The sequence below is a fragment of the Hydrogenophaga sp. genome, assembly GCF_030373245.1.
GTDB lineage: Bacteria > Pseudomonadota > Gammaproteobacteria > Burkholderiales > Burkholderiaceae_C > Hydrogenophaga.
In genome coordinates this window covers 227,426-283,045 of sequence record NZ_JAUCZF010000006.1, presented here as the reverse complement: position 1 = coordinate 283,045, position 55,620 = coordinate 227,426, and the positions used below count along the sequence as shown (strand labels likewise).

General features: G+C 65.5%; 51 protein-coding genes, 1 pseudogene and 1 riboswitch (2 of these 53 only partly in view). Of the genes and pseudogenes, 37 read left to right on the top strand and 15 right to left on the bottom strand.

What is annotated here, in order from left to right; all coding sequences use genetic code 11:
• From QUV25_RS15250 to QUV25_RS15195, 10 genes are all read left to right on the top strand, one after another.
• Positions 1-113, top strand: the final stretch of a protein-coding gene (locus QUV25_RS15250; protein ID WP_300865182.1) for an acyl-CoA dehydrogenase family protein. The gene continues 1,024 nt to the left of window position 1, outside the view; only the last 113 of its 1,137 coding nucleotides appear in the window; its start codon lies beyond the left edge, outside the window; it ends in the stop codon at positions 111-113.
• A gap of 14 nt (positions 114-127) precedes the next feature.
• On the top strand, positions 128-916 hold the full coding sequence (locus QUV25_RS15245) for an enoyl-CoA hydratase/isomerase family protein (protein ID WP_300865181.1): 789 nt from the start codon (positions 128-130) through the stop codon (positions 914-916).
• A gap of 28 nt (positions 917-944) precedes the next feature.
• Positions 945-1,688 carry a DUF4126 domain-containing protein gene (locus tag QUV25_RS15240; RefSeq protein WP_300865179.1) on the top strand — a complete coding sequence of 248 codons (744 nt, stop codon included), beginning with the start codon at positions 945-947 and terminating at the stop codon, positions 1,686-1,688.
• Between the two features lie 114 nt (positions 1,689-1,802).
• Entirely contained in the window at positions 1,803-3,827 is a 2,025-nt protein-coding gene (locus tag QUV25_RS18290; RefSeq protein ID WP_366945683.1) for an acetyl/propionyl/methylcrotonyl-CoA carboxylase subunit alpha, read from the top strand.
• A 78-nt stretch (positions 3,828-3,905) separates the two neighbouring features.
• On the top strand, positions 3,906-4,826 hold the full coding sequence (locus tag QUV25_RS15220) for a glyoxylate/hydroxypyruvate reductase A (protein WP_300865178.1): 921 nt from the start codon (positions 3,906-3,908) through the stop codon (positions 4,824-4,826).
• A gap of 19 nt (positions 4,827-4,845) precedes the next feature.
• On the top strand, positions 4,846-5,754 hold the full coding sequence (locus QUV25_RS15215) for a hydroxymethylglutaryl-CoA lyase (RefSeq protein WP_300865177.1): 909 nt from the start codon (positions 4,846-4,848) through the stop codon (positions 5,752-5,754).
• A gap of 1 nt (position 5,755) precedes the next feature.
• Positions 5,756-6,409 (top strand): LysE family transporter, encoded by a 654-nt coding sequence (locus tag QUV25_RS15210; protein ID WP_300865175.1) that lies wholly within the window; start codon positions 5,756-5,758, stop codon positions 6,407-6,409.
• 257 nt (positions 6,410-6,666) lie between these two features.
• Positions 6,667-7,194, top strand: a complete 528-nt coding sequence (locus QUV25_RS15205) for a YbaK/EbsC family protein (protein ID WP_300865174.1) — start codon at positions 6,667-6,669, stop codon at positions 7,192-7,194.
• Positions 7,191-7,418: a DUF1289 domain-containing protein gene (locus tag QUV25_RS15200; protein ID WP_300865173.1), complete on the top strand. Its 228-nt coding sequence runs from the start codon at positions 7,191-7,193 to the stop codon at positions 7,416-7,418. Before QUV25_RS15205 ends, QUV25_RS15200 begins: the two co-directional genes overlap by 4 nt.
• A 7-nt stretch (positions 7,419-7,425) precedes the next feature.
• A complete protein-coding gene (locus QUV25_RS15195; RefSeq protein ID WP_366945682.1) occupies positions 7,426-8,190 on the top strand; it encodes a 2-hydroxychromene-2-carboxylate isomerase in 765 nt (254 codons plus the stop codon).
• A 3-nt stretch (positions 8,191-8,193) separates the two neighbouring features.
• Here QUV25_RS15195 and QUV25_RS15190 read toward each other — a convergent pair whose 3' ends face one another.
• Positions 8,194-8,931, bottom strand: coding sequence for an aspartate/glutamate racemase family protein (locus QUV25_RS15190; RefSeq protein WP_300865172.1), 738 nt, complete (start codon positions 8,929-8,931; stop codon positions 8,194-8,196).
• A gap of 409 nt (positions 8,932-9,340) precedes the next feature.
• On the opposite strand from QUV25_RS15190, the gene QUV25_RS15185 reads away from it, so the two are divergent.
• From QUV25_RS15185 to QUV25_RS15160, 6 genes are all read left to right on the top strand, one after another.
• The gene (locus QUV25_RS15185) at positions 9,341-10,939 is read left to right on the top strand and encodes an ABC transporter substrate-binding protein (protein WP_300865249.1); all 1,599 of its coding nucleotides are present in this window, start codon (positions 9,341-9,343) and stop codon (positions 10,937-10,939) included.
• Between the two features lie 104 nt (positions 10,940-11,043).
• Positions 11,044-11,994 carry an ABC transporter permease gene (locus QUV25_RS15180; RefSeq protein WP_300865171.1) on the top strand — a complete coding sequence of 317 codons (951 nt, stop codon included), beginning with the start codon at positions 11,044-11,046 and terminating at the stop codon, positions 11,992-11,994.
• A gap of 20 nt (positions 11,995-12,014) precedes the next feature.
• Positions 12,015-12,908 (top strand): ABC transporter permease, encoded by an 894-nt coding sequence (locus QUV25_RS15175; RefSeq protein ID WP_300865170.1) that lies wholly within the window; start codon positions 12,015-12,017, stop codon positions 12,906-12,908.
• 7 nt (positions 12,909-12,915) lie between these two features.
• The gene (locus QUV25_RS15170) at positions 12,916-13,959 is read left to right on the top strand and encodes an ABC transporter ATP-binding protein (RefSeq protein ID WP_300865169.1); all 1,044 of its coding nucleotides are present in this window, start codon (positions 12,916-12,918) and stop codon (positions 13,957-13,959) included.
• Entirely contained in the window at positions 13,956-14,951 is a 996-nt protein-coding gene (locus tag QUV25_RS15165) for an ABC transporter ATP-binding protein (protein WP_300865168.1), read from the top strand. Before QUV25_RS15170 ends, QUV25_RS15165 begins: the two co-directional genes overlap by 4 nt.
• 30 nt (positions 14,952-14,981) lie before the next feature.
• A complete protein-coding gene (locus tag QUV25_RS15160; protein WP_300865167.1) occupies positions 14,982-16,193 on the top strand; it encodes an amidase in 1,212 nt (403 codons plus the stop codon).
• A 1-nt stretch (position 16,194) separates the two neighbouring features.
• On the opposite strand, the gene QUV25_RS15155 is transcribed toward QUV25_RS15160, so the two are convergent.
• A complete protein-coding gene (locus tag QUV25_RS15155) occupies positions 16,195-16,683 on the bottom strand; it encodes an ureidoglycolate lyase (RefSeq protein ID WP_300865166.1) in 489 nt (162 codons plus the stop codon).
• 64 nt (positions 16,684-16,747) lie between these two features.
• Here QUV25_RS15155 and QUV25_RS15150 point away from each other — a divergent pair, with 64 nt between their 5' ends.
• The 5 genes from QUV25_RS15150 to QUV25_RS15130 all read left to right on the top strand — a co-directional run bounded on the left by QUV25_RS15150 (position 16,748) and on the right by QUV25_RS15130 (position 22,755).
• Complete coding sequence (locus QUV25_RS15150) at positions 16,748-17,485, top strand: GntR family transcriptional regulator (RefSeq protein WP_300865164.1); 738 nt, start codon at positions 16,748-16,750, stop codon at positions 17,483-17,485.
• On the top strand, positions 17,482-18,729 hold the full coding sequence (locus QUV25_RS15145) for a Zn-dependent hydrolase (RefSeq protein ID WP_300865162.1): 1,248 nt from the start codon (positions 17,482-17,484) through the stop codon (positions 18,727-18,729). The genes QUV25_RS15150 and QUV25_RS15145 overlap by 4 nt, the downstream gene beginning before the upstream one ends.
• Positions 18,730-18,845: 116 nt before the next feature.
• Positions 18,846-19,283, top strand: coding sequence for a universal stress protein (locus QUV25_RS15140; protein ID WP_300865161.1), 438 nt, complete (start codon positions 18,846-18,848; stop codon positions 19,281-19,283).
• A gap of 157 nt (positions 19,284-19,440) precedes the next feature.
• Positions 19,441-21,303 (top strand): DUF1800 domain-containing protein, encoded by a 1,863-nt coding sequence (locus tag QUV25_RS15135; protein ID WP_300865159.1) that lies wholly within the window; start codon positions 19,441-19,443, stop codon positions 21,301-21,303.
• Between the two features lie 9 nt (positions 21,304-21,312).
• Positions 21,313-22,755: a DUF1501 domain-containing protein gene (locus tag QUV25_RS15130; protein ID WP_300865157.1), complete on the top strand. Its 1,443-nt coding sequence runs from the start codon at positions 21,313-21,315 to the stop codon at positions 22,753-22,755.
• A gap of 95 nt (positions 22,756-22,850) precedes the next feature.
• On the opposite strand, the gene QUV25_RS15125 is transcribed toward QUV25_RS15130, so the two are convergent.
• Entirely contained in the window at positions 22,851-23,936 is a 1,086-nt protein-coding gene (locus QUV25_RS15125) for an ABC transporter substrate-binding protein (RefSeq protein WP_300865247.1), read from the bottom strand.
• A 168-nt stretch (positions 23,937-24,104) separates the two neighbouring features.
• Here QUV25_RS15125 and QUV25_RS15120 point away from each other — a divergent pair, with 168 nt between their 5' ends.
• On the top strand, positions 24,105-30,239 hold the full coding sequence (locus QUV25_RS15120) for an excinuclease ABC subunit UvrA (RefSeq protein WP_300865156.1): 6,135 nt from the start codon (positions 24,105-24,107) through the stop codon (positions 30,237-30,239).
• A 262-nt stretch (positions 30,240-30,501) separates the two neighbouring features.
• On the top strand, positions 30,502-30,822 hold the full coding sequence (locus QUV25_RS15115; protein WP_300865154.1) for a hypothetical protein: 321 nt from the start codon (positions 30,502-30,504) through the stop codon (positions 30,820-30,822).
• A gap of 39 nt (positions 30,823-30,861) precedes the next feature.
• Here QUV25_RS15115 and QUV25_RS15110 read toward each other — a convergent pair whose 3' ends face one another.
• Positions 30,862-31,251, bottom strand: coding sequence for a hypothetical protein (locus QUV25_RS15110; RefSeq protein WP_300865152.1), 390 nt, complete (start codon positions 31,249-31,251; stop codon positions 30,862-30,864).
• A 154-nt stretch (positions 31,252-31,405) separates the two neighbouring features.
• On the opposite strand from QUV25_RS15110, the gene QUV25_RS15105 reads away from it, so the two are divergent.
• Positions 31,406-32,512 carry a YeeE/YedE family protein gene (locus tag QUV25_RS15105; RefSeq protein ID WP_300865151.1) on the top strand — a complete coding sequence of 369 codons (1,107 nt, stop codon included), beginning with the start codon at positions 31,406-31,408 and terminating at the stop codon, positions 32,510-32,512.
• A gap of 12 nt (positions 32,513-32,524) precedes the next feature.
• Here QUV25_RS15105 and QUV25_RS15100 read toward each other — a convergent pair whose 3' ends face one another.
• Together QUV25_RS15100 and QUV25_RS15095 are read right to left on the bottom strand one after the other, a co-directional pair.
• Positions 32,525-33,760, bottom strand: coding sequence for an MFS transporter (locus tag QUV25_RS15100; protein ID WP_300865150.1), 1,236 nt, complete (start codon positions 33,758-33,760; stop codon positions 32,525-32,527).
• Positions 33,757-34,554 (bottom strand): HAD-IIB family hydrolase, encoded by a 798-nt coding sequence (locus tag QUV25_RS15095; protein ID WP_300865149.1) that lies wholly within the window; start codon positions 34,552-34,554, stop codon positions 33,757-33,759. The genes QUV25_RS15100 and QUV25_RS15095 overlap by 4 nt, the downstream gene beginning before the upstream one ends.
• A 73-nt stretch (positions 34,555-34,627) precedes the next feature.
• A riboswitch (S-adenosyl-L-homocysteine riboswitch) is annotated at positions 34,628-34,714 on the top strand.
• 77 nt (positions 34,715-34,791) lie between these two features.
• Between QUV25_RS15095 and ahcY the strand changes: the two genes are divergently transcribed.
• The 6 genes and pseudogenes from ahcY (at position 34,792) to QUV25_RS15065 (ending at position 40,529) form a co-directional block, all read left to right on the top strand.
• Positions 34,792-36,225, top strand: coding sequence for an adenosylhomocysteinase (ahcY, locus tag QUV25_RS15090; RefSeq protein WP_300865148.1), 1,434 nt, complete (start codon positions 34,792-34,794; stop codon positions 36,223-36,225).
• 137 nt (positions 36,226-36,362) lie between these two features.
• The gene (locus QUV25_RS15085) at positions 36,363-37,124 is read left to right on the top strand and encodes a TlyA family RNA methyltransferase (RefSeq protein WP_300865146.1); all 762 of its coding nucleotides are present in this window, start codon (positions 36,363-36,365) and stop codon (positions 37,122-37,124) included.
• A 31-nt stretch (positions 37,125-37,155) separates the two neighbouring features.
• Positions 37,156-37,989 (top strand): methylenetetrahydrofolate reductase [NAD(P)H], encoded by an 834-nt coding sequence (gene metF, locus QUV25_RS15080; protein WP_300865144.1) that lies wholly within the window; start codon positions 37,156-37,158, stop codon positions 37,987-37,989.
• Positions 37,990-38,123: 134 nt separating this feature from the next.
• Positions 38,124-38,399 (top strand): annotated as a pseudogene (locus QUV25_RS15075) (septal ring lytic transglycosylase RlpA family protein); the annotation flags it as partial.
• A gap of 56 nt (positions 38,400-38,455) precedes the next feature.
• Positions 38,456-39,733: an aminotransferase class I/II-fold pyridoxal phosphate-dependent enzyme gene (locus tag QUV25_RS15070; RefSeq protein WP_300865142.1), complete on the top strand. Its 1,278-nt coding sequence runs from the start codon at positions 38,456-38,458 to the stop codon at positions 39,731-39,733.
• 49 nt (positions 39,734-39,782) lie between these two features.
• Positions 39,783-40,529 (top strand): alpha/beta fold hydrolase, encoded by a 747-nt coding sequence (locus QUV25_RS15065; RefSeq protein WP_300865141.1) that lies wholly within the window; start codon positions 39,783-39,785, stop codon positions 40,527-40,529.
• A gap of 3 nt (positions 40,530-40,532) precedes the next feature.
• Here QUV25_RS15065 and QUV25_RS15060 read toward each other — a convergent pair whose 3' ends face one another.
• From QUV25_RS15060 to paaA, 5 genes are all read right to left on the bottom strand, one after another.
• Positions 40,533-41,636 carry a 2Fe-2S iron-sulfur cluster-binding protein gene (locus tag QUV25_RS15060; protein ID WP_300865140.1) on the bottom strand — a complete coding sequence of 368 codons (1,104 nt, stop codon included), beginning with the start codon at positions 41,634-41,636 and terminating at the stop codon, positions 40,533-40,535.
• Between the two features lie 122 nt (positions 41,637-41,758).
• The gene (paaD, locus tag QUV25_RS15055; protein WP_300865139.1) at positions 41,759-42,289 is read right to left on the bottom strand and encodes a 1,2-phenylacetyl-CoA epoxidase subunit PaaD; all 531 of its coding nucleotides are present in this window, start codon (positions 42,287-42,289) and stop codon (positions 41,759-41,761) included.
• 19 nt (positions 42,290-42,308) lie between these two features.
• A complete protein-coding gene (paaC, locus tag QUV25_RS15050; RefSeq protein ID WP_300865137.1) occupies positions 42,309-43,244 on the bottom strand; it encodes a 1,2-phenylacetyl-CoA epoxidase subunit PaaC in 936 nt (311 codons plus the stop codon).
• The gene (gene paaB, locus QUV25_RS15045; protein ID WP_300865135.1) at positions 43,244-43,543 is read right to left on the bottom strand and encodes a 1,2-phenylacetyl-CoA epoxidase subunit PaaB; all 300 of its coding nucleotides are present in this window, start codon (positions 43,541-43,543) and stop codon (positions 43,244-43,246) included. The genes paaC and paaB overlap by 1 nt, the downstream gene beginning before the upstream one ends.
• Positions 43,540-44,562: a 1,2-phenylacetyl-CoA epoxidase subunit PaaA gene (gene paaA / locus QUV25_RS15040; RefSeq protein ID WP_300865133.1), complete on the bottom strand. Its 1,023-nt coding sequence runs from the start codon at positions 44,560-44,562 to the stop codon at positions 43,540-43,542. Before paaA ends, paaB begins: the two co-directional genes overlap by 4 nt.
• A 164-nt stretch (positions 44,563-44,726) precedes the next feature.
• Between paaA and QUV25_RS15035 the strand changes: the two genes are divergently transcribed.
• Positions 44,727-45,410: a CAP domain-containing protein gene (locus QUV25_RS15035; protein ID WP_300865132.1), complete on the top strand. Its 684-nt coding sequence runs from the start codon at positions 44,727-44,729 to the stop codon at positions 45,408-45,410.
• Between the two features lie 18 nt (positions 45,411-45,428).
• On the opposite strand, the gene rlmJ is transcribed toward QUV25_RS15035, so the two are convergent.
• Positions 45,429-46,343: a 23S rRNA (adenine(2030)-N(6))-methyltransferase RlmJ gene (rlmJ, locus tag QUV25_RS15030; RefSeq protein WP_300865130.1), complete on the bottom strand. Its 915-nt coding sequence runs from the start codon at positions 46,341-46,343 to the stop codon at positions 45,429-45,431.
• Positions 46,344-46,555: 212 nt separating this feature from the next.
• Between rlmJ and rplM the strand changes: the two genes are divergently transcribed.
• The 5 genes from rplM (at position 46,556) to erpA (ending at position 49,097) form a co-directional block, all read left to right on the top strand.
• The gene (gene rplM, locus QUV25_RS15025) at positions 46,556-46,987 is read left to right on the top strand and encodes a 50S ribosomal protein L13 (RefSeq protein ID WP_300865128.1); all 432 of its coding nucleotides are present in this window, start codon (positions 46,556-46,558) and stop codon (positions 46,985-46,987) included.
• An 11-nt stretch (positions 46,988-46,998) separates the two neighbouring features.
• Positions 46,999-47,391 (top strand): 30S ribosomal protein S9, encoded by a 393-nt coding sequence (gene rpsI / locus QUV25_RS15020; protein WP_066095514.1) that lies wholly within the window; start codon positions 46,999-47,001, stop codon positions 47,389-47,391.
• A 151-nt stretch (positions 47,392-47,542) separates the two neighbouring features.
• Positions 47,543-48,202: a DUF6776 family protein gene (locus tag QUV25_RS15015; protein WP_366945681.1), complete on the top strand. Its 660-nt coding sequence runs from the start codon at positions 47,543-47,545 to the stop codon at positions 48,200-48,202.
• Positions 48,203-48,229: 27 nt separating this feature from the next.
• On the top strand, positions 48,230-48,628 hold the full coding sequence (locus tag QUV25_RS15010; RefSeq protein ID WP_300865122.1) for a polymer-forming cytoskeletal protein: 399 nt from the start codon (positions 48,230-48,232) through the stop codon (positions 48,626-48,628).
• Positions 48,629-48,731: 103 nt separating this feature from the next.
• Positions 48,732-49,097 carry an iron-sulfur cluster insertion protein ErpA gene (erpA, locus tag QUV25_RS15005; RefSeq protein WP_300865121.1) on the top strand — a complete coding sequence of 122 codons (366 nt, stop codon included), beginning with the start codon at positions 48,732-48,734 and terminating at the stop codon, positions 49,095-49,097.
• A gap of 83 nt (positions 49,098-49,180) precedes the next feature.
• Here the strand turns inward: erpA and QUV25_RS15000 are convergent, their stop codons facing one another.
• Complete coding sequence (locus QUV25_RS15000; RefSeq protein ID WP_300865120.1) at positions 49,181-50,530, bottom strand: M23 family metallopeptidase; 1,350 nt, start codon at positions 50,528-50,530, stop codon at positions 49,181-49,183.
• Positions 50,531-50,826: 296 nt separating this feature from the next.
• Between QUV25_RS15000 and tyrS the strand changes: the two genes are divergently transcribed.
• Positions 50,827-52,005 carry a tyrosine--tRNA ligase gene (gene tyrS, locus QUV25_RS14995; protein ID WP_300865246.1) on the top strand — a complete coding sequence of 393 codons (1,179 nt, stop codon included), beginning with the start codon at positions 50,827-50,829 and terminating at the stop codon, positions 52,003-52,005.
• A 22-nt stretch (positions 52,006-52,027) separates the two neighbouring features.
• Here the strand turns inward: tyrS and QUV25_RS14990 are convergent, their stop codons facing one another.
• Positions 52,028-54,484 carry a glycogen/starch/alpha-glucan phosphorylase gene (locus QUV25_RS14990; RefSeq protein WP_300865118.1) on the bottom strand — a complete coding sequence of 819 codons (2,457 nt, stop codon included), beginning with the start codon at positions 54,482-54,484 and terminating at the stop codon, positions 52,028-52,030.
• Between the two features lie 33 nt (positions 54,485-54,517).
• Positions 54,518-55,620: the 3' portion of a glycogen synthase GlgA gene (glgA, locus tag QUV25_RS14985; protein WP_300865116.1), read on the bottom strand. It continues 382 nt past the right edge of the window; the window shows 1,103 of its 1,485 coding nt (coding positions 383-1,485); its start codon lies off the right edge, out of view — the gene reads right to left on this strand; it ends in the stop codon at positions 54,518-54,520.

The following is a 55,620-nucleotide window of genomic DNA, read 5'->3' as shown; positions in this document are numbered from 1 at the left end:
TGGGCTTCATCCGCGAGACAGCGATCGAGCGGCTGTGGCGCGATGCACGCGTGCTGGCCATCGGCGGTGGCGCCACCGAAGTGATGCTGGAAGAAGTGGCTAAACGCTATTGAGTTGGGTATCGACCATGAGTGACGTATTGGATGTTTCCCGACCCACGCCGCAGGTCGCGCACGTGTGGCTCAACCGCCCCGAGGTGCGCAACGCCTTCAACGACGAGGTGATTGCTGCGCTCACCTCCACCTTCGCCGAGCTGGCGCAGGACGAGGAGCTGCGTGTGATCGTGCTCGGTGCGCACGGCAAGGCCTTTTGTGCCGGCGCCGACCTCAACTGGATGAAGGCCATGGCGGGTTACAGTTGGGAAGAGAACCGGGCCGACGCCCAGAAGCTGGCCGACATGCTCTGGACGCTGGACCAGTGCCCGGTGCCCATCGTGGGCCGCATCCAGGGCGACTGTTACGCCGGTGGCATGGGGCTGGCGGCGGTGTGCGATGTGCTGGTGGCGGTGGAGGGCGCGACCTTCTGCTTGTCCGAGGCGCGGCTCGGCCTGTTGCCCGCCACCATCAGCCCTTACGTGGTGCGTGCCCTGGGCCAGCCGGCCTCGCGCCGCTACATGGTCACTGCCGAGCGTTTCAGCGCAGCGCGCGCCCACGCGCTGGGCATGGTGCACGAACTCGCCACGGCCGATACGCTGGACGAAAAAGTCGATGACTTCGTGCGCACTCTGGTCGCCAACGGCCCGCAGGCCACCCGCGCCTGCAAGCGCCTGGTGCAAGACGTGAGCGGCGCGCCCATCACCGAGGCCCTGCGCGCCGAGACCGCGCGCCGCATCGCCGACATCCGCGCCAGCGACGAGGGCCGAGAAGGCGTGGCCTCGTTCCTGAACAAGCGCCCGGCGTCCTGGCTGGTCGGCTGACGGCCCCTGCGCACACCGCGTCAACCGCATGGAAACCACCGACACCAACCTGTGGCAACAGCTCGTGGCCTGGCTGCATGGCATGGGCCTGCACCTGGGCGGCGGGCCGGTGGCCGATCTGGGCGCGCAAGTGGGCGCTGGCGTGGCCAATGCGGCGAGCAGCATGGACATGCCCAGCCTGTTGGCGTTGGCCGCCGCGCTGGGCTGGGCCAGCGGTTTCCGCCTCTATGCCGTGGTGTTTCTGGTCGGTGCAGCGGGTGCGGCGGGCTGGATTTCTCTGCCACCGGGGCTGATGGTGTTGCAGCACCCGGCGCTGCTGCTGGCCAGCGGCTTCATGCTGTTCATGGAGTTTTTTGCGGACAAGATTCCCGGCGTTGATTCGGTCTGGGACATACTCAACAGCGTGATCCGCATCCCCGCCGGCGCCGCCCTGGCCGCTGGTGCTCTGGGCGCTGACGGCGCCACCATGGCGCTGGTGGGTGCGCTGCTCGGCGGCGGCCTGGCCGCCACCTCGCAAGCCGCCAAGACCACCACCCGAGCCGCCATCAACACCTCGCCCGAGCCGTTTTCCAATCTTGCCATGAGCCTGCTCGAAGACGGTCTGGTGGTGGGCGCGGTCTGGCTCGCGACCAACCACCCCGTGGCCTTCGGCGTCCTGCTGGTGATCGTGGTGGTGCTGATGTGGATCGTCACCTGGATGTTGTTCAAGTTCCTGCGCGCGGTCATCCGCCGCATGAGCGCCTTGTTGTCTGCTGCCCCGAAGGAAGTCTGATGTTCAAAAAAATTCTCATCGCGAATCGGGGGGGAAACGGCTGCGAAGCAGGCGTTTCGCCACATTGCCTGGCATGCCCAGCGTGCGCAGGCGATTTCACCGAGGGAAATCAACGTGTTTAAGAAAATTCTCATTGCCAACCGCGGCGAAATCGCCTGCCGCGTCGCAACCACCGCGCGCCGTCTCGGCGTTCGCACCGTGGCCGTCTATTCCGACGCCGATGCCAGCGCCAAGCACGTGATGGCCTGCGACGAGGCGGTGCACATCGGCGGCAGCGCGCCCAGGGACAGCTACCTGCAGTGGGAGCGCATCATCGCGGCCGCCAAGGCCACGGGCGCGCAGGCCATCCACCCGGGTTATGGCTTCCTGAGCGAAAACGAAGCGTTTGCCGATGCCTGTGCGAAAGAAGGCCTGGTCTTCATCGGCCCGCCCTCGTCGGCCATCCTCGCCATGGGGCTGAAGGCGGAGTCCAAGCGATTGATGGAAAAGGCGGGTGTGCCACTGGTGCCGGGTTACCACGGCGCTGACCAGGACCCGGCCATGCTCAAGCACGAGGCCGATCGCATCGGCTACCCGGTGCTGATCAAGGCCAGCGCGGGCGGCGGTGGCAAAGGCATGCGTGCGGTGGACAAGGCGGAAGACTTCGCCGCTGCGCTGGCCAGCTGCCAGCGCGAGGCGCGCAACAGCTTCGGCAGCGACGCGGTGCTGGTGGAAAAGTACGTGCAGCGCCCGCGCCACATCGAAATCCAGGTGTTTGGCGACACGCACGGCAACTGCGTCTACCTGTTCGAGCGCGACTGCTCGGTGCAGCGCCGCCACCAGAAGGTGCTGGAAGAGGCGCCCGCGCCCGGCATGACGCCCGAGCTGCGCCAGCAAATGGGCCTGGCTGCGGTGGCAGCGGCCAAGGCGGTGAACTACGTCGGTGCGGGCACGGTGGAGTTCATCGTGGAGCAACCCGGTGGCTACGACAAGCCGCAGGACATGCGCTTTTTCTTCATGGAGATGAACACGCGGCTGCAGGTGGAGCATCCGGTGACCGAAGCCATCACCGGGCTCGATCTGGTGGAGTGGCAGCTGCGCGTGGCCTCGGGCGAGCCGCTGCCGCTGAAGCAGGACGAGCTGCGCATGCACGGCCACGCGATCGAGGCGCGCATCTGCGCCGAGACACCGGACAACCAGTTCCTGCCTGCCACCGGCCGGCTCGATGTCTACCGCAAACCGGCGGCGGTGAGTTTCGAGCGCGGTGCAGTGCGCTTCGACGATGGCGTGCGCGAGGGCGATGCCATCAGCCCGTTTTACGACTCCATGGTGGCCAAGCTCATCGTGCACGGCGCCACCCGCGCCGAGGCTCTGGCCAAGCTGGACGCCGCGCTGGCGCAGACGCGCATCGTCGGTCTGTCGACCAACGTGCAGTTTCTTCGCCATGTGGCGTCCAGCGCCTCTTTTGCCAGCGCCCAGCTCGACACGGCGCTGATTCCGCGCGAGGCCGATGTGCTGTTCCAGCAAGACCGCGTGGGCAGAGCGCTCACTGTTGCCGCCGCCGTGGCGCAGACGCTGATCGCCGAGCGCGCCACCGAAGGGGCAGACCCGTTTTCGCGCCGCGACGGCTGGCGCCCGTTCGGCCTCACCATGCGCCGCTTCGACTTTGAATACCGAGGCGAGTCGCTGCAGGCTCAGCTGAGCTACCTGCACGATGGCGCCTTGTTGCTCAACGTGGGGGAAGTGTCCGGACCCTTGGTTTTCAACGCGCTGGAGAGCGACAGCGGCACGCGGATGGACCTGAGCTTCCACGGTCAGCGCCAGACCGTACAGACCTGGCAGCGCGACGAACTGGTGCATGTGTTCTGCGACCTGGGCGCTACCGTCATCACGGAGATCGACGCCCTGGCCCACGCGGGCGAAGCTGCCGCCGAGGGGGGCCGGCTCACCGCGCCCATGCCGGGCAAGGTGGTGTCGTTCTCGGTCAAGGCCGGCGACACGGTCAAGAAGGGCCAGCCGCTGGCGGTGATGGAGGCCATGAAGATGGAGCACACGATCGCCGCACCCGCCGACGGCACGGTGGCCGAGCTGCTGTACGCGCCTGGTGACCAGGTGGCCGAGGGTGCGGAGCTGTTGAAGATCGAAGTGGCTTGCGCATGACCGCTCGCGGGTGGGGCGACGCCGAACGGGTCCCCGCGCAGAGAGGGATTTGTTCAGCGGTGCCTTAAAGTCCTGGGCATGAACATCACTTTTTGCTGCACCGACACCAAGGCCGAGCCCTGGGTGGCCGGCTTGCGGGCTGCCTTGCCAGATGCGAGTGTCGAGGTCTGGCAACCGGGCGCACCGCCCGCCGACTACGCCGTGGTCTGGGCGCCACCGCAACCGTTTCTCGACGAGCAGCCGCGCCTGAAAGCCCTGTTCAACATCGGCGCCGGCGTGGACGCGCTGCTGCAACTCAGGCTGCCGCCCGCCACCCGCATCGTGCGGCTGGACGACGCAGGCATGTCGGTGCAGATGGCGGAGTATGTGTGCCATGCGGTGATCCGCCATTTCCGTGAACTCGATGGCTACGAGGCCGATGTGTCTCAAGGCAAGTGGTCGTTTCGCAAGCCGCACAGCCGCATCGACTACCCGGTGGGCGTGCTGGGTCTGGGTGTGCTGGGCGAGCGGGTGGCGCAGGCCCTGCGCGTGTTCGAGTTTCCGGTGCATGGCTGGAGCCGCAGCCCCAAGACGCTCGAAGGCGTGGTCTGCCACAGCGGGCCAGACCGACTGGACAGTTTTCTGAGCCAGTGCCGCGTGCTGGTCAACCTGCTGCCGCTCACACCCGAGACGAGCGACATCCTGAACCGGCGCACGCTGTCCCTGCTCAAGCCGGGCGGCTACCTGATCAACGTGGCGCGCGGCGCCCACCTGGTCGAGGCCGACCTGATCGAGCTGCTGGACCGGGGCCACCTCGCGGGCGCCACGCTCGATGTGTTCCGCGTGGAGCCGCTGCCCGCCAGCCACCCGTTCTGGCAACACCCAAAAATCCAGATCACCCCCCACACCTCGGCGCGCACCCTGCGCACTGAGAGCATCGCCCAGATCGCCGGCAAGATCGCGGCGCTGGAGCGCGGCGAGATGGTGGCCGGTGTGGTGGACCCGGCGCGTGGTTATTGAATACCTTGAGAACAACACGATGACGCTGCCTTCCCGAGTTCAACTGATCGACGTCGGCCCGCGCGACGGCCTGCAGAACGAAAAGCAGCCGGTGCCCGCGGCGATCAAGATCGAACTGGTGCACCGCCTGCAGGCCGCCGGCCTGAAAGAGATCGAGGTCACGAGCTACGTGAGCCCCAAGTGGGTGCCGCAGATGGCGGACAACCACGCGGTCATGAGTGGCATGACGCGCCAGGGCGGGGTGCGCTACTCGGTGCTCACGCCCAACCTCAAGGGCTTCGAGTCGGCGGTGCTCGACAAGCCCGACGAAATCGTGGTGTTCGGCGCGGCCAGCGAGGCCTTCAGCCAGAAGAACATCAACTGCTCGATTGCCGAGAGCATCGAGCGGTTTGCGCCGGTGGTGGACGCGGCGCTGGCAGCAGGCATCGCGGTGCGCGGCGCCATGAGCTGCACCGTGGGCTGCCCCTACGAGGGCGACATTGCGCCCGAGCGCGTGGCGTATCTCGCGGGCCTGATGAAGGGCATCGGCGTGCAGCGCGTGGACGTGGCAGACACCATCGGTGTCGGCACGCCAGGCAAGGTACAGGCGGCGCTTGAGGCGACGTTGAAGCACTTTGCCATCGACCACGTCAGTGGCCATTTCCACGACACCTACGGGCAGGCGCTGGCCAACACGCTGGCGGCGTTGCAGGTGGGCGTGTGGAATTTCCAGTCATCGGTGGCCGGGCTGGGCGGTTGCCCTTACGCGAAAGGCGCCACCGGCAACGTGGCGACCGAAGACGTGGTCTACCTGCTGCACGGCATGGGCGTGGAGACCGGCATCGACCTGGACGCGCTGGTGGACGCCGGCGCCTGGATCAGCGAACAGCTCGGTCGACCGACGGGCTCGCGCGTGGCGCGGGCGCTGCTGGCGAAACGGGTGAGCTGAGATGGACGCGCATGTCTGGTGGGCGTTTTTCGCCGCATCCTGGCTGATCTCGATCTCGCCCGGATCGGCGGCGGTGCTGTCGCTCGGGCACGGACTGGCGCACGGCGTGCGCCACACCAGCGTGACGATTGCCGGCATGGGCCTGGGGCTGGCGCTGGTGTTGCTGGTGGCCGGCGCGGGTGTGGGCGCTTTGCTGCTGGCGTCCAGTGTCGCCTTCACCGTCGTGAAGGTGCTGGGTGCGACTTATCTGATCTGGCTGGGATGGCAGCAGTGGCGCACGCCCGTATCGATCGACGCGCTGCAGTCTGATGCGAGTGTGGCGGCGGTGGCACGCGCTAGGTTGCCCAGCGCCCGCGAACGCTTTGCCACCGGCTTTCTGACCAACGCCACCAATCCCAAGGGCATCGTCTTCATGGTCGCGGTGTTGCCGCAGTTCATCAATCCCCACCGCCCGCTTTGGCTTCAGTTGCTGCTGTTGCTGGTGACCGCCGTCAGTGTGGAGGTGTTGGTGATGCACGGCTACGCCGCGCTCGCCTCGCGCGCCCAGCGCTGGCTGTCCACCGCCCGCGCCCGCGTCGCGCAGAACCGGGTGTTTGGCGGTGTGTTGATGGCCATGGGTGCCAGCCTGTTGATGGTGAAGCGCGCTGCGGGGTGAGTGTTTTGCCCCCACGCTCCGCCGCTGCGCGGGTCGCCCCTTGCAGGGCGCGTCACGGCCACAGGCCGTGCCACTTCGGGCTGTCCAAGCCTGCGCAGGCAGGCTCGGAGCCGCGGCCCTCAGCCCCCCGAGGGGGCTGATTTCCCTAGGGGCGGCCCGTCGGGAAATCGTTACCCTCTGCGCTCTGCCGCTGCGTGCAGCGTTGTTGGTGTCCCCCAAGCTGCGCGTGCGCTGCTGCCCCGCTACCATGTCGACCTATGTCAGACGCTGTGTTGAACTTCTCCACCGAACGCCCCGCTGGCCTGCAGCGCGTGGCCGAGGCGCTGGCCGCCGCAGGACACCCGCACGCGCCGGTGATGCTCAGCGACGCGGCGCGCACCGCGCAGCAGGCGGCCGATGCGCTGGGTGTGGCGCTGGGACAGATCGCCAAGAGCATCATCTTTCGCCGCAAGATGGATGACGTGGCGGTGCTCGTCATCACCTCGGGTGACCTCCGGGTGGACGAGAAAAAGGTGCAGGCCCTCGTCTGCGCCGACGGTGGCAAGCTGGGCCGCGCAGATGCCGAGTTCGTCAAGGCCAAGACCGGGTTTTCCATCGGCGGCGTTTCGCCATTGGCCCACGCCACGGCTCCGGTGACGCTGATCGATGCCCAGCTCTTCCGCTTTGCCGACATCTGGGCCGCGGCCGGTCACCCCCATGGCGTGTTCCGCCTCAGCCCTGCCGAGCTGAAAAGCCTGACCGGCGCGCCGGTGCACGACGTGACCGAACCGCACACCAGCTCATGAGCCAGGAACCTCTCATCAACCTGCGCGACGCCCAGGCCCGCCATCGCGGGGCGGGCGTGCCCTCGCCCTGCGTCTCGATTTGCGAGCTCGACGAGCGACAAGGCCAGTGCAAGGGCTGCTACCGCTCGCTGCAGGAAATCGCGGTCTGGGCCCAGCTGGACGATGACGACAAGATCGCCGTCTGGCGCCGCATCGAAGCGCGCCAGCTTGCCTCAGCCGACTGAGCACCGCATGAGCACAGCGCCAGACTGTTCCCAAGCAAGCTCGCACCGCAGCCTGCAAGGTGAAGGTACTCCAGTGAGCACACAAGCCGAGCTCGTGCTGCACGAGATCCGGTTTTTCTACGACCCGATCTCGCCCTACGGTCACCTCGCGTTCGAGCGCTTGCCCGAAGCACTCATGGGCCACAGCGTGCGTGTGCGCTACCAGCCGGTGTTGTTTGCGGCCCTGCTCAAAGCCCACGGCCAGCTTGGCCCAGCCGAAGTCCCGGGCAAGCGCGACTGGACCTACCGCCAGGTGAGCTGGCTGGCGCACCACCACGGCGTGCTGCTCGACCTGCCGGCCGAGCACCCGTTCAACCCGCTGCCTCTGCTGCGCCTGGGCCTGAGCTGCGCCAGCGACGAGGCCCCCGGCGACACCAGCCGCTGGGTGACCGAACAGCTGTTCCACCACGCCTGGCGCGGAGGCCACAGCGCGACCGACACACAACGCCTGGCCGATCTGCAAGCCCGCCTGCAGGACCATATGACGCAGTGCGGCCGCCCCTGGCTCGCCCCCGACAGCGACACGGTGAAGCAGCGCCTGCGCGCCAATACCGAAGAGGCGCTGGCGCTGGGGTTGTTCGGTGTACCCTCGCTCGTGCTGGGTGATCGCGTGTTCTGGGGCCAGGATGCGCTGCCCATGCTGCGCGCCTGCCTCGATGGTGACCCCTGGTTCCAGGGGGCAGCCTGGGATACAGCAGGCGAGCTGCCGGCCGGGGTCCGGCGGCCACGCTGAGTTTCAGGGCTGCCAGCCCAGATCGCTGGCCCATCCGCTGTAGGGCTTGGCTGGCGGCGAGGCGTAGTCGCCCAGCCGGCTGGTGCTCAGCCCCAGCGAGACCAGCGACTCGGCCAGTTTGACCGCCACGCTCACGCCGTCGATCACCGGCACCTGCAACCTGGCGCTCAACTCGGCACACAGCGTCGCCATGCCCGCACAGCCCAGCACGATGGCGCCGCTGCGGTCTTTGGCCAACGCGGCGCGGGCGGCTTGTTCGATGCGTTGCACCAGGGGTTCGCTGGGTTCTTCCAGATCCAGCACGGGAATGTCCGTGCCGTGTACCCCCCGGCACAGCCGCTCGAAGCCATAGCGGTGCAGCAAACGTTCGGCGGTGATGCAGGTTCGGGTGAGCGTGGTGACCACCGAAAAACTGGTAGCCACCAGCGAGGCCGCGTGGAATGCCGCCTCGGCCACGCCGATCACGGGCAAGCCGCTGGCTTCTCGTGCGGCGTCCAGACCCGGGTCTCCAAAGCAGGCCAGCACGATGGCGTCGGGTCGCCAGGCTTCTGCCCGACGCACCTGTTCGGCCACGCCAGCGGCCGCAAACGCCTCGTCGTACTGGCACTCAATGGAAGCCGGACCAAAACTGGGGTGTACCGCCAGCACCTCGGTGCCGGGCAGTGCCACGCTGCGCGCGACGCGGGCGATGCTCTCGGTCATGGCCCCCGAGGTGTTGGGGTTGATCAACAACAGCTTCATTTGGTGCTTTCGATGAAGCCCCAAAACGGGGCGTTTTGTATACAAAAAGAAAACCGAATGCGCCAATTTTGGGCATGGTTTGGGTGACTTCGGTGCGCGGAAAAGCTTTCGATGTTGGGCAGAAAGCGTGTTTTTTCAGCGAATTTCATAGGAGAGATGTTTCAGAAGGAGTGCTTCGGCATCACGCAAGAGGAATCGCTTGGCACGGTGGTTGCATACAAAAACCTTGCCAGCCTCTGGTGCCGCACGCGGAAACCCCGGGGGGTTTTCGGTCCTCACCGACCTCGCGTGGTGGGCCCAGCCACCCTCAACCTGTTGTTCAACTGTTGGAGTCCCGATGAAATCTCTGTCCACTTCCTCCCGCTTCAGTCCCAGGGCCCTCGGGCTCGCCACGTCTGCCGGTTTGCTGATGGCCCTGGCCTCGCCATCGGTGCTGGCACAAGAGAAGGTGCTGCGCATCGCCATGACCGCAGCCGACATTCCCCGCACGCTCGGCCAGCCCGACCAGGGCTTTGAAGGCAACCGGTTCACCGGCATTCCCTTGTACGACTCGCTCACGCAATGGGACCTGTCTCGTGCCGATGCCGCGAGCGTGCTGATCCCGGGCCTGGCGCTGTCGTGGTCGGTGGGTGCGCAAGACAAGACCAAATGGACCTTCAAGTTGCGCCCTGGGGTGAAGTTCCACGATGGCTCGGCGCTCAATGCTGATTCGGTGGTGTGGAACGTGCAAAAAGTGCTCGACAAGGATGCAGTGCATTTCGACGCCAGCCAGGTCGGTGTGACCGCTTCGCGCATGCCCACGCTGCGCTCGGCCCGCAAGATCGACGACCTCACCGTGGAGCTCACCACCAGCGAGCCCGACGCATTCCTCCCGCTCAACCTCACCAACCTGTTCATGGCCTCGCCGGCCCACTGGCAGAAGAAGTTCGAGGCCGCGGCCGGCGCTACGCCCGCCGACAAGGCCAAGGCCGCCTGGACAGCCTTTGCTGCCGACGCTTCGGGCAGCGGCCCATTCAAGATGGCGCGCTTCCTGCCGCGCGAGCGCCTCGAACTGGTGGCCAACAAGGACTACTGGGACCCCAAGCGCACCACCAAGCTGGACCGCGTGGTTCTGATCCCCATGCCTGAGGCCAACGCGCGCACCGCCGCTTTGCTGTCCGGCCAGGTGGACTGGATCGAGGCACCAGCGCCCGATGCCATGCCCCAGATCACCCAGCGCGGGTTCAAGATCCACAGCAACGCGCAGCCCCATGTGTGGCCGTGGCAGCTGTCTTTTGTGGAAGGGTCGCCCTGGCTGGATAAGCGCGTGCGCCACGCCGCCAACCTGTGTGTGGACCGCGAAGGGCTCAAGACCTTTCTGGGCGGCATGATGGCCGTGCCCAAAGGCACCGTGCCACCCGGTCACCCCTGGTGGGGCAACCCCAAGTTCGACATCAAGTACGACGTGAAAGCGGCGCAGGCGCTGATGACGCAGGCCGGCTTCTCGGCCGCCAAGCCCATGAAGGCCAAGGTGCAGATCTCGGCCTCGGGTTCCGGGCAGATGCAGCCCCTGCCCATGAACGAGTTTGTGCAGCAGTCGCTCAAGCAGTGCTTCATCGACATCGAGTTCGACGTGATCGAGTGGAACACCCTGTTCACCAACTGGCGCAAAGGTGCGAAGGACCCCTCGGCCAATGGCGCCCACGCGACGAACGTGAGCTTCGCCGCGATGGACCCGTTTTTCGCGATGGTTCGATTCACCAGCACCAAGACCTTCCCGCCGGTCTCCAACAACTGGGGCTACTTCGGCAACGACGAGTTTGACAAGCTGATCGCCGATGCGCGCACCAGCTTCGACGACAAGGCGCGCGACGCGGCACTGGCCAAGCTTCACGCCCGCATCGTGGAAGAAGCGCCGTTTGTGTGGATCGCCCACGACGTGGGTCCGCGCGCCATGAGTGCCAAGGTCAAGGGCGTGGTGCAACCACGCAGCTGGTTCATCGATATCGCCCCGATGTCGATGGAGTGAAGCTGCTCGGAGGTCTGTTTGCTTCAGCACGGCTGGGCAAACAGACCTCGCGAATGCGCGCACCTTGGAGGTGCCGCGGTCAGACGATCAACCAGGCCTGTTCCATGCTGAATTTCCTGTTCCGTCGCGTCCTCTACACGTTGCCCATCATGCTGGGGGTGGCGCTGGTCTGCTTTGCGCTGGTGCACATATCGCCTGGCGATCCGCTGGTGTCCATCCTGCCGCCCGATGCCTCGGCAGAGCTGCAGGCCCAGCTGCTTGAGCTGTACGGCTTCAACCGCTCCTACCCCGAGCAGTTCGCCACCTGGGTCTGGCGCGCGCTGCAGGGCGACCTCGGTACCTCGATTGCCTCCGGCCGCGCAGTGACCGACGAGGTGATGCGTGCGGTGATCAACACCTTGCGGCTGGCCGTGCTTGCCATGGTGATCGGCTTTGTGCTGGGCTGCCTGTTTGGCTTTGTGGCGGGGTACTTCCAGAACTCCTGGCTCGACAAGGTGGCCTCTCTGACCTCCGTGCTCGGGGTCAGCGTGCCGCACTACTGGCTGGGCATGGTGTTGGTGATCATCTTTTCGTCGCAACTCATGTGGTTGCCGCCCGGCGGCGCCGGACCCGGCGGGTCCAGCGAGTGGGCATGGGATTGGGTGCACATCCAGCACATGATCCTGCCCGCGCTCACCATGAGCGTGATCCCCATGGGCATCATCGCGCGCACCGTGCGCGCGCTGGTGGCCGACATCCTGGCGCAGGAGTTCATCGTTGGTCTTCGCGCCAAGGGGTTGACCGATTTCGGCGTGTTCGCCCATGTGGTGAAAAACGCAGCCCCTACCGCTCTTGCCGTCATGGGCTTGCAGCTCGGCTACCTGCTGGGTGGATCGATCCTGATCGAAACCGTGTTCTCCTGGCCGGGCACAGGCTTCCTGCTCAATTCGGCCATCTTCCAGCGCGATTTGCCGCTGCTGCAGGGAACCATCCTGGTGCTGGCCATGTTCTTCGTCGTGCTCAACCTGGTGGTCGACGTGATCCAGACGCTGCTAGATCCGCGCATTGCCCGCTGATCCTTTGCCTAAAGCTTGCCATGATGAACATTGCTGTAGACGCATCCAAAGTGCCGGCGCCAACGCTGGTGCGATCTCCTGGGTACTGGCAAACGGTGGGCCGCCGCTTCTTGCGCGACCGGGTGGCGGTCGGTGCTGCGCTGGTTGTGCTGTTCCTGCTGCTGCTGGCCATTTTCGGCCCTTGGCTGGCGCCAGCGGATCCCTATGCCTCTTCGATGCTCAAGCGGCTCAAGCCGATTGGCTTTGAGGGTCACCCGCTGGGTACCGATGAGCTCGGGCGCGACATGCTGTCTCGCCTGATGGTGGGCGCGCGTCTGTCGCTGTTCATGGGCATCACGCCCGTGGTGCTTGCGTTTGTGATCGGTTCGCTGATCGGTATCACCGCGGGTTACGCGGGCGGGCCGCTCAACACCGTGATGATGCGCACCATCGACGTGTTTTATGCCTTCCCCTCGGTGCTGCTGGCCATCGCCCTGTCGGGTGCTCTGGGCGCAGGCATCACCAACTCCCTGATCTCGCTCACCATCGTGTTCATTCCGCCGATTGCGCGCGTGGCCGAAAGCGTGACCACGCAGATTCGCAGCCGCGACTTCGTGGATGCCGCCCGTGCCTCTGGCGCCAATGCCTTCACCATCGTGCGGGTGCATGTGCTGGGCAACGTGCTGGGACCGATTTTCGTCTACGCCACCAGCCTGATCGCGGTCGCCATGATCCTGGCCTCGGGCCTGAGTTTTCTCGGCCTGGGTGTCAAGCCGCCTGAGCCGGAGTGGGGCCTGATGCTCAACACCTTGCGCACGGCCATCTATGTGCAGCCCTGGATTGCCGCCTTGCCCGGCGTGATGATTTTCATCACCTCGATCGCCTTCAACCTTCTGGCCGACGGATTGCGCTCGGCCATGGAAATCAAGCAGTGAGGTCGCCATGTCGCTGAGCAGTCCTGACGTGGGTGGACCGGCCCAACCCCTGATGAGCGTGCGCGGGCTGGTCAAGCACTTTCCACTGAAAAAAGACGTGTTGGGCCGCGGCGGTGGTGTGGTGCGCGCGGTCGATGGCATCGATTTCGATGTGTTCAAGGGTGAGACGCTGGGTGTGGTGGGCGAGTCGGGCTGTGGCAAGTCGACCACCGCCCGGCTGCTGATGCAGCTGATCCAGCCCGACCGGGGCGAGATCGTGTTTGACGGCCAGACCGTGGGCGGCAGCAGCCTGCCGCTGAAGGCGTTTCGTCGCCAGACGCAGATGGTGTTTCAAGACAGCTACGCTTCGCTCAACCCGCGCCTGACCATGCAGGATTCGATTGCGTTTGCACCCACGGTGCACGGTCTGCCCCAGGCGCAGGCCATCGAGCGCGCGCGTGACCTGCTCGCGCGCGTCGGACTGGAGCCGGCCCGGTTTGCCGAACGCTATCCGCACGAGCTGTCTGGCGGCCAGCGCCAGCGGGTCAACATCGCCAGGGCCCTCGCGTTGCAGTCTCGCCTGATCATCCTGGACGAAGCGGTGTCTGCGCTGGACAAGTCGGTCGAAGCGCAGGTGCTCAACCTGCTGCTGGATCTGAAGGACGAGTTCAAGCTGACCTTCATCTTCATCAGCCACGATCTGAATGTGGTGCGCTACATGAGCGACCGCGTGATGGTGATGTACCTGGGCCAGGTGGCCGAGATCGGCGCCAGCGAGACGCTGTTTGAACACCCCGCGCACCCCTACACCCGCGCCCTGCTTTCGTCCATCCCCTCGCTCGATCCGGACCACCGCACCGAGCAGCCGCCGCTGGCGGGTGATCCGCCCAACCCCATCAACCCGCCCTCGGGTTGCCGCTTTCATCCGCGCTGTGTGCATGCCGAGGCCTTGTGTGGTGAGCGCTCGCCTGAGCTGGCGGTGATGAACCAGGGGCAAACAGCCGCCTGCTGGATGCACGTGGCCGGCAGCGGTCACAGCCAGGCCTTGGCCCATCAGGAGGTGGCAGCGTGAGCGATCCGACCCAAGACGCGCCGTATGTGGACGTGCGCAACCTCCAGGTCACCTTCACCGGCGGTGCCAAGCCGGTGCGCGCCGTCAACGGGGTGGACCTTCAGGTCAAGCGCGGCGAGGTCGTGGCGCTGATCGGTGAATCGGGTTCTGGTAAGAGCGTCACGCTGCGCAGCCTGCTGCGCCTGCATCCGCCAGGCCGCAGCCGAATTGAAGGCCAGGTGCGGGTGGGCGAACACGATGTGCTGTCGCTCGGCGCCCGCGACCTGGCCAGTTTCCGTGGGCGGGTGGCCTCCATGATCTTTCAGGAGCCCTTGCTGGCGCTGGACCCAGTTTACTCGGTGGGCGCACAAATCACCGAGGCCATTCGCCGGCACGAAAACGTCAGCGCTCAGGCCGCGCAGCAGCGCGCGCTCGCTCTGTTTGAGCGGGTTCGCATTCCGAGCCCGGAACGTCGGTTGGCGGCCTACCCCCACGAAATGTCGGGTGGCATGCGCCAGCGCGCCATGATCGCGCTGGCCCTGGCCTGTCGACCGCAGCTGCTGCTGGCCGATGAGCCCACCACCGCGCTGGACGCGACGGTCCAGATTCAGATCCTGTTGCTGCTGCGCGAGCTGCAAACCGAGCTTGGGCTGTCGGTGGTGTTCGTCACGCACGACATTGGCGCCGCGGTGGAAGTGGCCGACCGCATCGCGGTGATGTATGCCGGGCGCATCGTGGAAGAAGGCCCGGCCGCGACCCTGATCCGGCAGCCGCGCCATCCCTACACGCTGGCGCTGCTCAAGAGCCGGGCCAGCGGCGCCTTGCCCAAGGGCACGCGGCTGGAGACCATTGCCGGCTCGCCGCCCGATCTCACCGCCTTGCCCAAAGGCTGCGCGTTTGCCGATCGCTGCCGCTGGGTGCAGGATGCCTGCCTGAGCCAGGCGCCCGAGGTCACCTGGCTCGCTCCCAACCACAGCGTGCGCTGCCTGCGTTCTGCTGACACTGCCCATTGAGTCAACGAAAACTGTCGCTCCAAGATTCCTATGCCGAACACACCAGACGTGCTCCACGATCCCGCCCACGCCTTCATGCCGTATCCCGGTATGTCGGTGCCCCATGCCGCTTCAGGTCCGCTCAGCGGCCTGGGTTTTGGCGTGAAAGACCTGTTCCATGTCAGCGGCTACCCCACCAGCGGCGGCCAACCCTTTCTGCTGGCGATGCTGGGCGTTCAGCATCACACGGCGCCCACCGTGCAAACGCTGCTGGACGCCGGGGCGCGCTTTGTGGGCAAGACCGTAACCGACGAGCTGGCGTTCTCCATGAATGGCCAGAACGCGCATTTCGGATCGCCCATCAATGGCGCTGCTCCCGGGCGCATCGCGGGGGGTTCCTCGTCCGGCTCAGCGGCGGCGGTGTCCCACGGTCTGTGTGACTTTGCGCTTGGTACCGACACCGGCGGCTCGGTGCGTGCGCCCGCCAGCCACTGCGGACTGGTCGGCCTTCGCCCGACGCACGGACGCGTGAGCCTGCAAGGCGCGCTGGACCTCTCACCCAGCCTGGACACCTGTGGGTGGTTCACCCGCGATGTGCCCACCTTCGCACGGGTCGCCGATGTGCTGCTCGGCGAAGATTGCGAGCCACTGCCCGATCGTGTGCGCTTGCTGGCGCCCGCAGACCTCTGGGCGCTCGCCACGCCCGGCGCCCGAAAGGCCTTGGCGCCTGCGCGGCAGCGGATCGAAACAGCGCTGGGAAAGGCGGGGGCGGCCAAGGTGGTGCTGGAGAGTCTGGACGCGATGTACTGGCACTTTCGCCATATCCAGGGGCACGAGGCCTGGCAAGTGGACGGTGGCTTCATTCGCCGGTTTTCGCCGCCACTTGGCCCCGGCGTGGCCGAGCGTTTTGCCTGGAGCGCGGGTGTGACCGATGAGAAGGTCGCTGCGTCGCGGGCCTTTCGCGATCGCTTTCGCCATCACCTTGCAAAGCTGCTGGGCACCGACGGGGTGCTGTTGATGCCCACCATGCCCGACATCGCTCCGCGCATCGACGAGCCCGAAAGCGCGCTCGAAGACTACCGCAACCGCGCCATTCGCCTGCTCTGTGTGGCGGGTCTCTCAGGCTTTCCCCAGCTGAGCCTGCCTCTGAGCCGGCGCGACAGCGCACCGCTGGGGATCTCGCTGCTCGGGCCGGTCGGCAGCGACCGCAGCCTGGTGCGGCTGGCCGAGCGCATCGCAGCCAGCCCAATGAGCGAGGCATGAGTCACGCCAACAGGATTGGTCTGGCCAGCTCGACCACCTCACAATCCACATGAGCCTGACCGCGCTCGATCACGAAAAAATCGCCTGCGTCAAGGGCCAGGAGCGCGTGATGCCAGGTACCTGGGGAAAGGGTGATGCCTTGATGGCCCTCGACCTGAAATGCAGCGAGCGAGTTCGGGTCAGGAGTCGCCTCGCCCAGCGCCACCAGGGCGATGAACCTGGCGCCATTCATTGGCACAAAGGTTTGCGATCCCAGCCGATGGCGCTCCAGGGTGCGCCAGGGTCCTCGGGGTGCCTGTGCATGAGCCCGAAACACGGCCAGCTTGGCGCCGTCCGGCGAGAGCCCCAGGGTGAGTGCCGACGGCAGTTCGATGCGCACACTGGTGCCCGAGTTGATCACCTGGCCAGGGGCTTGTCCCCAGTCCAGCACCTGGCCGTAGGGTGCGAAATCTTTGCCGGACAGTGCCCGTGTCTTCAAGGTCATGGTCATGGTGCGTCCCAATGTGCAAGCGCCGGCGTTGACGCGCGCGAGTGAGCATTTTCTATACTGCCGCATGACCTCGCACGCTCCAGCTGTGAAACCTGCACCGGACGCCGATGCCACCGCCACCGACCGGGTCTACGCTGCCATTTACCGCGCTGTGCTGGAGCATCGGCTGGCCCCGGGAGAATGGCTGAGAGAAACCGAACTGGCCACTGAGTTCGACGTTTCGCGCACGGTGGTGCGCCAGGCCCTGCAGCGCCTGGCCCAGGACCAGGTGATCGAGCTGCGGCACAACCGCGGTGCCCGCGTCCCGTTGCCGAGCCTGGAAGACGCGGCCCATGTGTTTGAGGCCAGGCGCATCGTGGAGTGTGAGGTGGCCCGGCGACTGGGCGGTGGTTTGTCGCCCAGCCAGCTGGAGGCCTTGAGCACCATCGCCCAGGCAGAGATCGCCGCAGATCAGCGGGGTGACCGGGCAGAGGCCATTCGTCTGTCGGGGGAGTTTCACCAGGCCCTCACCCGCATGCACGGCAACCCGGTGTTTGATCGGCTGCTCAACGGTCTGCTGCCGACCACCTCGCTGTTGATGGCCCGTTTCAAGGTCGATGGTGGCCAGGTGTGCGTGGCCCACCGGCATGTGGACCTGATCTCTGCGCTGACACAGGGGTCGACCCAGGCCGCAGCCGAAATGCGCAAGCACCTTGCCGAGCTGGAGCGTTCGCTGGTGAACGCCCCGGTGCGCAGCCGTCGGCTGCGCGATGCGTTTTCAGCCTACCGTGAGCCGTCCAGCTCTGAGAGTCCTGCCACATGAATGAAGACACTGCGACCCTGAGGATCAACGGGCAGCGCCTCTGGGATTCCTTGATGGCACTGGCGGCCGTAGGCGCCACGCCCAAGGGCGGGGTGTGCAGGCTTGCGCTGAGCGACCTCGATCGCCAGGGTCGAGACCTGGTGGTGGCCTGGGGCCGCGAGGCAGGCCTGTCGGTGGTGGTGGACCAGATCGGCAATATCTTCATGCGCCGGGAAGGTCGGCGGCCCGAGCTGGCCCCTGTGGTCACGGGCAGCCACATCGACACCCAGCCCACGGGCGGGAAGTTTGACGGCAACTACGGCGTGCTGGCCGGGCTGGAGGTGGTGCGCACGCTCAATGACCATGGCATCACCACCGAGGCGCCCCTGGAAATTGCGATCTGGACCAACGAAGAAGGCTCGCGCTTCGTGCCGGTGATGATGGGTTCCGGGGTCTTTGCGGGTGCGTTTTCGCTGGCGCACGCCTACGCCGCCACCGACGCCGATGGGCACACGGTGCGCCAGGAGCTGGAACGCATCGGCTATCTGGGCGATGAGGTGCCCGGCGAGCACCCCATCGGCGCCTATTTCGAAGCTCACATCGAGCAGGGGCCGGTGCTGGAAGATGCTGGCGTGACGATTGGTGTGGTCACTGGCGTGCTCGGCATCCGCTGGTTCGATTGCACGGTCACCGGCATGGAGGCCCACGCCGGGCCCACGCCCATGGCCTTGCGACGCGACGCCTTGCAGGGCGCCACCCAGCTGATGCAGGCGGTGGTGGCGTCTGCGCTTCGGCATGGACCTGATGGTCGTGGCACGGTGGGCATGGTGCGCGTGCATCCCAACAGCCGCAATGTGATTCCAGGGCGAGTGACTTTCTCGATCGATCTGCGCAACAGCAGCGATGCCCTGGTCGATCAGCAGGTGGCTGAGGTGGAGGCCGTCGCACGGCGCGTGAGCACCGAGCTGGGGCTTGAGGTCCAGATCGTCGAGGTGTCGCGTTATGCGGCGCAGCTGTTTGACGCCGATTGTGTGCAGGCGGTGTCTCAGGCCGCCACAAGACTGGGGCACAGCCAGATGCCGGTGGTGTCGGGCGCGGGGCACGATGCCATCTACGCGGGACAGGTGGCGCCGGCCGGCATGATCTTTGTGCCTTGCAAGGACGGCATCAGCCACAACGAGATTGAAGACGCCCGACCCGAACACCTCGCGGCGGGGTGCGACGTGCTGATGCAAGCCATGCTGGAGCGGGCTCAGCAGCAGTGAATCGCCGGGCTGGTGCTTGATCTGCCTCAAGCGGCGGGGCCAGGGTGGGGGCTAACATGCAAATGGGTTGGTTTTCCGGGTGCTGTGTGCTTGACCAACCTGTTCAGGAGACCGCCATGTTCAAGAAAATCCTTGTCCCCACCGATGGTTCTGCCCAGGCTGCCCTGGCCGCCAAGACGGCCGCCGAACTGGCTAGGAGCACCGGTGCCGAGATCGTGGGTGTCTATGTGATCGACCCGTTTCCCTACATTGGCATCGGTGATGCGTCGGCCGTGGGTCTGCAAGCGTACCTGGCCGAAGCCAAGAGCGCTGCGGGTCAGGCGCTGGACATGCTTGCCAAGGCCTGCAAGGTGCATGAGGTGCCGTTTGCGGGCGACACCATCGAGCGCAACGTGGTGCACGAAGGCATTCTGGAGACGGCCAGCGCCGAAAACTGCGACCTGATCGTCATGGGTTCGCACGGTCACCGCGGCATCAAATCGCTGATCCTGGGCAGTGTGGCGCAGAAGGTGCTGGCCCACGCGACGCAGCCGGTGCTCATCGTCAAGGTCTGACCCCGCTCCTTCGAAAGGCGCGGAGCAGAAACGGTGGCAGCCGTTGGTCGGTCTTGCCCCGGTGTTTGTCGGACTTTTGTATTCATCCGTATCGGCGCGGTGCGGCGGTTACTTCTGCTCACGCCTGGGGAAGCTTCGTCCCCTAGAGTCCGGATTCATGAAGACCTCCCACGCCTTGTTCACTGCGCCCCGTGCAACACCTGCCTGGCGGCATGCCCTTCAAGCCACTGCGCTGATCGCTGCAGTGGCCCTGGCGGCCTGTGGTGGAGGAGGAGACCCAGGGTCCACAGGGACGGTGGTGGGTGCAGCACCTGCCCCGAGCGCACCGCCGACGGGCGCCACGCCCACCCCGGCTCCGACCAGCCCTACACCCGGGACGACCACCACGCCCGGAACCACGACCACGCCCGGTACGGTAACGACGCCGACACCGCCCCCCGTGGCCGCGATGTCGCAAAAGGCCGCGGTGCGTCTGGCCAACCAGGCCACCTTTGGCGCCACCGAGGCTCTCGTCGAGGGCCTGCGCAGCCAGGGCGCACAGGCTTGGATTACGCAACAGATGTTGGCCACCGGTTCCCGCTACACAAGCGGCGGCACCGGTGCCGCGCACCAGCACACCGGCGTGGGTGAATTCTGCGATGGACGGGGCGACAACTGCTGGCGCGACTGGTACTCCAGCACCCCGCTGGTGTGGGACTTCTACCGCAACGCGGTGAATCAGCCCGATCAGCTGCGTCAGCGCGTTGCGCTCGCCTTGCAGCAAATCGTGGTGGTGTCCAGCCTGGAGGTGTTCGGCACCTACGGCCTGCGCAACTACCAGAACATGCTGCTCGACCGCGCATTCGGCAACTACCGCGACATCCTGCGCTCGGTCACGCTGTCGCCCGTCATGGGCGACTACCTGGACAACGTGAACAACGACAAGGCCGCGCCCAACGAAAACTTCGCGCGCGAGCTGTTGCAGCTCTTTGCGCTGGGAACCTGCGAACTCAACAGCAACGGCACGCTCAGAGGCGGCAGCTGCCAGCCCACTTACGACAACGAGACGGTGCGCAATTACGCGTATGCGCTCACCGGCTGGACCTACCCGCGCGGGGGCGCCACGCCCTACGGCTGCTGGCCCAGCGGTGCCAACTGCCAGTACTACCAGGGCGACATGGTGCCGCTGCCGGCATTCCATGACACCGAGGCCCGCACATTGCTGGCCGGCGTGTCCTTGCCCGCTGGTCACAACGCCAACGCCGCGCTCGAAGCGGTGCTCGACAGCCTGATGGCCCACCCCAACACCGCGCCCTTCATCGGCAAACAGCTGATCCAGCACCTGGTGACCAGCAACCCCAGCCCCGAGTACGTGGGTCGCGTGGCGGCCGCCTTCCGATCAGGCAGTTACCAGGGCCTGGGCGAAGGCCGGCCGGGCGACATGAGGGCCACGGTGGCCGCCATCCTGCTCGACGTCGAGGCCCGCAACGACAACCCCGGCCCGCGTGCCGGTCGCCTGCGCGAGCCGGTACAGCTGTTCACCGGCATGCTGCGCGCCCTGGGTGGCCGCACCGATGGCGAGGCGCTGGGCTGGTGGTGGGGCGAAGAGCTGCGCCAGCACATGTTCCGCTCGCCATCGGTTTTCAATTACTACCCGCCTGACTATCCGCTGGCCGGAACTCCGCTGGTGGGGCCGGCGTTTGGCATCCACAACGCCAACAGCGCCTTGCAGCGCGTAAACTTCGCCAACTACCTGATTTACTGGAACGGCTCAGGTCCGGAGGCCAGCGTGCCGGGTGCGGTGGGCACACGCGTCAATCTGCAGGCTTTTGTGACCGACGCGGGTGATCCCGCCAGGTTGGTTGACCGCCTCTCGCTGCTGGCGTTGGGCGAGCCGCTGCCCACGGCGTCGCGCACTGCGGTGATCCAGGCGGTCAGCGCCTACACGCAGCAAAACAATGGCAACGACTACCTGATCAACCGCGTCCGGCAGGCGGCCTTCCTGGTCTTCGCGTCGCCCCAATTCCAGATCACCCGCTGAGGCCGCGCCATGAACCAGCACACCCATTCTCTCGACAAGCTCCTGCTCAACCGCCGGCGCTGGCTGCAATTGAGCGGCAGCACGCTGGCCGGCGCCTTCGGCGTCGCCGGCCTCTCGGCACTCACCCAGACGCCGGCCAACGCCCAGTCTGGCTACAAGGCGTTGGTCTGCGTTTTCCTCTACGGCGGCAACGATGGCTGCAACACCGTCATCCCCACCGATACCACGCGCTACAACCAGTACGCCGGCGTGCGCGGTGCGCTCGCCTTGCCCCGCAGCAGTCTGGTCAACCTCAGCGGGACCGACCATGGCCTGCATCCGGCGCTGTCTGCCCTGGCCCCGGTCTGGGCCGACCAGGGACTCGCGCCGGTGTTCAACGTTGGTCCGCTGTTCGCGCCGCTGACCAAGGCTGAGTTCCGAGGTCTGCCCGCCACCGATGCCCGCATCCCGCAAAACCTGTTCTCTCATTCCGACCAGCAGGTGCTGTGGGAGTCGGCCAGCACCCAGGTGGTGGAGCGCACCGGCTGGGGCGGCCGCGCCGCAGCCACGCTGGGCACCACCAACCCGGTGATCTCGGTTGGAGGCAACGGGCGTTTTGGCCTTTCGGCCCTGCAGACGCCGCTGGTCCTTCCGGAGCCCGGCGGCACCTTTGGCCTCAACGGTCTGGAGAACCCGACCTGGGCACCCGAGGTGGAGCGCAGGCGCGCGCTCGACACCCTGTACGCGGGCAGCGACACCAATGCGGTACTCAATGCCTACATGGGCCAGCAACGCGATGCGTTGGCCATGTCGGCGCGCCTCGGTGCGCTGGTGGCGGTCAGGCCCGGCGACCAGGCCGGTTCGGCGCTGGACGCTGCGTTTGCGCCCATCACCACGAATGGGCGTGTCAACACCCCCATTGGTCGCCAGCTCTATCAAGTGGCCAAGTTGGTGCAAGGCCGTGTCACGGTGCAGGGCAGCCGGCAGATCTTTTTTGCCCAGCAAGGCGGCTTTGACAACCACAGCGGCCAGATCGCGGCCAACAGTCTGGAAGGCGACCACGCCCGATTGCTCAAGGCGCTGGGCGACGCCATGGCCTGTTTCTACAACGCCATGAAAGCCATCGGCATGGGCGACAGCGTCACCCTGTTCACCCAGAGCGACTTTGGCCGCACCTTCAAGCCCAACAACAGCAGCGGCACCGACCACGCCTGGGGCAACCACCAGCTGGTGATGGGCGGTGCGGTCAATGGCGGCGCCACCTACGGCACCTTCCCGGAGCTGGTGGTCGGTGGCCCCGACGATGTGGGGCAAGATCCCTGGGAGCTGCACGGGCGCTGGCTGCCCAAGCTCAGTGTCGACCAATACGCCGCCACCCTGCTGGGCTGGATGGGTGCCAGCGAGGGCCAGCTCGACAGCATCCTGCCCAATCTGCGCAACTTCGGCAGTGCGCGGCGCATCGGTTTCCTGTAGCCGTTGCTCGCGGCATTGGCCGCTTCGTTCTCCACCGTTCTCGGTGGTGCCACGGCGGTCATGCCATGCGAATGGCAGACTGTGTGCGAGAGGCTCTAGCGGCGAAAGCGGCCCGAGCCGTCAATGATGGACAGGTCGGCGAAATCCAGGCCGGTGTGGTTGGTCGGGCTGTAGCTCACCGTGAGGCCGCCGATGTCGAAATCGCGGATGCCTTCCAGCGCGTCGCGCAAGGCGCGCGGCGTTGGACTGGGCCCTGCCCGTCGCAGTCCCTCCACCAGCACCTTGGCCGCGGCGTAGCCCTCCATCATGGCGGGCGACACACCGTCCAGTCCTTTGGCCGTGGCCAGCTCGCGAGCCTCCTTGATGAGCGGTGAGGCGATGCGCCGCTCGTTGGGAAACACCTGCGTCACGATCACGCCACGCGCATGCTCGCCCAGCAGCTTGATGAACCCGTCTGACGCGTTGTTCGACAGGGTCACCACCTGAGCCCGTGAGCCCGCCGCCCGCAAGGCCTTGACCGCGTTGGCGGTGTTGCCGGCCGAGCCGATCACCATCACGGCCTGCGCCTGCGCAGTGGCTACCTCTTTGGCCAGTGGTGCGAAGTCGGGTTTGTCGCGCGGAAACTTTAGCAGCAACAGCGGCTTCTGTCCTACTTGGTCAAAGCCCTTTTGGGCACCGGCGGCCGAGTCGGCACCGAATGAGTCGTCGGTCTGCAGCACCGCCATGCGGGTCATGCCGATGCTGGCAAGGTGCTCTATCGCCTTGGCCGCTTCGCGCTGGTAGGTCGCGCGCACGTTGAACACCCAGGGATTGACCGGCTCGTGCAAAGCCATGGCGCCGGTGCTGGGGCCCACCAGCGGCACTCCGTATTCCGCCAGCAAAGGCAGCAGCGCCTGCGCGTGGGGCGTGCCGCGGTTGAGAAACAGGGCAACCACCTTCTGCTGCGTGATCAACTCGCGCGCCACCTCCACCGTCACCTTCGGGTCGAACCGATCGTCCACCGAGATCAGCTCAATCTTCTGGCCGTTGACGCCGCCGCGCGCGTTGATCGCGTCGAAGTAGAGCTTGGCGCCTTCGGTGTTTTCCTTCACGCCCGCGGCCACCGAGCCGGTGAACCCCGAGGGCTGCCCGATGCGCAACTGAGCCGATGCCGGTGCGCAAGAGAGAAAAGCGGCCGTCATGCACAGGGCAGTCAGGATTCGGGATCGGGTGTTCGTCATCTGGGCTCCTTGGTGCAAGCGCACTGTATGCCCACAGAAAAACCGCGGCATTGTGGAAATGACGTAGGGGCGCTGCGCTGCCAGACCACCCCTCCTAGAATGTCGGGCTCTTCACCCAGAAGCCCGCTCATGTCCGATGAAATCCCCGTGCCCAGCCCCTTGTCGCCCGACGCCGACGGCGAGCGAGCGAGTCAGGCGGCGGATCGACCGGTGGGGCTGATCCGCATTCGCGGCGCGCGCCAGCACAACCTCAAAAACCTCGATCTGGACATCCGCACCGGCGAGCTCACGGTGGTCACCGGGCCGAGCGGTTCGGGCAAGTCCAGCCTGGTGTTCGACACCTTGTTCGCTGAAGGTCAGCGGCGCTACGTCGAGACCTTCAGCGCCTACGCGCGACAGTTCCTCGACCGAATGGACAAGCCGGCGGTGGATCGGGTGGATGGCGTACCGCCGGCAATCGCCATTGACCAGACCAATCCGGTGCGATCGTCGCGCTCCACCGTGGGCACGATGACGGAGCTGAACGACCACCTGAAGCTGCTGTTCGCGCGTGGCGCCGATCTGTTTGACCGGGAAACCGCGCTGCCTGTGCGCCACGATTCGCCGGAGTCGATTTATCAGGAGTTGCAGAAGCGCTGCCGTGAACAGAATGACCCGCGCCTTGTCGTGACCTTTCCCGTGGAGTTGCCGGCCAGCACCACGCCGGAGGAAATCGAACAGTGGCTGTCGGCCAGCGGCTACACGCGGGTGCAGGCCGAGCGTGTGGTGCAACGTGCTGCCAGGGCCGAATCCGAAAGCAAAACCAAGACTGGCAAGACCAAAAAATCGGCGCCGGTGGTTGAAGCCGTCAAGGTGCTCGACGTGGTGGCCGACCGCTTCCGCATGGGCACCGCGGAGCAGGCGCGGGTGATGGAGGCCATTGAGGCTGGGCTCAAGCGCGGCAGTGGCAAGTTGATGGTCTATGTGCTCGGGGAAGAGGGTGCAGGACGCCCCGACGCCGGGCAGCCCCAAGGCGGGGCAGCCCCCTCGGGGGGCAGCGAACCACGCGCAGCGGGGAGCGTGGGGGTCAGCAGCCCCGACGCCGGGCAGCCCCAAGGCGGGGCAGCCCCCTTGGGGAGCGTGGGGGCTGCTGTTGTCTGGCGCTTTTCCACCGGCCTGCACTGCCCGGAAAGCGACATCCGCTACAGCGACCCCGCCCCGTCCATGTTCTCCTTCAACTCGGCGGTGGGCGCCTGCGAAGCCTGCCGGGGTTTTGGTCGCGTGATCGGGGTTGACTACGGCCTCGTGATCCCCAACGAAAAACTCACGCTGCGTGGTGGCGCCATCAAGGTGTTCCAGACACCGGCCTGGAAAGAGGCGCAGGACGATCTGATGCGCCACGCGGAGACGGCGGGTATTCCGCGCGACACGCCCTGGAACAAGCTCACGCCCGAGCAGCAGCACTGGGTGAAGGCCGGTTCGCCTAACTGGAACGGCAAGTGGAACCAGCAGTGGTTCGGCGTGGCGAGATTTTTCGAGTACCTGGAGAGCAAGGCCTACAAGATGCACATCCGCGTGCTCTTGTCCAAGTACCGAAGCTACACCGAATGCCCGAGCTGCCGCGGTGCGCGCCTGAAGACCGAAAGCCTGTTGTGGCGGATCGGGACAAAAGCCCAGGCCGATGCGGTGATGCCGCCAGCGCGGCGGCACCTGCCGGTTGGCGTGAGGTGGTCTCGTGCCCAACTCGAGGCGCTGCCCGGTCTGTGCCTGCATGACCTGATGCTGTTGCCGCTGGACCAGTTGCGCAATTTCTTTGGGTCGCTGGCCGACACCCTGGTGCCTGCTGGTGGAGACGCCACTGGCCAGGCGCAGGCGCTCAAGCTGCTGTTCGAAGAAATCAACACGCGGTTGCGCTACCTGTGTGATGTGGGCATCGGCTACCTCACGCTGGACCGCCAGAGTCGCACCCTCAGCGGTGGCGAGGTGCAGCGCATCAACCTCACCACCGCCCTGGGCACTTCGCTGGTGAACACGCTGTTTGTGCTGGACGAGCCCAGCATCGGACTGCACCCGCGCGACATGGCGCGCATCAACAGCGCCATGCTGCGCCTTCGAGACGCGGGCAACACGCTGGTGGTGGTCGAGCACGACCCGGCGGTGATGCTGGCCGCCGACCGCCTGATCGACATGGGTCCTGGCCCGGGCGAGCGCGGCGGGCAGATTGTGTTCGACGGCACGCCCGAAGCCGTGCGCCAGGCCGACACGCTGACCGGCGCCTACCTCGGCGCGCGCAAGCAGGTCGGCATGGGCTTCAAGCGCATGGTGACCGACAGCACGCCGCGGCTCATTCTGGAGGGCGCGCGCGAGCACAACCTGAAAAACGTCACCGTCGACTTCCCGCTGCAGCGGCTGGTGGTGGTCACGGGTGTGTCGGGTTCGGGCAAGTCCAGCCTGATCCAGGACGTGCTCGCGCCCGCGCTGCTGCGCCACTTTGGTAAGTCCACCGACGCGCCGGGTGCACATGACCGGCTGCTGGGAGCCGATCACCTGAGCGAGGTGGTGTTCGTTGACCAGTCGCCCATCGGCAAGACGGCACGCTCCAACCCGGTGAGCTATGTGGGCGCCTGGGACGCGATCCGTGCACTGTTTGCCGACGCGCCGCTGGCGCGCCAGCGCAGCTACACCGCCAGCAAGTTCAGCTTCAACGGTGGCGACGGCCGCTGCCCGACCTGCGGCGGCTCGGGCTTTGAACACGTGGAAATGCAGTTCCTGAGCGACGTGTACCTGCGCTGCCCCGATTGCGACGGCAAGCGCTACCGGCCCGAGGTACTGGAAGTGCGCATCCAGCGCGATGCGAAAATTGAAACGGGGTCAGATCCCGATTCAGGAAGTGTCGTATCCGGAGTGGGAGGCGCCACAACGAAATCGGGCTCTGACCCCGTTTCAGCTCCCGGCCAAAGGCAAACCCGCTTCCTGAACGTCGCCGACGTGCTCGACCTCACGGTCAGCGAAGCCGCGCATCTTTTTAGAAACGACCGCGAAGTCATCCGCGCCCTGCAGCCCATTGTGGACGTTGGTCTGGAGTACGTGAAGCTCGGCCAGCCCGTGCCCACGCTCTCGGGCGGCGAGGCGCAGCGCCTCAAGCTCGCCGGTTTCCTGGCCGAAGCGGCCAAGAGCGCGAGCGCCAGCCGCCAGAGCCTGGCGAAAAAAGGCACGCTCTTCCTGTTCGACGAACCCACCACGGGTCTGCATTTCGACGACATCGCCAAGCTCATGCGCAGCCTGCGCCGACTGCTCGAAGCGGGCCATTCCCTGGTGATCATCGAGCACAACCTGGACGTGATCCGCTCGGCCGACTGGGTGATCGACCTCGGCCCCGAGGGCGGTGACGCCGGGGGCCTGGTGGTGGCCGAAGGCCCGCCGGAAGAGGTGCGAAAGCATCCGAGCAGCCACACCGGCCAATCGTTGCGTGAGTACGCGCTCTCCATGGGTGAGGTGTTTGAGGCCGGCGAAGGCCGCGCCGCCGACTACCTGGCGCCGACGGTGAAGGCCATCGCACGACCGAGGTCGACCGCGCCCGATGCGATCCGCATCGTCAACGCCAAAGAACACAACCTGAAAAACCTGAGCGTGGACATCCCGCGCGGGCAGTTCAATGTGATTTCGGGTGTGAGTGGTTCGGGCAAGTCCACGCTGGCGTTCGACATCCTGTTCAACGAGGGCCAGCGCCGCTACCTCGAGTCGCTCAACGCCTACGCACGCAGCATCGTGCAGCCCGCGGGCCGACCCGAGGTGGACGCGGTCTACGGCATCCCGCCCACGGTGGCGATCGAGCAGCGGCTCAGCCGCGGTGGCCGCAAGAGCACAGTGGGCACGACCACCGAGGTCTGGCATTTTCTGCGCCTGCTCTATGTCAAGCTCGGCACGCAGCATTGCGTGCACGACGGCGCGGCTGTCATGCCGCAAAGCCCCGAGAGCATCGCGGCAGCCATTCTGCAGCGCTACAAGGGCCGGCACATCGGCCTGCTTGCGCCGCTGGTGGTCAATCGAAAGGGCGTCTACACCGAACTGGCCGACTGGGCACGCCCGCGTGGCCACACGCACCTGCGCGTGGACGGCGAGTTCCTGCCCACCACCGGCTTTCCGCGCATCGACCGATTCAAGGAACACACCATTGAGCTGCCGGTGGCCGACGGCGTGGTGGACCCGGCCAACGAGGCCTGGCTGCGCTCGCAATTGACCAAGGCGCTGGAGATCGGCAAGGGTCAGGTCCATGTGCTGAGCGAACTCGGCGACCTGGCGAAGGCCATGGAAACGGGCGAGTCCACGCGCGGTATCGGCAAGCTGGAAGTGTTTTCCACCACCCGGGCCTGCCCTGTCTGCGCCACCAGCTACCCCGAGCTGGACCCGCGCCTGTTCTCCTACAACAGCAAACACGGCTGGTGCCCCGACTGCGTGGGCACGGGTCTGGCGCTTTCGCGCGAGCAGCGCAAGGCGCTGGACGACTCGGTGCGCGATGACAACGACAAGGGCCGCGAGCAGAGCTTTGCCGAACCCGACGTGGACGTGGCGGAAGACGCGGTGTGCCCCAGTTGCGAAGGTACGCGATTGAACAAACAAGCGCGCGCCGTGAAGTTTGGTGGCGTGGGCATCACGGAGGTGGCGCGGCTGGCCGTCAACGATGTGCGGCAGTGGGTGCAGAACCTGATGAAGGACGCGGTGCTCACGCTTCGCGAAGCCGACATCGCACGCGACCTGCTGCCCGAGATCGAAAGCCGCCTAGCTTTCCTGGAAGAGGTGGGCCTGAACTACCTCACGCTGGACCGCGGCGCGCCCACGCTGAGCGGTGGCGAGGCCCAGCGCATCCGCCTGGCGGCGCAGCTCGGCAGCAACCTGCAAGGCGTGTGTTACGTGCTGGATGAGCCGACCATCGGCCTGCACGCGCGCGACAACGCCATCCTGCTCAACGCGCTGCACAAGCTGGGCGACATGGGCAACACCCTGGTGGTGGTGGAGCACGACGAAGACACCATCCGCCGCGCCGACCACATCATCGACATCGGTCCCAGCGCCGGCAAACGCGGCGGGCGCGTGGTGGCGCAGGGGTCGGTGGCCGACCTCTCAGCCAATCCGGAATCGGTGACCGGTCGCTATCTGCTGCACGCGATGAAGCATCCGCTGCAAGCGCGGAGGTTGGTGGTCGCAACAGGGCAGACGGACAGTGCCCAGATCGAAGTCAAGGGTGCGAACCTGCATAACCTGCAAAACCTCGATGTTGCGGTCCCGCTGCAACGCCTGGTCGTTGTCACTGGCGTCTCAGGTTCCGGTAAGTCGACGATTGCGCGCGATGTGCTGCTCACCAACGTGGCCGCTGCCGTCAGCCAGCGCAGCACCTTCGCTGGCCGCACTGCCTGGGACCAGAAAGGCGAACGCCCCGCCTGGGTCGGCTGCGACAAGGTGCTGGGCACCGAAACCATCGACCGCGTGCTCGAAGTCGACCAGACGCCCATCGGCAAAACCCCGCGCAGCTGCCCCGCCACCTACATCGGTTTCTGGGATACGGTGCGCAAGCTGTTTGCCGACACGCTGGAAGCCAAGGCGCGCGGCTATGGCCCGGGGCGCTTCAGCTTCAACACCGGTGAAGGCCGCTGCCCGGGCTGCGAAGGGCAGGGCATGCGCACCATCGAAATGAGCTTTTTGCCCGACGTGAAGGTGCCTTGCGAGGTCTGCCATGGCGCACGCTTCAATCCCGAAACCCTGGCCGTGACCTGGAAGGGCAAGAACATCGGCGACGTGTTGCAGATGGAGGTGGACGAAGCGGTTGACTTCTTCGCCAGCATGCCCAACATCGCGCACCCGCTGCAGTTGCTCAAAGACGTGGGGCTGGGCTACCTCACGCTCGGCCAGCCCAGCCCCACGCTCAGCGGCGGCGAGGCGCAGCGCATCAAGCTGGTGACCGAACTCAGCAAGGTGCGCGACGACATCGGTCGAAGAGGCCAGAAGGCACCGCACACGCTGTATGTGCTCGACGAGCCCACGGTGGGCCTGCACATGGCCGACGTGGAAAAACTCATCCGCGTGCTGCACCGCTTGGTGGACGGCGGCCACAGCGTGGTGGTGATCGAGCACGACCTGGACGTGATGGCCGAGGCCGACTGGATCATCGACCTGGGGCCCGAAGGTGGTTCAGGCGGCGGGCGCATCGTGGCGGCGGCGACGCCGGAAGAGGTGGTGCGGCTGGGTACGCACACCGGCAAGGTGCTGGGGCCGGTGCTGGAAAGATGACCTGCCGTGCGCCAACCAGCGTCGTCCCCCTTGAGGGGGCGACATCACTGGCCCGACGTAGCCGGTTCCCCGTTGTGAGCTTGGTCGTCATGCCTTGCGTTCGACGATGACCGAAGCCCGCTCCAGGGTTTTGCAAAAGGGGGTCAGGGCGGGCCGCCGAATGGCTGGTGACGAGCGTGGCGGAGGCTTGGAACGACTGGCTCCCGCATTCACAGGGATTTCTTCCATCTCGCCCTTGGGCGTGGGTGGAAGGTGAACGGGCATGCACCAAGTCATCCAGATCCACCCCGATGCCCCGCCCAAGCCTGCGTTGGGCGCGCCCTGCAATGGCTGCGGGGTGTGCTGCCTCGCCGAGCCTTGCCCGCTGGGGCAGGTGATCTCGCGCAAGCGATCCGGGGCATGTGATGCTCTGCGCTGGGACGCAGCCGGTGCTCGCTACCGCTGCGGCGCACTCAGCGACGCAGAAGGGGTGCTGGGTCGGCGCTGGACCTGGCTTGTCCCTGTGCTGCGCCGCCTGGCGCGGCGCTGGATCGCGGCGGGTGTGGGGTGCGACTCAACGCTGGAGGCCACGCGGCCAAGCTGAGCGTGCCCCGCTCTGTGTGCGCCGCAGGCAACGCCTCGGTCAGCGCAGCACCAGCCAGAGCATGGCGCCACCCATCACCACCGCGCCCCACAACAGCAGCCGCGTGCGCTTGCGCAGCACCTCCACCGCGCCCACCAGGCGCGCGTTCTGTTCAGCCAGTTCGGCCAGAGTCTGGGCCAGTTGTTCCTGTGCCCGGGCGTGTTGGTCGATCTGCTGCTGTGCGGCGATCAGGCGATTGCGCAATTCACCCAGGCTGGGCGGGTTGGCGCTGTTGACGTCGATCAGGTCGCCCGTCAATGGGGGCTCGGCGGGCGACGGTGTGCGCTTCTGATCGAGCAGCTTGCGCGCGGCGTCGAGCACCTTGGGCGCGTGTTCGATCACATCGCCCCAGGGAATGACTTTGAGTGCAACCAGCCAGGGAATCGCCATGGGTCTCTTTCGTTCGGTGTGCCCAGGTGCGGGCACCTGTCAGAAAGAGCTTAAACGGAGGCGCGGGTTCACCGAAGTTTGCGCAGGATCAAGTCCGCACCGCAGGACTGGCCTACCATAAGCTATTGCGCATAGTTATATGTTTGGGGCAGCCATGGACTGGGTTGAGTGGATCGAGCGGATGGGGGAGCCCGCGGTGCTCGCGCTTTGCGGGTTGGCGGCTGGGCTGGGGTTCGGCTTTTTCGCCCAGCGCTCGCGTTTCTGCCTTCGTGCGGCGGTGATCGAGTTTTGGCATGGCCAATTCGGCGACAAGCTCACCGTCTGGCTGCTGGCCTTCGGCACGGCGGTGGTGGGCGTGCAACTGCTGATCGTGATGGGCGGGCTCGACGTGAGCACCGCGCGCCAGCTGTCAGCGCGCGGCAGTCTATCGGGTGCGCTGATCGGCGGACTGATCTTCGGCGTGGGCATGGTCATGACGCGTGGCTGTGCGAGCCGGCTGCTGGTGCTTTCGGCCAACGGCAATTTGCGTGCGCTGCTGTCGGGTCTGATATTCGCCGTGGTGGCCCAGGCTTCGCTGGGTGGTGTGTTGTCGCCCCTGCGCGAGTCGATCGCGGGCTGGTGGGTGGTGGATGGCGGCCCTTCGCGCAGCGTGCTGGCGCAGATCGGTGCCGGCCCTTGGGATGGCCTGGTGTTCGCTGCGGTCTGGCTGATCACCGCGCTGTTTTTCGCGTACCACAGCGGCTGGGCATTCTGGAAATGGGCCGGCGGCATCGGCACTGGACTGATGGTGGCGCTCGCCTGGTGGCTCACCTACGCGGTGATGTCGAACTCGTTCGAGCCGGTGCAGATTCAAGGCCTGACTTTCAGCGGTCCCTCGGCCGAGTGGCTGATGCGTGTGCTGGCTGACCCGGGTGAGCCCTGGACCTTTGGCCTGGGACTGATGCCCGGCGTGTTCCTGGGGTCGCTGGTCGGTGCCCTGGTGGGAGGCGACTGGAAGTTGGAAGGCTTTGGCGGCGCCTACACCATGCCGCGCTACATCATCGGCGCAGTCTTCATGGGTTTCGGGTCGATGCTGGCTGGCGGCTGCGCGGTGGGCGCAGGCATGACCGGTGGCGCGATCTTTGCCGTCACGGCGTGGGTCACGCTCGGCGGCATGTGGGTCGGCGGCGGTGCGGCCGACTACCTGCTCGACCGGCCCCGGCGCCAGGCGGCCGAGCCGGTCATGCCGGTGGTGGCCGCTGCGTCATCCACAGCGCCCTGAAATCGCGCGCCCTCAGCGACGCCACAACAACCAGCAGCCCACGCCGGCGACACCGATCAGAAGTGCCGGAAAGCCGTAGGTGGGCACCCATTGCAGCGCTGCGGCGCCGAGCGCTGGCGCCAAAACTCCGCCCAATGTGTACGAGAGCACCAGCACCGCCGTGCTGTTCACCAAGGTGATGCCTTCTTCGCGTGAGCCGATGTCGATCATCACCATGGTGTAGAGGCAGCCACCTGCACCGCCCCACAAAAAGGCCACTGGCGCTGCCAGCCAGGGCACGCCGGCCACGAACGGAATCACCAGAGTGGCCGCCAGCGTGGTCGCGGCGCAGGCCCGCATGATCAGGCGCCGCGCGGCGAACTCGTCGCCGAATCGCTGTTGCGGGTGGTGCGCCAGCCAGTCGGCCAGCACACCGGCGGGCAGCATGGTAAGCGCGCTGCCCAGGCCGCTGCTCGACACCAGCAGCGCTGCAGCCGCTGCGCCCAGGCCCAGTGACAGGCCATACAGCGGCAGGATGGCCGTGATGCCGCTTTCAAAAAAGCCGCCGATGAAACCCACCGCCATGATGAGCGGATGGGCCAGAAAGGCGTGCCACACGCCCGCCAAGCCGACCCTCGCGCTGTGCGCATCAGCCGCGTCTGGCATGCGCGGAATCACCAGGCTCCAGCACAGGCCTACCACCAGCAGGCCCAGCGCCACCCAGAGCGCGGCGTCGTTCTGCGCACCGGTCCACACCAGCAGCGCCGGTCCGATCACGAAGGTGGTGCCGACCATGGTCTCGAACACCCCGATGGCGCGCCCGCGCTGACCTGGCGGCGCAAACTCCGCCACCACCGCTTCGGCCAGCACCCAGCGCAGTCCCGAGGCCATGCCGCCGACCAGGTTGAACGCGAACCAGCCGGGCAAGGAGGTGGTGGCCAGAAAGCCCGTCGTGGTCAGCACCGGCACCAGCGCGGCGAGCCACAGCGTGGGCCGTCGCCCCAGGCGCTGCGTGATGGCGGATGCAAACGGCGTCATGAGGAATACGCCGAGCCAGCCAGTGGCGGCAAACAAGCCCACGACGGCGGTCGATACCCCATCGCCGTTGAGGCGCAGGATCAGAAAGGGCGTGAGCATGAAGTAGCCCACCAGCTCAAAAAAAGTGGAGCCAAAGATAGCGAACAGACCCAGGCGGGCCTGCCGGGGCGCAGGCGCCAGACCGCTGGCGCTGACACCCCCCGTCCCAGGTGGCAGCGGGTGCTCGCTCATGCCGTCGGCTGTGCGGCGAGCAGGGCGTCGACCACCTCGGCGAACCCGGCACCGCGCTCGCCTGCCGCGAGGTAGCGCGGCAGGTGGCTGAGCTGGGGCACGAAGCGCGCCACATTGGCCACGCCCACACTGTGCGGGAAGTGGCCGAACATGCGCGCGTCGTTGGTCGAGTCGCCGACGTAGACCCAGTGATCGAGCTCGTCGTCCAGCGAGCGGCCCAGGTGCTCACGCACAATCCAGCGCGCGCCTTCGAGCTTGTCGTGACTGCCGATCCAGCCGTTGATGTGGATGGAGCTCACCGTGGCGTTCAGGCCGCCCTGGCGCATCAGGGTCACCACTTGCGCGATCTCGGCCTCGTCCAGCTGGGCGAATTCGCTGTGATCGATGGCGATGTCGGTCTCGCGCCCTGGGCTGTCGGTCGCCAGGCGTGCTTGCGGCAGGGTGCGCAGGATGTGCTGGGCGACCGCCTGCAGTCGCTGGAAATTGACCTGGCGCGTGGCGGCATCCTGCAGATAGGCCCTCTGCAGCACACCGCCATCCCCGCGCGACAGCGCCACCGCGCCGTTTTCGGCCACGATGGCATGCACTGGCCAGCTCAGGGCAAACGCCTCGCTCCAGCCGGCCGGCCGGCCGGTGATGGCAAACACCGGCAGACCCGCGCTTTGCAGCCGAAACAACGCGCCCAGGGCGTCCGGGGTGATCGCGCCCTCGGTGGTCAGGGTGTCGTCGATGTCGGTGAGCACGCCGCGCAGGCCGGCGCGGGCGGACTCAGGCCATAGAGCGAGCGGGGTCATGTGACGAGCAACTGGGGCATGAAAGCCCGGCAGTTTCGCACACAGGGATTTCCCGCCTGCGATAGAATCATGGCTTCCGAGGAGCGTTGCAGCGCACCCCTGACCACGGTCAGCGAGGAGCGTGAGGCTCGGAGTCATCTTGCAACGACGCTCATCCACTTCTGGTGTGATGGGCTTTTTTTTTGCCTGTGGATTGCACCGGTTGGGGTTCTTCAACCTTCAATGGAGCGCATCACCATGAACGCACGCATTCCCTCAGCAGTCAACGCCGACTGCGTCATTGCCGACATCGGCCTGGCCGCCTGGGGCCGCAAAGAGATCCAGATCGCCGAAACCGAGATGCCTGGCCTGATGGCCATCCGCGAAGAGTTCGCGGCCAAGCAGCCACTCAAGGGCGCGCGCATCACCGGTTCGCTGCACATGACGATCCAGACCGCGGTGCTGATCGAAACCCTGCAAGCGCTGGGCGCCGATGTGCGCTGGGCCTCGTGCAACATCTTCTCCACACAAGACCACGCCGCCGCCGCCATCGCTGCCAAGGGCACGCCGGTGTTCGCCATCAAGGGCGAGACCCTGGTCGACTACTGGGACTACACCCACCGCATCTTTGAATTCGGCGCCGCCAACACCGAGGGCGAAGGCCCGAACATGATCCTGGACGACGGCGGCGACGCCACGCTGCTCATGCACCTGGGCAAGCGCGCCGAGAAAGACGCCTCCTTGCTGGCCAACCCCGGCAGCGAAGAAGAGACCTGCCTGTTCAACGCCATCAAGGCCAAGCTCAAGGAAGACGCCACCTGGTACAGCCGCAAGAGCGCGCAGATCATCGGCGTGACCGAAGAGACCACCACCGGCGTGCTGCGCCTCAACGAGATGTCGGTCAAGGGTTCGCTCATGTTCCGCGCCATCAACGTCAACGACTCGGTGACCAAGAGCAAGTTCGACAACCTGTATGGCTGCCGCGAATCGCTGGTGGACTCCATCAAGCGCGCCACCGACGTGATGATCGCCGGCAAGGTCGCCGTGGTCGCCGGCTATGGCGATGTGGGCAAGGGTTCTGCCCAGGCCCTGCGCGCACTCAGCGCCCAGGTGTGGGTGACCGAGATCGACCCGATCAACGCGCTTCAGGCCGCCATGGAGGGCTTCAAGGTCGTGACCATGGAGTACGCTGCCGACAAGGCCGATATCTTCGTGTCCGCCACCGGCAACAAGAACGTGATCCGCTACGAGCACATGGCCGCGATGAAGGACCAGGCCATCGTCTGCAACATCGGCCACTTCGACAACGAGATCGACGTCGCTGCGCTGGAAAAGCTGGAGTGGGACGAGATCAAGCCGCAGGTCGATCACATCAAGTTCCCAGACGGCAAGAAGATCATCCTGCTGGCCCAGGGTCGCCTGGTGAACCTGGGTTGCGCCACCGGCCACCCGAGCTTCGTGATGTCGTCGAGCTTCGCCAACCAGACCATTGCGCAGATCGAACTGTTCTGCCACCCCGAAGGCTACGACGTGGGCAAGGTCTACACCCTGCCCAAGCACCTGGACGAAAAGGTCGCGCGCCTGCACCTGAAGAAGGTCGGCGCCATGTTGACCGAACTGAGCGACGAGCAGGCGGCTTACATCGGTGTGCCGAAGCAGGGCCCGTACAAGGCCAACACGTACCGGTATTGAACACCCCCGCCGCGCTGCGCGCGACCCCCTCAAGGGGGCGGCGCTGGCCGACCGGCAGAGCCGGATCGGCGGCGCCCTGGGTTCGAGCGGCCTTCGGGCCGCTCGTTTCTCATCTCTGAAGTGAGGGTGTGCGCTGCATGCGTGCTGATCAGTTGCTGGTTGAACGCGGTCTTGCCGCCACGCGCTCTCAGGCGCAGCGGCTGATTGCGGCTGGCGTGCACTGGCGGCTGCCTGGCGGAGAGTGGCGGGCGGTGGGCAAGAACGGCGAGGAGCTGCGCGAAGGCGCTGAGCTTCATCTGCTCGATTCGGCAGAGACGCGCTTCGTCTCGCGCGGTGGTTTGAAGCTGGATGCCGCGCTGGAGCACACAGGGATTGATGTGGCTGGGCTGCGGTGTCTGGACGTGGGGCAGAGCACCGGTGGCTTCACCGATTGCCTGCTGCAGCGCGGTGCGGCCGCGGTGGTTGGCGTGGACGTGGGGCAGGGGCAGTTGCACCCAACGCTGCGCGCCGATGCGAGGGTGATCTGTATCGAGCAGTGCAATGCGCGCGACCTGTCGCTGCAGACGCTGCTGGACCAGGCGGTGCCTCTCCCCAGCTTCGACCTGATCGTGGGCGACCTGTCGTTCATCTCGCAGACACTGGTGTGGCCGGCCATCGTGCCGCTGCTGAAGCCGGGCGCCAGCTTGCTGATGCTGGTCAAGCCGCAGTTCGAATTGCAGCCCGAGCACATCGGCAAGGGCGGGCTGGTGAAAGATGCGACCAGCTACGGGCGGGTGAAACAGCGCATTGAGCAGGCCTGTGTCGACCATGGCCTCGTGTTGCGCGGTTATTTTGAGAGCGCCATCACCGGGGGTGATGGCAACCGGGAATTTTTTGTCTGGGCCAGCCGCAACGCCTGACGCGCGGCGCCCCGGGCAGCAAGGAAACACCATGGCAATGCCATTGAGCATCGAGTTTTTTCCGCCCAAGACGCCTGAGGGTGCCGTGAAGCTGCGCGCGGTGCGACAGCAGCTCTATGCGCTCAAGCCAGAGTTCTGTTCGGTAACCTATGGAGCAGGCGGCTCAACCCAGCAGGGCACTTTTGACACGGTGGGTGAAATCCTGGCCGAGGGTGTGGATGCGGCTTCGCACTTTTCCTGCGTGGGCGCCACCAAGGCCAGCGTGCGAGAGCAACTGGCCACACTCAAGTCCATGGGCGTGAAACGGCTGGTGGCGTTGCGCGGTGACCTGCCCAGCGGATATGGTCTGGGTGGTGAGTTCCATTTCGCCAGCGATCTGGTCGCCTTCATCCGCGAGGACTGCGGGAGCGACTTTCACATCGAGGTGGCGGCCTATCCCGAGGTGCATCCGCAAGCGAAGTCACCCGAGGCGGATGTGCAGGCGTATGCGGCCAAGGTGAAGGCAGGTGCTGACGCGGCGATTACCCAGTATTTCTACAACAGCGATGCCTACTTCCGCTTCGTGGACGATGCCTACCACCTGGGTGCCGACGTGCCGGTGGTGCCCGGCATCATGCCCATCAGCAGCTCGTCGCAACTGTTGCGTTTCTCGGATGCCTGCGGGGCCGAGATTCCGCGCTGGATCCGGTTGCGGCTGCAGGCCTACGGCGACGACACTGCGTCGATCAAGGCGTTTGGCCTGGATGTGGTGACCGACCTGTGCGACCAGCTGCGCAATGCCGGTGTGCCCGGGCTGCATTTCTACAGCATGAACCAGAGCGCGGCCACCCTGGAGATCGTGCGCCGTCTGGGGCTGGCATCGTGAACCCGTCGCGCCGGCTGGCCTCGCTCGGTCTGGTCGGTCTGGTGCTCACCGGTTGTGCGTCTGGCCGCGGCCGCGTGCCAGGTGAGTCAGTCCCCGCCCAGCAAGAGCAGGCGGGGGATGACGAGATTGCTCGCGGCCAGGCCTCCTGGTACGGTGGCAAGTTCCACGGTCGGCGCACCTCCAGTGGCGAGCGGTTCGACATGAATGCACTCACCGCTGCCCACCCCAGCCTTCCGTTCGGCACCCGGGTTCGGGTGCGCAACCCGCGCAACGGGCGCGAAGTTCTGGTGCGCATCAATGACCGCGGCCCGTTCACCGGCGGGCGGATCATCGACCTGAGCCGCGCCGCCGCGGAGGCCATTGGCCTGATCCAGGCGGGCGTGGGGCCGGTGGTCCTGCTGCGACCCTGAAACCCGCACCCCTCACAATCCTCCCCAGACCAACCACCTTCATCAGGAGACACACCATGAAACTCGAAACCCTGGCCGTGCACGGCGGCTACACGCCCGATCCCACCACCAAGGCCGTGGCCGTGCCGATCTACCAGACTGTGGCTTACGCATTCGACAACACGCAGCACGGCGCCGACCTGTTTGACCTGAAGGTGGCGGGCAACATCTACAGCCGCATCATGAATCCGACCAACGGCGTGCTCGAAGCGCGCGTGGCGGCACTCGAAGGCGGCATTGGGGCGCTGGCCATGGCCTCGGGCATGGCTGCCATCACCGCGGCGATCCAGACCATCGCCGAGTCCGGCGACAACATCATCTCGGCGGCCACGCTGTACGGTGGTACCTACAACCTGTTCGCCCACACCTTTCCGCAGCAGGGTATCGAGGTGCGCTTCGCTGACCCCAGTGACCCGGCTGCATTTGCCAAGCTGATCGACGACAAAACCAAGGCCATCTACTGCGAGTCGGTCGGCAACCCCCTGGGCAACGTCACCGACATTGGTGCGCTCGCCAAGGTTGCGCGTGCTGCGGGAGTCCCGCTGATGGTGGACAACACCGTGCCCAGCCCCTACCTGTGCCGCCCGTTCGAACATGGCGCCGACATCGTGGTGCACTCGCTCACCAAGTACCTCGGCGGCCACGGCACCACCATCGGCGGGGCCATCGTCGACAGCGGCAAGTTTCCCTGGGCGGAGCACAAGGCGCGCTTCAAGCGCCTGAACGAGCCCGACGTGAGCTACCACGGCGTGGTCTACACGGAAGCCCTCGGCCCGGCGGCCTTCATTGGCCGTGCGCGCGTGGTGCCGCTGCGCAACATGGGCGCGGCGCTCTCACCTATGAACGCGTTCCAGATCCTGCAAGGCATCGAGACGCTGGCGCTGCGCATGGACCGGATCTGCGAGAACGCGGTGAAGATCGCCACTTATTTGAAGAACCACCCCAAGGTGGGCTGGGTCAATTACGCTGGCCTGCCCGATCACAAGGACCATGCCCTGGTGCAGAAGTACATGAGCGGCAAAGCCTCGGGCATCATCAGCTTCGGCCTCAAGTCGTCCAATGCGGTCGAAGCCGGTGCGCGCTTCCAGGACGCGCTGCAGCTGTTCACCCGCCTGGTGAACATTGGCGATGCGAAATCACTGGCATGCCACCCCGCCTCGACCACGCACCGCCAGCTCAACGAGACCGAGCTGGCCAAGGCCGGTGTGAGCACCGACATGGTCCGCCTCTCGGTCGGCATTGAACACATCGACGATCTGATGGCCGATCTGGACCAGGCGCTGGCCGCGGTGTGAGGCGGCGCGCCTCGGGCGCTGAAGATGGGAGAGCATCGTGTGGCGCAGCATGTTGACCTGGCTGGGCGGTGCAGCGCTGGTGTATGTCGCGCTGTGCGCGATGCTCTATGTGTTTCAGCGCTCGCTGCTGTATTTCCCGCAGCCGGCCCGGGTGAATGTGCCCAGCCTGCGGCTGAGCGTGCCCGGCGCGGAGTTGCACGTGTCGGTGCGCGAGCGCGATGGACCCGGCGCCGTGATCTATTTGGGTGGAAATGCCGAGGACGTATCGGCCAGCCTGGCCGAAATCGCTGCCAGCTTTCCCGAACAGGCGGTCTACGCTTTGCATTACCGTGGCTATGGCCGCAGCACCGGCAGCCCGAGCGAGGTGGCCTTGCAGGCCGATGTGCTGGCGCTTTACGACCAGGTCGCGCGCCAGCGGTCAGATGTCACCGTGGTGGGGCGCAGCCTGGGCAGTGGGCTGGCGGTGTCGCTGGCGGCTGTTCGGCCGCTCTCGCGGCTGGTGCTGGTGACGCCTTACGACAGCATCGAGGCGGTGGCGGCGCAGCAGTATGCGGTGTTTCCGGTGCGCTGGCTGATCAAGGACCGGTTTGATGCCGCGGCGCGCGCGCCGCAGGTTCGCGCACCCACCACCGTGATCATCGCCGAGCGCGACGAAGTGATCCGACGCGCGCGGTCCGACGCGCTGGTGAACCGCTTTGCCCCTGGTGTGGCGAAGGTGGTGGTGATTGCCGGAGCGGGTCACAACACGCTGGACGGTCGCCCCGATTACGAGGCGGCGCTGGCCGGCCAGCGCTGACGGTCAGCGCTCGTCGTAGCTCACCACCAGCGTGTCGCTGGTAGGTCGGGCCTGGCAGCTGAGGACAAAGCCCTTTTCGGTTTCCCAGGGCTCGAGCGTGAAGTTCTTGTCCATTTGCACGCTGCCTTCCATGACCTTGGCGCGGCAAGTGCAGCACACGCCGCCGCGGCATGACCACGGCAGATCGAGACCGGCGTTGAGCGCCACGTCGAGCACGTGTTCGTCCTTGTTCATGCGCAGGCTGTGCGGTTTGCCGTCGAGCATCACGGTGAGCGCCACCTCGCCATCGGTTCGCACCGCGGGGTGACCCAGCACAGCTGTCTTGCGCTGAGCCGCAGGCAACGCTTCCAGCGTGGGCGAGGTGAAGCGCTCGGTGTGCACCCGGTCGGGTCGCAGTCCCGCGTCGAGCAGCGCCTGCTCAGTGGCTTCGATCATGGCCTCGGGTCCGCAGATGAAGACCTCGTCCATGCTGGCTACCGGCAGCAGCGCGGCGATGATTTCGCGCACCTTGTCGCCGTCGATGCGGCCTTGCAGCAAGGGCACTTCCTGCGCCTGGCGCGACAGCACGTGGATCAGCGTCAGGCGACCGGGGTAGCGATCTTTCAGGTCTTGCAGGGCCTCATTGAACATCACGCTGGCCATGCGGCGGTTGCCATAGACCAGCGTGAACTTGGCGTCGGCTGAGTCTTCCAGCGTGCTCGCCAGAATGGAGAGGATGGGCGTGATGCCCGAGCCTGCAGCGAAGCCCACGCGGTGCAGGGCACGGGGTTTGTGCACGGTGAAACGGCCGTCGGGTGGCATCACGGACAGTTTGTCGCCGGCCTTCAATGACGTTGCAGCCCAGTTGGAGAACACCCCGTTTTCCACCGGACGAATGCCCAGCGTGAGCTCACCCTGACGCGTCAGCAGACTGGCCGGGCTGCTGATCGAGTAGCTGCGCCTCACTTCTTGACCGTCGATGCTGGCGCGCACCGTGAGAAACTGGCCAGGCTTGAAGGTGAAGGCGGCACGCTGATCGGGCGGAACCGCCAGCGTGATGGCGACGGCGCCAGCGGCTTCGGGGCTGATGCGGGCGATGGACAGATTGTGAAAGCGGGGAGCGGTCATTGAAAAACTCCAGAGGTGCGAGGGGTGATCCGGCCAGAGTGCCGCAGATCTGGCTTTGCCAATCTGCAGGCACTGCCCCCTTGAGGGGGTGACGAGCGAAGCTCGGCGCAGGGGGGAGCCATCTAATACGGTTTGAAGTAATCGAAGGGCTCCAGGCAGTCGAGGCAGCGGTATTGCGCCTTGCACGCGGTGGAGCCGAACGGGGATACCTCGGTGGTGTTTTGTGAGCCGCATTGCGGGCAGGGCACGGCCTCGCTTCGGGCGGCATGCCGGCTGAATTTCACCTTGCCGACCGCGGTATCGCCCACGCTGCCGCACTGCGGCGGCGCAATGCCGTAGGCGCGCAGCTTCTCGCGCGCGGCTTCGCTCATCCAATCGGTGGTCCAGGCGGGAGTGAGCTGGGTGACCACGCGCACATCCTGACCCAGGGCCTTGATCGCGGCGCGCACGTCGTCCTCGATCTGACCCATGGCAGGGCAGCCGCTGTAGGTGGGCGTGATGACGACCTCGGTCACACCGCCTGCACCGCGCCGCACGCCGCGCAGGATGCCGAGTTCGGCGAGCGAGACCACCGGAATTTCCGGGTCGCTCAGGTGCGCCAGCGCCGCCTCGATGGCTTGCAGGTCGGTTCTGGAGGTGGTTGGGGTGCTCATGCCAGTGCGCAGACTGGGATCACCAAACGGCTTGTGGATGCGCGCGTGCCAGGCTCTGCATTTCCGCCAGCAGAAAACCCAGATGCTCTGAATGCACGCCCACATGCCCCTCGGCCACGTAACCCAGGTGCGGCTTGGGGTCGTTGCGTTGCAGTGTCGCCTCGCTCAGGGTTTCCTGGACGATGGCATTCCAGTCTTCGCGCAGCTCGGCCACGCGGACACCGGTGCCGTTGGCCACGGCCTGATCTTCGGCGGGGTTCGCCGCCCAGAAGGCTTCGCAGTAAGGCAGCAGGTGATCCAGCGCGGCCTGGGCGCGCTGCTTCGACTCGTCGGTGCCGTCACCGAAACGCACCAGCCAGTCGCTGGCGTGGCTCAGGTGGTAACGCACCTCCTTGAGCGACTTGGCCGCAATGCCGGCCAGCTGTGCGTCATGAGAGGCTTGCAGCTTTTGCCAGACCAGGACCATGAGCGCGCTGTAGAGGAAGTTGCGCGCGATGGTGGTGGCGTAGTCGCGCTCGGCCACCGCATAACCCACCAGGGCGCCGTGGTGTGGCAGCTCCAGCAGGGTGTGGCAACGGAATTCGCCGGTGTCGCGGAAATAAGCCAGGGTATCTTCGGTGAGCTGGCCGTTCTGGCGTGCGCCCTGCAGGTGGGCAAAGCGCTGGGTCTCTTCCGGGTTGGCGTTGGTCAGCGCGGCGGCGTGCTGGTAGAGCAGACGGGCCTGGCCGATCAGATCCAGGCTGTTGTTGGCCAGCGCCAGGTCTTCTTCGAGGATGGGGCCGTGGCCACACCACTCGGCGTTGCGCTGGCCCAGCACCAGGGCGCAGTCGGCGAGATGCAGCAGATAGTCAATGGGAGCCCCCACGCTCACCGCTTCGCGTGGCTCGCTGCCCCCCGAGGGGGCGCTCGCTGGCTTGGGGTGGCCCTGTTCGGCGTTCAGGTCGGTGGTCGACATTACATGTGCCCCACTTTCTCCGGAATATCGTAGAAGGTCGGGTGTCGGTAGATCTTGTCGGCGGCCGGGTCGAAGAAGCTGTCCTTGCTGTCGGGCTCGCTGGCGGTGATGGTGTTCGAGGGCACCACCCAGATGCTCACACCCTCCTGGCGCCGGGTGTAGACATCACGCGCCATCTGCAGCGCGTGCTGCGCGTCACTGGCATGCAGGCTGCCGCAGTGTTTGTGCTCCAGGCCCTGTTTGCTGCGTACGAAGACCTCCCACAGAGGCCATTCCTTGAGTGCGGGTTGCTCGCTCATGCGGCCTCCTTCTGCTGTCGTTGTTGCTGCTTGCGTGCGTGCGCCAACGCCGCGTCGCGCACCCACTGGCCTTGCTCGTGCGCTTTCACGCGCGTGGCCAAGCGTTCCTTGTTGCAGGGACCATGTCCGTTGACTGTGGCCCAGAACTCGTCCCAGTCGATCTGGCCGTAGTCCCAGTGGCCGCGAGCCTCGTTCCACTTCAAGTCGGGATCGGGCAGGGTCACGCCCAGCACCTCGGCCTGCGGCACGGTGGCGTCGATGAATTTCTGGCGCAGATCGTCATTGGAGATGCGCTTGATGCCCCAGCGCATGCCTTGCACGCTGTTGGGGCTGTCGGCATCGGGCGGGCCGAACATGGCCAGGCATTTCCACCAGTAGCGGTTCACCGCGTCCTGCACCATGGCCTTTTGCTCGGCCGTGCCCTGCATCATCACCAGCAGGGCTTCGTACCCCTGGCGCTGGTGGAAGCTCTCTTCCTTGCAGACGCGGATCATGGCGCGCGCATACGGGCCGTACGAACAGCGGCACAGAGGGATCTGGTTCATGATCGCAGCGCCGTCCACCAGCCAGCCGATCACGCCCATGTCGGCCCAGTTCAGCGTGGGGTAGTTGAAGATGGAGCTGTACTTCGCCTTGCCTGTGTGCAGTCCGTCGAGCATCTGGTCGCGGCTGGTGCCCAGGGTCTCGGCTGCGCTGTACAGGTAGAGCCCGTGACCGCCTTCGTCCTGCACCTTGGCGATCAGGATGGCTTTGCGCTTGAGGCTGGGGGCACGAGAAATCCAGTTGCCTTCGGGCAGCATGCCAACGATTTCGCTGTGGGCATGCTGGCTGATCTGTCGCACCAGCGTTTTGCGATACGCCTCAGGCATCCAGTCGCGCGGTTCGATCTTGCCGTCGGCATCGATCACGGCATCAAAATGGGCCATCAACGCAGCGGTTTCGGCGTTGAGGGGCGCGACCACGGCCTGCGGCCCGGGTTTGTTGTCGGCATCGGCCGTGCTGAACGATTGGGTGTACATCGGCGGTCTCCTGCGTCTGGAATGCGGCGGAATAGGCAGTATAGACAATTAGCCGACCGATCGGTCGGCTAATTCTCGGGCGATTCCTCAGGGTTTTTACGGGGCGATGCGGGCCGGCACAAACGCTTACCTCGCTGGCTCCGTCTGGCCTTAAATTGGCGGCCATGACACACCTGACCCAACTCATTCCACCCACGCCGTCTTCACGCCCTCGCGGCCCGCAACGCCTGGCCCTGGTGGCCCTCGCCATGACCACGGCGTGGTGGCTGACCGCATGCGGTGGCGGCGCAGAGGCTGACAGTGCGGCCCTCCCCGCCGTGGGCGGCACCCTGGGCAGTGCGCCAGTCAGTGCCACCACCACTTCTCCCTCGCCTGCGGCGCCCAGTCCCGTCACCTCTTCGAGTCTGGCGCCTGGCAGCACCTGCAACCTGCCCAACTTCCAGGCCGACCTGTTGCGCCAGATCAACGCCGCCCGTGCGGCCGGGCGCAGCTGTGGTGCCACCGCCTTTGCAGCAACAAACCCCCTGGCCTGGAACGACCGGCTGTTTGCCGCGGCAGTAGGCCATTCGAGCGACATGGCGCGCAACAATTATTTTTCCCACACCAGCCTGGATGGGCGCTCGGCTTCGAGCCGGGTCACCGCCGCGGGCTATGTCTGGCGCGCCACCGGTGAGAACATCGCCGCCGGGCAACGAGACGTGACCACCGTGATGAACGGCTGGCTGGCCAGCGAAGGCCATTGCCGCAACATCATGAATCCTACCTACCAGGATGTGGCGGTGGCCTGCGTGCAGCAGTCGGGCAGCACCTACGGGCGCTACTGGACCATGGTGCTGGCCCGGCCCTGAATCGGTGGAGACGACCTGTCAGCCGCCGGACTCCACGCTTTGCCCTTTGCCGCGCCCCCGGCCCAACACGTCCAGCAGGATGGTCAACGTTTGCTGCAATGCCGGCTTGAGCGTATGGGGTGGGTTGATCACAAACATGCCGCTGGCGGTAAGGCCGGGTCGGTCATCCGGACCATGCGATGGGTCCTGCCCAATCGCCAGGGTGGCGTTCAGCCAGGGGCGCTGGGCCTGGTTGCAGAGCGTCTTGAGGCGCTTGGGCAGGTCATGGGCTTCGGTGCGCGGTATGACGGGGTACCAGACCAGGTAGGTCCCGGTCGGGAAGCGCTTGAGTGAATCCTGTATGCAGGTGCTCACTTTCGCGTAATCGCTCTTGATCTCATAGCTGGGATCGATCAGGACCAGCGCACGCCGGGAGCCGGTGGCCGAAGGTGGTGGCGGCAACAGTGGCTTGAGGCCTTCGAAGCCGTCCTGGCGCACCACCGTGATGCTTCGGCCAGCTTCGAGCTGAGCGATGTTGGCGTCCAGCGTCTTGCCGTCGGTCGGGTGCAGCTCAAAGAGCTTCAGTTTGTCCCGGGAGGCGGTGCGCATGAGCGTGTGCAACACAAAGGGCGATCCGGGATAGACGCGCAGGCTGCCCGACGGGTTGAAGCCAGCGATCAGGTCCAGGTAGTCATCCAGAGCTGGGCTGGCCGGCACCGGCGTGCCCTGGGCTGGGCGGCAAGCCGCCATGAGTTTGACCACGCCGTCTTTGGCCTCGCCGCCCGTTTCCGCGTAGTCGCCGTCCAGCCGATACAGGCCTGCCCCCGCGTGGGTATCCACCAGGGTGATCGCTGGCTCCTTTTGCATCAAATGGCGCAGGGTGGCGATCAGCGTGGTGTGCTTGATCACATCCGCGTGGTTGCCGGCATGAAAGGCATGGCGATAGCTGAACATAGGCCTCATGGTAGCGGTTATGGCCGCCTCGCCACATGGCGCTTGCCTACATCGCGGGAAATTTCGTACAATGGAAGGCTTCGCAGCGAAATAGGCTCCGCGGCGAAGTTGATCTGGTGCCCTGTGCCTGATCGAGCCCCACCTAAGAGGTTTCCAGCAGAGAAACACCGACCGTGGAAAAGAGCCGCCAGACCCTCTCTCAAGAGAAACTCATGACCAAAACGTTCAGCGCCAAACCTGCTGACGTGACGCACGAGTGGTTTGTGATTGACGCGACCGACAAGGTCCTCGGACGAGTTGCCAGTGAAGTGGCTCTCCGACTGCGCGGCAAGCACAAGGCCATCTACACGCCTCACGTCGATACCGGTGACTTCATTGTCATCATCAACGCAGCGAAGATTCGCGTCACGGGCAACAAAGCTCAGGACAAGATTTACTACCGCCACTCGGGCTACCCGGGCGGTATTTACGCCACCAACTTCCGCGACATGCAGGCCAAGCATCCAGGCCGCGCAATCGAGAAGGCGGTCAAGGGCATGTTGCCCAAAGGTCCACTCGGCTACGCCATGATCAAGAAGCTCAAGGTGTACGGCGGTGCCGAGCATCCCCATACCGCCCAACAGCCTAAAGTGCTGGACATCTGAAGGAGCCAGCAATGATTGGTGAATGGAACAATGGCACCGGCCGTCGCAAATCCAGCGTCGCAAGGGTGTTTCTGAAAAAAGGCTCCGGCCAGATCGTGGTCAATGGCAAGGACATCCAGGCCTACTTCGGCCGCGAAACCTCCATCATGATCGCCAAGCAGCCCCTGCTGCTGACCAACCACGCCGATACCTTCGACGTGATGGTCAATGTGCACGGTGGTGGCGAGTCCGGCCAGGCTGGCGCTGTGCGCCACGGCATCACCCGCGCCCTGATCGACTACGACGCCACACTTAAGCCTGAGCTGTCGCAAGCCGGTTTCGTGACGCGCGACGCGCGCGAGGTCGAGCGCAAGAAGGTCGGTCTGCGTTCAGCACGCCGCGCCAAGCAGTTCAGCAAGCGCTAACCGCCTGCTTGCCTGCTGCAAAAGCCGCCCTCAAGTCCGCTTGGGGCGGTTTTTTGCTTTCTGGACCGTGGTTACGTTGGCTTGCAAATTGAAAGGCTCATGAATGCGATTTCGCTGGCTTCGAAGGCGTCTGGCGCATAGCACGCCGCGAATGTCGGTGCGCAGCGCCCTACCGTGGCCCTTGCGCTGGTTGCTGGGTGCGGTGGTGTTGGGTTTTTCGGGGGCGCTGGCCTTGTGGGCGTTCGAATTTGGCAAGGACATCGCCGGGCTGGATCGCAACGCCAAGCAGGAGCTGGCCAGTCTGCGCAGTGAGGTCACGGTGCTGCGCGAGGCGCTGGGCAAATCGCAGTCGATCTCCAACACATCCGAGAGCCTGTTGACGGCTGAGAAAGTGGCGCAGGAGCAGCTGCTGCTGCAGATGCGGCAGCTGGAAGCGGAGAACCAGGCGCTGCGCAGCGACCTGGGCTTTTTCGAGCGCCTCATGCCCGGCACGGGCAGCGCCGAACTCGACATCCGAGGCCTGCAAGTGGAGCGCGTGTCCGAAGGCCAGCTGCGCTGGCAGGCGCTGATGATTCAGGCCAAGAAAAATGCACCCGAGTTCAAAGGCACGCTGGAGATCTCGCTCGCCGGCACGCTTCAGGGCAAGCCCTGGACCAGCTCAGGTGCCGCCAAATCGCAACCGGTTGTCATCAAGAGTTACCTTCGGCGCGAAGGCATGATCGAATTGCCGCCCCTGACCGTGGTAAAAACCGTCACGGCCCGCATCCTGCAGGGCGGTGTGGTGAAGTCGGTTCAAACCGTCAAGCTGTAAGTCCCCTCGTTGTCTGGAGAACCGCTCATGTTCGGCAAGAAAAAGCAGCCCCCCATCAAGAGCCTGATCGCACAAGGCACCCGAATCGACGGCAACGTGATCTTTCACGATGGTCTGCAGGTCGATGGCGAGGTCGTGGGCGATATCCGCGCCAGCGACGAACAGCCCAGCATCCTGGTCGTCAGTCTGGAGGCCACTGTGTCTGGGCAAATTCACGCCGATCACGTCATCATCAATGGCAACGTCAAGGGGCCGGTGCACGCCTTCGAGTTGCTCGAACTTCAGCCCAAGGCCCGCATCGAGGGTGATGTGTCTTACAAAGCCCTGGAAATGCATCAGGGCGCCACGATTTCCGGTCAGCTCAAGCCGATGGTCGGCGCCCTTGAAGACAAACCCACACTGAAACTGGCGGCAAACAACCACTGAATGCATTCGCTCCGGATTTGAGCTAGCATGAATCAGTGGGTTTAAAACCCTGCAAGCCACGGTGTTGTGACCGTGGCCCCCCTATCTGACGACGAGGATTACCATGAACGCTGTGGCCGAAAACATCCCCACCGAGATGCCTGCTCCGCTGATTTTCACCGACAGCGCTGCGGCCAAGGTGGCCGAACTGGTTGCCGAAGAAGGCAACCCGGACCTGAAACTGCGCGTGTTTGTGCAAGGCGGTGGCTGCTCGGGTTTCCAGTACGGCTTCACTTTTGACGAAGTCGTGAACGAAGACGATACCGAAATGGCCAAGAACGGTGTTTCGCTGTTGATCGACGCGATGAGCTATCAGTATCTGGTGGGTGCCGAGATCGACTACAAGGAAGATCTTGAAGGTGCTCAGTTCGTGATCAAGAATCCCAATGCATCCAGTACTTGCGGTTGCGGTTCGAGCTTCAGCACCTGATTCACGGACTCAGGGATCACCAAAAAAAAGGGAGCCACCGGCTCCCTTTTTTGTGCGTGGGCTTGATTCAGCTCGATCAGTAGTCACTCCGCGCTGGCCTGCTGCAGCGTGGCTGCGGCACTCAGCTTCGATCGCTGCTCCTGCGCCACAGCGTCGAACTCGCCGCGCAGCACAGGGTTGATCGGAATGTTTTCGCTCTTGCGAGCGATCTCCAGCGGATCCTGGTGTACGCCGTTGTCGCGGAACTCAAAATGCAGGTGCGGACCGGTGGAAAGGCCAGTGGATCCCACGGCGCCAATGAACTCGCCCTGTTCCAATCTCTGCCCTTTTTTCACGTCGATGCGGCTGAGGTGGGCAAAGAGGGTGGACTTGTTGTCGCGGTGGCTGACTTCGATCACGTTGCCGTAACCACGCTGCCATCCAGCGAAGCTCACCACGCCGTCGGCGATGGTGCGCACCGGCGTGCCCGTGGGGGCCGCATAGTCCACACCCAGGTGTGCCTTCTGGCGACCCAGGATGGGGTGAAAGCGCATGCCGTAGCCGCTGCTCACGCGAGAAAACTCCAGTGGCGAGCTCAGAAAGGCTTTGCGCGAACTCTGGCCATCAAAGCCGAAGTAAGCACCTTTCTGGCCATCCCCGCCGAACCAGACCGCCTGGTGCTCACGGCCGTTGTTGACGAATTCGGCGCTCAGCACCCGGCCAGCGCGCAGTGGTTCGCCGTCGGCCTCCAGGGCTTCGTAGACCACGCTGAAGCGGTCACCTTGGCGGAGATCGCGTCGGAAGTCGATGTCAGACGAGAAGATTTCGGCCAGCTGCACCGCGACGCTGTCGGGCAGGTTGACGGCGTCGGTGGCGGCAAACAGCGAGCTGCGGATGGTGCCGCTGGCCAGACGGGCGGAGGCGGTGAGTTCACCCGATTCCATGCGGGCGCTCAGGCCCTGTGGGGCGCGCTCCACCACCAGGCGGTTGAAACTGCGTTCGTCATTGGGTAACCAGCGAGCGGTGAGGCGCAGCAACTCACCGCGATCGTTGGCTTCCACATGCACCAGCTTGCTGGCGCGGCCGGCCAGCAACTGCTGGGCCGTTGTGTTCTTGCGCAAGAATGTTTCAGCTTCTCGATCGTCCACACCCAGGCGCTTGAGCAGTGACTGAGCCGTGTCGTCGCGGCGCACGGTGTCGCTGCGGTACAGCGTGAGAGGCACTTGCGCCGTCAGCGCGTCCGACGGAAAAGTGGCGATGCTCAGCGTTTCCACGACCTGACTCACGGGCAGGCGGGACGCGTCGGGTGCGAGAGGGGCTATGCCAAAGGCGGTCACACCGGTGCCGAGCAACAGCGCGCCCACACCAGCCATGATTCGGCGGGGATGACGGCTGAGGCTACGGCCGGTGGCCTGCGCGATGGTTCCCAGTTGGCTGAACAGGGCTTGCGTCAAAATCGGAGTCCGGGCTGCAGGTGGCCAGCGCCACGCTGTGGGGGGTCAAAGGGTTGAAGCGGCGAACCAGGGCCGCGGCATTCAGCGAACAACGTGCCTTGTTGCCAGTTGGCAACGGGGAGCGCACTAAAATGCGGCCTCACCCACAAAAATCACGGTTACAGCCTACCATTCTATCGGGCCTAGGGCTTGCCGCATCTGGATTTACACGTATGAGTCTGGCCCAAGTAGACGCCAAAAGTTCTCAGCACAAGGGACCAGGCCAAGAGGACTGGACGGACGGCGTGCGCGAGGCGATGGCTGTCACCCTGCGGGGCTGTGAAGAGTTGCTGCCGCACGACGACTGGGCCAGCAAGCTGGCGCGCGCCGAGCGCAGTGGTGTTCCCCTGCGCATCAAGTTCGGCATGGATCCGACCGCGCCTGATTTGCACTTGGGCCACACCGTTGTGCTGAACAAGATGCGCCAGTTGCAGGACCTTGGGCACACGGTGATCCCGCTGATCGGCGACTTCACCACCACGATCGGCGACCCCTCGGGCCGCAACAGCACGCGCCCGCCACTCACGCGCGAGCAGATCGAGGCCAATGCCCAAACTTACTTTGAGCAACTTCGCCAGGTAGTGGATATTGATCGCGCCGAGGTCCGCTACAACAGTGAATGGAGTGATCCGCTCGGTGCGCGCGGGATGATTCAGCTGGCGGCGCGCTACACCGTTGCCCGCATGATGGAGCGCGACGACTTCCGTCGCAGGTTCGACTCGAACACCCCGATCAGCGTGCACGAATTCCTCTATCCGCTGATGCAGGGCTACGACTCGGTGGCGCTGAAGGCCGATCTCGAGCTCGGCGGCACCGATCAAAAGTTCAATCTGCTCATGGGCCGTCACCTGCAGGCCGAATACGGGCAGGAGCCTCAGTGCATCCTGACCATGCCCTTGCTCGAAGGCCTGGACGGCGTGGAAAAAATGTCCAAGAGCAAGAACAACTACATCGGCATCAGCGAGCCAGCCAACACCATGTTCGCCAAAGTGCTGTCGATCTCAGACACGCTGATGTGGCGCTGGTACACCTTGCTGTCGTTTCAGCCGATGGCGATGATCGATCGCTTGCGGCAGGAGGTAGCCAGTGGCCGCAATCCCAAAGAAGCCAAGGTGGCCCTGGCCAAGGAAATCACCACCCGCTTCCACAGTGCGGCCGCCGCCGATGCGGCCGAGCAGGACTTCATCAACCGCAGCAAGGGCGGCATACCCGACGAGATTGCCGAGCTCAGTCTCTCCGGCGCGCCCATGGGCATTGGCGCATTGCTCAAGGCGGCGGGTCTTGCGCCCTCGACCAGCGAAGCCAACCGCCTGATCGACGGGGGCGGTGTGCGTATCGACGGCACCGTCATCAGCGACAAGGGCCTGAGGCTCGATGCCGGTACGCGGGTGTTGCAGGTGGGCAAGCGAAAGTTCGCGCGGGTCATGCTGTCTTGACGCGCGCCAGCATCCGGCCGCTTCAGGAGTTGATGGGCTTCACATTCCAGATGTCTTCCGCGTATTCTCGAATGGTTCGGTCGGATGAAAACACCCCCATGCCCGCGACGTTGAGGATGGCCTGGCGGGCCCATTCGATGGGTCGCCGGTAGAGCGCATCAACCTTGTCCTGGGCAGCGACGTAGTCGGCATAGTCGGCCAGCAGCAGGTAGTGGTCTGAATCGAGCAGAGCGTTCACCAGATCGTGGTAGCGGTGAGGTTCGGCGGGTGAGAACGCGCCGTCGGCGATGCGGTCAATGGCCAGCTTCAGATCGTAGTTGGATTCGTAGTGCTGTCGTGGCCGATATCCCGCCGCGCGCACGGCCGCCACCTCCTCGGTGCGCAGACCAAAGACGAACATGTTGTCCAACCCGACCTGTTCGGCGATCTCAATGTTGGCGCCGTCCCAGGTGCCGATGGTCAGCGCACCGTTGAGCGCGAACTTCATGTTGCCGGTGCCCGAGGCCTCGGTCCCGGCAGTGGAAATCTGCTGCGACAGGTCGGCAGCGGGGATGATGATCTCGGCCAGCGAAACCCGGTAGTTGGGCACAAACACCACCTTGAGCTTTTCGCCGATCCTGGGGTCGGCGTTGACGACATGGGCCACGTCGTTGATGAGGCGGATCACCTGCTTGGCCATGTAGTAGGCCGAAGCGGCCTTGCCCGCGAAGATGACTGAGCGCGGCATCCAGTTGGCGTGAGGATTGGCCAGGATCTGGTGGTAGCGGGTGATGACGTGCAGCAGGTTGAGCAGCTGGCGCTTGTACTCGTGCATGCGCTTGACTTGCACGTCGAACAGACTCTCGGGGTTGAGGACGACGCCGGTCTCGCGCGCAATGCGCTCGGCCAGCCGGCGTTTGTTCTGCGCCTTGGCCAGCTGGAAAGCATTGTTGAACTCGGGTTCGGTCGCCAGATCTCGCAGCGCGCCGAGCTCGTCCAGGTTGCGCCGCCAGGTGGTGCCGATGCGCGCGTCGATCAGCTCGGACAGCGGCGGATTGGCCTGGGCCAGCCAGCGGCGCGGGGTGATGCCGTTGGTCTTGTTGCAAAAACGCTCCGGGAACACTTGCGCGAAGTCGGCAAAGATGGTCGAGACCATGAGGCGGCTGTGCAGCGCCGAGACACCATTGACCCGGTGCGAGGCCAGCACACTGAGGTAGGCCATCCGGATGCGGCGCGGGCCGTTTTCATCGATCAGCGAGATGCGGCGCAGCAGGTCGTTGTCGTTGGGGAAACGGGCATGCAGCTCGGCGAGGAAATGGGCGTTGAGATCGAAGATGATGCGCAGGTGGCGCGGCAGCACGCGTCCGAACAGGTCGACCGACCAGGTCTCCAGTGCCTCCTGCATCAGCGTGTGGTTGGTGTAGCTGAAGATGCGCGTGCACAGCGACCAGGCCTTGTCCCAGGTCAGACGGTGTACGTCGATCAGCAGCCGCATGAGTTCGGGCACGGCGAGGGCAGGGTGGGTGTCGTTGATGTGGATCGCCACCTTGTCCGGTAGCTGGTCTAGGCTGCCGTGGTCGCGCAGGAAACGGCGCAGCAGGTCTTGCAGCGAGGCGCTGACGAAGAAATACTCCTGGCGCAGACGCAGCTCGCGACCGTGCTCGGTGCTGTCATCCGGGTAGAGCACGCGAGAGACGTTTTCCGAGGCGTTCTTGGCCTCCATTGCCCGGATGTAGTCCCCCTTGTTGAAGGCGTCGAGGTTGATGGCGTGGCTGGCGCGCGCCGACCACAGTCGCAGGGTGGAGACCGAGCCCAGTTCGTAGCCGGGGACTGCATAGTCGTAGGCAACCGCGATCACCTCCTCGGCCTCGATCCAGTGCACACCGCCGTTGTCGGGGTCGAGGCGGCCGCCGAAACACACGCTGTAGCTGAACTCGGGGCGCATGATTTCCCATGGATTGCCCGCCTCCAGCCAGCCATCGGGCTCTTCGACCTGCTGGCCCTTGAGGATGCGCTGGCTGAACATGCCGTAGTCAAAGCGGATGCCGTAGCCCATGTTGGGCAGGCCAAGCGTGGCCATGGAATCCAGGAAGCACGCTGCCAGGCGACCCAGGCCACCGTTGCCCAGGCCAGGGTCGGCCTCCAGGTCGAGCAGCTGATCGAAATCGGCGCCCAGTTGCGCACAGGCTGCACGCGTTTCGTCGTAGATGCCGACGGCCATCAGGGCGTTGCCGAGCATGCGGCCTGGCAGGAACTCCATCGACAGGTAATACACGCGCTTCAAGTCCTGAGCGTGTGTGGCGCGCCGGGTCTCTCGCCAGCGATCCATGACGCGATCGCGGGCCGCGTGAAAAATGGCAAACAGCCAGTCGCGCTGCGTGGCCGACTGAACGTCTTTGCCCACCATGTACACCAGCCGGTTGGCGATGGAGCGGCGCAGCGCGACCACGGTGTTGGTCGGGTGGTCGAATTCGAAATCCGGTTCGGCGGCGTGGTTCATGGGCGTGCGGTGACGTGGTCTTTTGAAAGTGGGTCAGGTAGCTGGTGCGGGCGGCATCAGCGTCGTGAAGAGGGTCGCGTAGGCTTGGGCTGCGTGCTGCCAGTCGAAGCGCAAGGCCATGGCGTTGCGCTGAACGGCGGTCCAGTCAGCGGGGCGCCGTTGCAGGGCAAAGGCGCGGCGCACCGCTTGCGCCATCGCTGCGCTGTTGAAGCCGTGAAAAACAAATCCACTGGCACTGCCATCGTCCAGGTACTCCAGGCTGGCGTCGGTGACGGTGTCGGCCAGGCCTCCCACCGCATGGACCAGGGGCAATGTGCCGTAGCCCATGGCGTAGAGCTGGGTCAGGCCGCAAGGCTCGTAGCGCGAGGGCACCAGCAACACGTCCGACCCGGCGATGATGCGGTGGGCCGTGGGCTCATCGTAAACAAAGTGCAAGCCCACCTGGCCCGGGTGTCGATCAGCGGCCTGCTGCAGCGCCTCGACCAGGCTCGGGTCACCAGTGCCTTGCACCACCAACTGGCCGCCACGCTGCACCAGCTCGTCAAGCACCTCGGGCAGCAGGTGCAGGCCTTTTTGCTCGCTCAGGCGGCTCACCACGCCGAACACTAGGGCATCGGACCGTGCCCTCAAGCCGAACTGCTGTTGCAGCGCGGATTTGTTGCGCGCCTTGCCCTCCAAGTGGCTGGCGTCGTAGCGGTGCTCGATGCGCGGATCGGTCGCCGGGTTCCAGACTGCGTAGTCAACGCCGTTGAGAATGCCGTGCAGCTGACCCTGGCGTTCGCGCAACACACCGTCCAGTCCGCAACCCTGCTCGGGCGTGGTGATTTCCACGGCGTAGCGTGGGCTCACGGTGGTGATGGCCTGTGCGTATTGCAGACCGGCTTTCATGAAGGAAAGCTGACCGTGAAACTCCGCGCCCGTGATCTGCAGCACCGACGGCGGCAGGCCCAGACGCTGCGCAGTCTGCAGGGGGAACAGGCCCTGATAGGCCAGGTTGTGCACGGTGAACACGGTGGGCGGGCGCGGCTGGTCGCCCGACAGCGCCAGGTACAGCGGTGCCAGTCCGGTGTGCCAGTCGTGGGCGTGCAACACATCGGGCTGCCATGCCGGGTCGCCACCCGCCGCCAGCCAGGCAG

Bases quoted from the DNA above. Each gene is read 5' to 3' on its own strand.
- QUV25_RS14990 (WP_300865118.1), bottom strand. From the start codon at position 54,484: ATGAACCACGCCGCCGAACCGGATTTCGAATTCGACCACCCGACCAAC.
- QUV25_RS15035 (WP_300865132.1), top strand. From the start codon at position 44,727: ATGACACACCTGACCCAACTCATTCCACCCACGCCGTCTTCACGCCCT.
- QUV25_RS15190 (WP_300865172.1), bottom strand. From the start codon at position 8,931: ATGAAGCTGTTGTTGATCAACCCCAACACCTCGGGGGCCATGACCGAG.
- QUV25_RS15155 (WP_300865166.1), bottom strand. From the start codon at position 16,683: ATGACCATGACCTTGAAGACACGGGCACTGTCCGGCAAAGATTTCGCA.
- QUV25_RS15130 (WP_300865157.1), top strand. From the start codon at position 21,313: ATGAACCAGCACACCCATTCTCTCGACAAGCTCCTGCTCAACCGCCGG.
- QUV25_RS15205 (WP_300865174.1), top strand. From the start codon at position 6,667: ATGTCAGACGCTGTGTTGAACTTCTCCACCGAACGCCCCGCTGGCCTG.
- paaB (WP_300865135.1), bottom strand. From the start codon at position 43,543: ATGAGCGAGCAACCCGCACTCAAGGAATGGCCTCTGTGGGAGGTCTTC.
- QUV25_RS15085 (WP_300865146.1), top strand. From the start codon at position 36,363: ATGCGTGCTGATCAGTTGCTGGTTGAACGCGGTCTTGCCGCCACGCGC.
- QUV25_RS15185 (WP_300865249.1), top strand. From the start codon at position 9,341: ATGGCCCTGGCCTCGCCATCGGTGCTGGCACAAGAGAAGGTGCTGCGC.
- QUV25_RS15010 (WP_300865122.1), top strand. From the start codon at position 48,230: ATGTTCGGCAAGAAAAAGCAGCCCCCCATCAAGAGCCTGATCGCACAA.
- QUV25_RS15120 (WP_300865156.1), top strand. From the start codon at position 24,105: ATGTCCGATGAAATCCCCGTGCCCAGCCCCTTGTCGCCCGACGCCGAC.
- QUV25_RS15160 (WP_300865167.1), top strand. From the start codon at position 14,982: ATGCCGAACACACCAGACGTGCTCCACGATCCCGCCCACGCCTTCATG.
- paaA (WP_300865133.1), bottom strand. From the start codon at position 44,562: ATGTACACCCAATCGTTCAGCACGGCCGATGCCGACAACAAACCCGGG.
- QUV25_RS15060 (WP_300865140.1), bottom strand. From the start codon at position 41,636: ATGACCGCTCCCCGCTTTCACAATCTGTCCATCGCCCGCATCAGCCCC.
- metF (WP_300865144.1), top strand. From the start codon at position 37,156: ATGGCAATGCCATTGAGCATCGAGTTTTTTCCGCCCAAGACGCCTGAG.
- QUV25_RS15145 (WP_300865162.1), top strand. From the start codon at position 17,482: ATGAATGAAGACACTGCGACCCTGAGGATCAACGGGCAGCGCCTCTGG.
- tyrS (WP_300865246.1), top strand. From the start codon at position 50,827: ATGGCTGTCACCCTGCGGGGCTGTGAAGAGTTGCTGCCGCACGACGAC.
- QUV25_RS15015 (WP_366945681.1), top strand. From the start codon at position 47,543: ATGTCGGTGCGCAGCGCCCTACCGTGGCCCTTGCGCTGGTTGCTGGGT.
- QUV25_RS15195 (WP_366945682.1), top strand. From the start codon at position 7,426: ATGAGCACAGCGCCAGACTGTTCCCAAGCAAGCTCGCACCGCAGCCTG.
- QUV25_RS15100 (WP_300865150.1), bottom strand. From the start codon at position 33,760: ATGAGCGAGCACCCGCTGCCACCTGGGACGGGGGGTGTCAGCGCCAGC.
- QUV25_RS15110 (WP_300865152.1), bottom strand. From the start codon at position 31,251: ATGGCGATTCCCTGGCTGGTTGCACTCAAAGTCATTCCCTGGGGCGAT.
- QUV25_RS15245 (WP_300865181.1), top strand. From the start codon at position 128: ATGAGTGACGTATTGGATGTTTCCCGACCCACGCCGCAGGTCGCGCAC.
- QUV25_RS15070 (WP_300865142.1), top strand. From the start codon at position 38,456: ATGAAACTCGAAACCCTGGCCGTGCACGGCGGCTACACGCCCGATCCC.
- rplM (WP_300865128.1), top strand. From the start codon at position 46,556: ATGACCAAAACGTTCAGCGCCAAACCTGCTGACGTGACGCACGAGTGG.
- QUV25_RS15125 (WP_300865247.1), bottom strand. From the start codon at position 23,936: ATGACGGCCGCTTTTCTCTCTTGCGCACCGGCATCGGCTCAGTTGCGC.
- QUV25_RS15140 (WP_300865161.1), top strand. From the start codon at position 18,846: ATGTTCAAGAAAATCCTTGTCCCCACCGATGGTTCTGCCCAGGCTGCC.
- QUV25_RS15135 (WP_300865159.1), top strand. From the start codon at position 19,441: ATGAAGACCTCCCACGCCTTGTTCACTGCGCCCCGTGCAACACCTGCC.
- QUV25_RS15210 (WP_300865175.1), top strand. From the start codon at position 5,756: ATGGACGCGCATGTCTGGTGGGCGTTTTTCGCCGCATCCTGGCTGATC.
- QUV25_RS15105 (WP_300865151.1), top strand. From the start codon at position 31,406: ATGGACTGGGTTGAGTGGATCGAGCGGATGGGGGAGCCCGCGGTGCTC.
- ahcY (WP_300865148.1), top strand. From the start codon at position 34,792: ATGAACGCACGCATTCCCTCAGCAGTCAACGCCGACTGCGTCATTGCC.
- QUV25_RS15095 (WP_300865149.1), bottom strand. From the start codon at position 34,554: ATGACCCCGCTCGCTCTATGGCCTGAGTCCGCCCGCGCCGGCCTGCGC.
- paaC (WP_300865137.1), bottom strand. From the start codon at position 43,244: ATGTCGACCACCGACCTGAACGCCGAACAGGGCCACCCCAAGCCAGCG.
- QUV25_RS15065 (WP_300865141.1), top strand. From the start codon at position 39,783: ATGTTGACCTGGCTGGGCGGTGCAGCGCTGGTGTATGTCGCGCTGTGC.
- QUV25_RS15115 (WP_300865154.1), top strand. From the start codon at position 30,502: ATGCACCAAGTCATCCAGATCCACCCCGATGCCCCGCCCAAGCCTGCG.
- QUV25_RS15180 (WP_300865171.1), top strand. From the start codon at position 11,044: ATGCTGAATTTCCTGTTCCGTCGCGTCCTCTACACGTTGCCCATCATG.
- paaD (WP_300865139.1), bottom strand. From the start codon at position 42,289: ATGAGCACCCCAACCACCTCCAGAACCGACCTGCAAGCCATCGAGGCG.
- QUV25_RS15200 (WP_300865173.1), top strand. From the start codon at position 7,191: ATGAGCCAGGAACCTCTCATCAACCTGCGCGACGCCCAGGCCCGCCAT.
- rpsI (WP_066095514.1), top strand. From the start codon at position 46,999: ATGATTGGTGAATGGAACAATGGCACCGGCCGTCGCAAATCCAGCGTC.
- QUV25_RS15220 (WP_300865178.1), top strand. From the start codon at position 3,906: ATGAACATCACTTTTTGCTGCACCGACACCAAGGCCGAGCCCTGGGTG.
- QUV25_RS15150 (WP_300865164.1), top strand. From the start codon at position 16,748: ATGACCTCGCACGCTCCAGCTGTGAAACCTGCACCGGACGCCGATGCC.
- QUV25_RS15215 (WP_300865177.1), top strand. From the start codon at position 4,846: ATGACGCTGCCTTCCCGAGTTCAACTGATCGACGTCGGCCCGCGCGAC.
- QUV25_RS15170 (WP_300865169.1), top strand. From the start codon at position 12,916: ATGTCGCTGAGCAGTCCTGACGTGGGTGGACCGGCCCAACCCCTGATG.
- QUV25_RS15240 (WP_300865179.1), top strand. From the start codon at position 945: ATGGAAACCACCGACACCAACCTGTGGCAACAGCTCGTGGCCTGGCTG.
- rlmJ (WP_300865130.1), bottom strand. From the start codon at position 46,343: ATGTTCAGCTATCGCCATGCCTTTCATGCCGGCAACCACGCGGATGTG.
- erpA (WP_300865121.1), top strand. From the start codon at position 48,732: ATGAACGCTGTGGCCGAAAACATCCCCACCGAGATGCCTGCTCCGCTG.
- QUV25_RS15175 (WP_300865170.1), top strand. From the start codon at position 12,015: ATGATGAACATTGCTGTAGACGCATCCAAAGTGCCGGCGCCAACGCTG.